At 40.2% G+C, this 57,671-nt stretch carries 47 protein-coding genes and 2 pseudogenes (1 of these 49 running past the window's edge); 44 read left to right on the top strand and 5 right to left on the bottom strand.

Annotated elements, in window-relative coordinates:
* The 4 genes from ACOMA9_RS02820 to ACOMA9_RS02805 form a co-directional block, all read left to right on the top strand.
* Positions 1-790, top strand: partial view of an anti sigma factor C-terminal domain-containing protein gene (locus tag ACOMA9_RS02820; RefSeq protein WP_151380329.1) — the 3' portion only. Its footprint begins 275 nt before the window's first position; the window shows 790 of its 1,065 coding nt (coding positions 276-1,065); the start codon falls outside the window, past its left edge; its stop codon occupies positions 788-790.
* A gap of 123 nt (positions 791-913) precedes the next feature.
* Positions 914-2,110, top strand: coding sequence for an elongation factor Tu (tuf, locus tag ACOMA9_RS02815; protein ID WP_003023932.1), 1,197 nt, complete (start codon positions 914-916; stop codon positions 2,108-2,110).
* Between the two features lie 156 nt (positions 2,111-2,266).
* Positions 2,267-3,025, top strand: a complete 759-nt coding sequence (tpiA, locus tag ACOMA9_RS02810; protein ID WP_059220882.1) for a triose-phosphate isomerase — start codon at positions 2,267-2,269, stop codon at positions 3,023-3,025.
* Positions 3,026-3,091: 66 nt separating this feature from the next.
* A complete protein-coding gene (locus tag ACOMA9_RS02805; RefSeq protein WP_330944902.1) occupies positions 3,092-6,538 on the top strand; it encodes a GBS Bsp-like repeat-containing protein in 3,447 nt (1,148 codons plus the stop codon).
* A 201-nt stretch (positions 6,539-6,739) separates the two neighbouring features.
* Here the strand turns inward: ACOMA9_RS02805 and mnmE are convergent, their stop codons facing one another.
* On the bottom strand, positions 6,740-8,113 hold the full coding sequence (gene mnmE / locus ACOMA9_RS02800; protein WP_330944901.1) for a tRNA uridine-5-carboxymethylaminomethyl(34) synthesis GTPase MnmE: 1,374 nt from the start codon (positions 8,111-8,113) through the stop codon (positions 6,740-6,742).
* Positions 8,114-8,468: 355 nt separating this feature from the next.
* On the opposite strand from mnmE, the gene rpiA reads away from it, so the two are divergent.
* From rpiA to ACOMA9_RS02780, 4 genes are all read left to right on the top strand, one after another.
* A complete protein-coding gene (gene rpiA, locus ACOMA9_RS02795; protein WP_195673993.1) occupies positions 8,469-9,158 on the top strand; it encodes a ribose-5-phosphate isomerase RpiA in 690 nt (229 codons plus the stop codon).
* 182 nt (positions 9,159-9,340) lie between these two features.
* A complete protein-coding gene (locus ACOMA9_RS02790; protein WP_421424604.1) occupies positions 9,341-10,150 on the top strand; it encodes a purine-nucleoside phosphorylase in 810 nt (269 codons plus the stop codon).
* Positions 10,151-10,332: 182 nt separating this feature from the next.
* On the top strand, positions 10,333-11,046 hold the full coding sequence (gene deoD / locus ACOMA9_RS02785; RefSeq protein WP_421424601.1) for a purine-nucleoside phosphorylase: 714 nt from the start codon (positions 10,333-10,335) through the stop codon (positions 11,044-11,046).
* Positions 11,043-11,798 carry a hypothetical protein gene (locus ACOMA9_RS02780; protein WP_421424599.1) on the top strand — a complete coding sequence of 252 codons (756 nt, stop codon included), beginning with the start codon at positions 11,043-11,045 and terminating at the stop codon, positions 11,796-11,798. The genes deoD and ACOMA9_RS02780 overlap by 4 nt, the downstream gene beginning before the upstream one ends.
* 58 nt (positions 11,799-11,856) lie before the next feature.
* On the opposite strand, the gene ACOMA9_RS02775 is transcribed toward ACOMA9_RS02780, so the two are convergent.
* A complete protein-coding gene (locus ACOMA9_RS02775) occupies positions 11,857-14,025 on the bottom strand; it encodes an LTA synthase family protein (protein ID WP_374958520.1) in 2,169 nt (722 codons plus the stop codon).
* A gap of 248 nt (positions 14,026-14,273) precedes the next feature.
* On the opposite strand from ACOMA9_RS02775, the gene ACOMA9_RS02770 reads away from it, so the two are divergent.
* The 29 genes from ACOMA9_RS02770 to ACOMA9_RS02630 all read left to right on the top strand — a co-directional run bounded on the left by ACOMA9_RS02770 (position 14,274) and on the right by ACOMA9_RS02630 (position 41,820).
* Complete coding sequence (locus ACOMA9_RS02770; RefSeq protein WP_330944897.1) at positions 14,274-15,437, top strand: class I SAM-dependent rRNA methyltransferase; 1,164 nt, start codon at positions 14,274-14,276, stop codon at positions 15,435-15,437.
* Entirely contained in the window at positions 15,434-16,111 is a 678-nt protein-coding gene (gene aroD / locus ACOMA9_RS02765) for a type I 3-dehydroquinate dehydratase (protein ID WP_021001863.1), read from the top strand. The genes ACOMA9_RS02770 and aroD overlap by 4 nt, the downstream gene beginning before the upstream one ends.
* A complete protein-coding gene (locus ACOMA9_RS02760; RefSeq protein WP_330944896.1) occupies positions 16,101-16,955 on the top strand; it encodes a shikimate dehydrogenase in 855 nt (284 codons plus the stop codon). The genes aroD and ACOMA9_RS02760 overlap by 11 nt, the downstream gene beginning before the upstream one ends.
* A gap of 10 nt (positions 16,956-16,965) precedes the next feature.
* Complete coding sequence (aroB, locus tag ACOMA9_RS02755; RefSeq protein WP_330944895.1) at positions 16,966-18,033, top strand: 3-dehydroquinate synthase; 1,068 nt, start codon at positions 16,966-16,968, stop codon at positions 18,031-18,033.
* A gap of 33 nt (positions 18,034-18,066) precedes the next feature.
* Positions 18,067-19,233 carry a chorismate synthase gene (gene aroC, locus ACOMA9_RS02750; protein WP_330944894.1) on the top strand — a complete coding sequence of 389 codons (1,167 nt, stop codon included), beginning with the start codon at positions 18,067-18,069 and terminating at the stop codon, positions 19,231-19,233.
* The gene (locus ACOMA9_RS02745) at positions 19,233-20,069 is read left to right on the top strand and encodes a sulfite exporter TauE/SafE family protein (RefSeq protein WP_003042980.1); all 837 of its coding nucleotides are present in this window, start codon (positions 19,233-19,235) and stop codon (positions 20,067-20,069) included. Before aroC ends, ACOMA9_RS02745 begins: the two co-directional genes overlap by 1 nt.
* Entirely contained in the window at positions 20,066-20,446 is a 381-nt protein-coding gene (locus ACOMA9_RS02740; RefSeq protein ID WP_106082680.1) for a DUF1634 domain-containing protein, read from the top strand. Before ACOMA9_RS02745 ends, ACOMA9_RS02740 begins: the two co-directional genes overlap by 4 nt.
* Positions 20,447-20,456: 10 nt before the next feature.
* Complete coding sequence (locus ACOMA9_RS02735) at positions 20,457-21,563, top strand: prephenate dehydrogenase (protein ID WP_330944893.1); 1,107 nt, start codon at positions 20,457-20,459, stop codon at positions 21,561-21,563.
* A gap of 11 nt (positions 21,564-21,574) precedes the next feature.
* Positions 21,575-21,913 (top strand): YlbF/YmcA family competence regulator, encoded by a 339-nt coding sequence (locus ACOMA9_RS02730; protein WP_421424596.1) that lies wholly within the window; start codon positions 21,575-21,577, stop codon positions 21,911-21,913.
* 213 nt (positions 21,914-22,126) lie between these two features.
* Complete coding sequence (locus ACOMA9_RS02725) at positions 22,127-23,041, top strand: L-lactate dehydrogenase (RefSeq protein ID WP_330944892.1); 915 nt, start codon at positions 22,127-22,129, stop codon at positions 23,039-23,041.
* A 118-nt stretch (positions 23,042-23,159) separates the two neighbouring features.
* Positions 23,160-24,443 (top strand): 3-phosphoshikimate 1-carboxyvinyltransferase, encoded by a 1,284-nt coding sequence (aroA, locus tag ACOMA9_RS02720; RefSeq protein ID WP_330944891.1) that lies wholly within the window; start codon positions 23,160-23,162, stop codon positions 24,441-24,443.
* Positions 24,436-24,912, top strand: coding sequence for a shikimate kinase (locus ACOMA9_RS02715; protein ID WP_151380406.1), 477 nt, complete (start codon positions 24,436-24,438; stop codon positions 24,910-24,912). Before aroA ends, ACOMA9_RS02715 begins: the two co-directional genes overlap by 8 nt.
* Positions 24,909-25,742, top strand: coding sequence for a prephenate dehydratase (gene pheA, locus ACOMA9_RS02710; protein ID WP_330944890.1), 834 nt, complete (start codon positions 24,909-24,911; stop codon positions 25,740-25,742). The genes ACOMA9_RS02715 and pheA overlap by 4 nt, the downstream gene beginning before the upstream one ends.
* Positions 25,743-25,754: 12 nt before the next feature.
* The gene (locus ACOMA9_RS02705) at positions 25,755-27,092 is read left to right on the top strand and encodes an LCP family protein (protein ID WP_330944889.1); all 1,338 of its coding nucleotides are present in this window, start codon (positions 25,755-25,757) and stop codon (positions 27,090-27,092) included.
* 75 nt (positions 27,093-27,167) lie between these two features.
* The gene (gene rlmD, locus ACOMA9_RS02700) at positions 27,168-28,529 is read left to right on the top strand and encodes a 23S rRNA (uracil(1939)-C(5))-methyltransferase RlmD (protein ID WP_421424592.1); all 1,362 of its coding nucleotides are present in this window, start codon (positions 27,168-27,170) and stop codon (positions 28,527-28,529) included.
* 211 nt (positions 28,530-28,740) lie between these two features.
* A complete protein-coding gene (locus tag ACOMA9_RS02695) occupies positions 28,741-28,914 on the top strand; it encodes a hypothetical protein (RefSeq protein ID WP_172594019.1) in 174 nt (57 codons plus the stop codon).
* Entirely contained in the window at positions 28,911-29,729 is an 819-nt protein-coding gene (locus tag ACOMA9_RS02690) for a replication initiator protein A (RefSeq protein ID WP_421424590.1), read from the top strand. Before ACOMA9_RS02695 ends, ACOMA9_RS02690 begins: the two co-directional genes overlap by 4 nt.
* Positions 29,730-29,877: 148 nt before the next feature.
* A complete protein-coding gene (gene dcm, locus ACOMA9_RS02685; RefSeq protein WP_421424589.1) occupies positions 29,878-31,230 on the top strand; it encodes a DNA (cytosine-5-)-methyltransferase in 1,353 nt (450 codons plus the stop codon).
* Positions 31,214-31,399 (top strand): hypothetical protein, encoded by a 186-nt coding sequence (locus ACOMA9_RS02680; protein ID WP_421424587.1) that lies wholly within the window; start codon positions 31,214-31,216, stop codon positions 31,397-31,399. The genes dcm and ACOMA9_RS02680 overlap by 17 nt, the downstream gene beginning before the upstream one ends.
* 9 nt (positions 31,400-31,408) lie before the next feature.
* Positions 31,409-31,804 (top strand): thioredoxin domain-containing protein, encoded by a 396-nt coding sequence (locus ACOMA9_RS02675; protein WP_371507353.1) that lies wholly within the window; start codon positions 31,409-31,411, stop codon positions 31,802-31,804.
* Positions 31,801-32,034: a helix-turn-helix domain-containing protein gene (locus ACOMA9_RS02670; protein ID WP_003033668.1), complete on the top strand. Its 234-nt coding sequence runs from the start codon at positions 31,801-31,803 to the stop codon at positions 32,032-32,034. The genes ACOMA9_RS02675 and ACOMA9_RS02670 overlap by 4 nt, the downstream gene beginning before the upstream one ends.
* Before the next feature lie 2 nt (positions 32,035-32,036).
* Positions 32,037-32,618 (top strand): CPBP family glutamic-type intramembrane protease, encoded by a 582-nt coding sequence (locus tag ACOMA9_RS02665; protein ID WP_371507352.1) that lies wholly within the window; start codon positions 32,037-32,039, stop codon positions 32,616-32,618.
* Between the two features lie 75 nt (positions 32,619-32,693).
* Positions 32,694-33,182, top strand: a complete 489-nt coding sequence (locus ACOMA9_RS02660; protein WP_003033634.1) for a hypothetical protein — start codon at positions 32,694-32,696, stop codon at positions 33,180-33,182.
* Positions 33,182-35,002 (top strand): VirD4-like conjugal transfer protein, CD1115 family, encoded by a 1,821-nt coding sequence (locus ACOMA9_RS02655; RefSeq protein WP_371507351.1) that lies wholly within the window; start codon positions 33,182-33,184, stop codon positions 35,000-35,002. Before ACOMA9_RS02660 ends, ACOMA9_RS02655 begins: the two co-directional genes overlap by 1 nt.
* Positions 35,003-35,019: 17 nt before the next feature.
* Complete coding sequence (locus ACOMA9_RS02650; RefSeq protein WP_007518271.1) at positions 35,020-35,262, top strand: hypothetical protein; 243 nt, start codon at positions 35,020-35,022, stop codon at positions 35,260-35,262.
* Positions 35,263-35,278: 16 nt separating this feature from the next.
* Positions 35,279-36,133, top strand: a complete 855-nt coding sequence (locus ACOMA9_RS02645; RefSeq protein ID WP_421424582.1) for a VirB6/TrbL-like conjugal transfer protein, CD1112 family — start codon at positions 35,279-35,281, stop codon at positions 36,131-36,133.
* A gap of 242 nt (positions 36,134-36,375) precedes the next feature.
* On the top strand, positions 36,376-36,729 hold the full coding sequence (locus ACOMA9_RS02640; protein WP_421424580.1) for a PrgI family protein: 354 nt from the start codon (positions 36,376-36,378) through the stop codon (positions 36,727-36,729).
* A complete protein-coding gene (locus ACOMA9_RS02635; protein WP_371507349.1) occupies positions 36,686-39,037 on the top strand; it encodes a VirB4-like conjugal transfer ATPase, CD1110 family in 2,352 nt (783 codons plus the stop codon). The genes ACOMA9_RS02640 and ACOMA9_RS02635 overlap by 44 nt, the downstream gene beginning before the upstream one ends.
* Positions 39,034-41,820: a phage tail tip lysozyme gene (locus ACOMA9_RS02630; RefSeq protein WP_421424578.1), complete on the top strand. Its 2,787-nt coding sequence runs from the start codon at positions 39,034-39,036 to the stop codon at positions 41,818-41,820. The genes ACOMA9_RS02635 and ACOMA9_RS02630 overlap by 4 nt, the downstream gene beginning before the upstream one ends.
* A gap of 97 nt (positions 41,821-41,917) precedes the next feature.
* On the opposite strand, the gene ACOMA9_RS02625 is transcribed toward ACOMA9_RS02630, so the two are convergent.
* Both ACOMA9_RS02625 and ACOMA9_RS02620 read right to left on the bottom strand, forming a co-directional pair.
* Entirely contained in the window at positions 41,918-42,763 is an 846-nt protein-coding gene (locus ACOMA9_RS02625; RefSeq protein WP_264338276.1) for a nucleotidyl transferase AbiEii/AbiGii toxin family protein, read from the bottom strand.
* Positions 42,760-43,350 (bottom strand): type IV toxin-antitoxin system AbiEi family antitoxin domain-containing protein, encoded by a 591-nt coding sequence (locus ACOMA9_RS02620; protein ID WP_150867680.1) that lies wholly within the window; start codon positions 43,348-43,350, stop codon positions 42,760-42,762. Before ACOMA9_RS02620 ends, ACOMA9_RS02625 begins: the two co-directional genes overlap by 4 nt.
* 193 nt (positions 43,351-43,543) lie before the next feature.
* On the opposite strand from ACOMA9_RS02620, the gene ACOMA9_RS02615 reads away from it, so the two are divergent.
* The 7 genes and pseudogenes from ACOMA9_RS02615 to ACOMA9_RS02585 all read left to right on the top strand — a co-directional run bounded on the left by ACOMA9_RS02615 (position 43,544) and on the right by ACOMA9_RS02585 (position 56,662).
* Positions 43,544-48,448, top strand: coding sequence for an SspB-related isopeptide-forming adhesin (locus ACOMA9_RS02615; RefSeq protein ID WP_421424574.1), 4,905 nt, complete (start codon positions 43,544-43,546; stop codon positions 48,446-48,448).
* A complete protein-coding gene (locus tag ACOMA9_RS02610) occupies positions 48,449-48,643 on the top strand; it encodes a calcium-binding protein (RefSeq protein WP_150867682.1) in 195 nt (64 codons plus the stop codon). It begins immediately after the preceding gene.
* On the top strand, positions 48,627-49,178 hold the full coding sequence (locus ACOMA9_RS02605) for a coiled-coil domain-containing protein (RefSeq protein ID WP_150867683.1): 552 nt from the start codon (positions 48,627-48,629) through the stop codon (positions 49,176-49,178). Before ACOMA9_RS02610 ends, ACOMA9_RS02605 begins: the two co-directional genes overlap by 17 nt.
* Before the next feature lie 49 nt (positions 49,179-49,227).
* A pseudogene (locus ACOMA9_RS02600) lies at positions 49,228-49,744 on the top strand (hypothetical protein); the annotation flags it as partial.
* 56 nt (positions 49,745-49,800) lie between these two features.
* Positions 49,801-55,989 (top strand): annotated as a pseudogene (locus ACOMA9_RS02595) (SNF2-related protein); the annotation flags it as partial.
* Positions 55,990-56,058: 69 nt separating this feature from the next.
* The gene (locus tag ACOMA9_RS02590; RefSeq protein WP_371507346.1) at positions 56,059-56,358 is read left to right on the top strand and encodes a DUF5962 family protein; all 300 of its coding nucleotides are present in this window, start codon (positions 56,059-56,061) and stop codon (positions 56,356-56,358) included.
* Positions 56,359-56,371: 13 nt separating this feature from the next.
* Positions 56,372-56,662 carry a DUF5966 family protein gene (locus tag ACOMA9_RS02585; protein ID WP_150867720.1) on the top strand — a complete coding sequence of 97 codons (291 nt, stop codon included), beginning with the start codon at positions 56,372-56,374 and terminating at the stop codon, positions 56,660-56,662.
* 36 nt (positions 56,663-56,698) lie between these two features.
* Here the strand turns inward: ACOMA9_RS02585 and ACOMA9_RS02580 are convergent, their stop codons facing one another.
* Positions 56,699-57,586, bottom strand: coding sequence for a tyrosine-type recombinase/integrase (locus tag ACOMA9_RS02580; protein WP_371507344.1), 888 nt, complete (start codon positions 57,584-57,586; stop codon positions 56,699-56,701).
* Between the last annotated feature and the right edge of the window lie 85 nt (positions 57,587-57,671).

Here is a 57,671-nt window from a genome sequence, read left to right as displayed (position 1 = left end):
TTATGGAATTCCACTCGACTATGGTGAATATAAGGCAGATTTTGGAATTTTTAATATCAATCGAGGAATCCTTTTTCATGCAAATTCTGGCAGATATACAGAATCTGGGGCAACTATTCAAATAGAAAATAACCAAAAAGTGCCACAATTCTACAATAAAAAAGCTAAAGAAGAGAAAGGAGAACCTGTCCATGAACCAACCCAAGAACTTCCTTATATCAAAGAAATGAAAAATCAACTGGTAGAAGTGGCTCTGACCTTTGATAAACCATATATTTTAAAAGAAATTCGGGCAATGATACCTAAGAACCTCAAGACCAATTGGTATTGGATTGGTACAAATTCAACAAGCGATCCAAGCTGGTGGCAACCAAGCAATCTATATGGTACGAGTCCAGATTATCTAACGCAAAAAGAATATGTTCACAAAAAGGAAGCAGAAGAAGCTATTAAAAACCTCAAAGAAGGAGAGAAACTGAGTGACAGACTTTCCGAAATGAAGGATGTAGATGGATTCTTGGCTAATCTGAAGAAATATATTAAAAGTGGATTTGGAAAAAGCAGCTACAATAATGTAACTCCGTCAGATGACATTAAAACCTACTTGAAAAAATTTGGTAAGCTAGACTTGTCTAAGAAAGAAGACCTAGAAAAATTAGAGTTCTCAGGCGTCATCCTAACAGGAAAAGCTGAAAATTTTGCTCAGTTGGAAGGTAAGGAGTGGATTTACGCATCAAGTATTGGGGCTTCTACACCAAATCAACCATACTACAAGTTGGACAAAGAATAAATTGATAAAAAAGGCGTAAAATGCTTGCAATTTGAAGAAAATTTGATAAAATAGTAAGGAAAGTTAGACTGTATTGCCTACTGTCTATCTATAAAATATATTTTATTGGAGGCTTTTACTCAAATGGCAAAAGAAAAATACGATCGTAGTAAACCACACGTTAACATCGGTACAATCGGACACGTTGACCATGGTAAAACTACCCTAACTGCAGCTATCACGACTGTACTTGCACGTCGTCTTCCAAGTTCAGTTAACCAACCAAAAGATTACTCATCTATTGATGCTGCTCCAGAAGAACGCGAACGCGGAATCACTATCAACACTGCACACGTTGAATACGAAACTGCTAAACGTCACTATGCTCACATCGACGCTCCAGGACACGCGGACTACGTTAAAAACATGATTACTGGTGCTGCTCAAATGGACGGAGCTATCCTTGTAGTAGCTTCAACTGACGGACCAATGCCTCAAACTCGTGAACACATTCTTCTTTCACGCCAAGTAGGTGTTAAATACCTTATCGTCTTCATGAATAAAGTTGACTTGGTTGACGATGAAGAATTGCTTGAATTGGTTGAAATGGAAATCCGTGACCTTCTTTCAGAATACGATTTCCCAGGTGATGAAATCCCAGTTATCCAAGGTTCAGCTCTTAAAGCTCTTGAAGGTGATGAAAAATATGAAGACATCATCATGGAATTGATGGATACTGTTGATGAATACATTCCAGAACCAGAACGTGACACTGACAAACCATTGCTTCTTCCAGTCGAAGATGTATTCTCAATTACTGGACGTGGTACTGTTGCTTCAGGACGTATCGACCGTGGTACTGTTAAAGTCAACGACGAAGTTGAAATCGTTGGTATCCGTGACGAAATCCAAAAAGCAGTTGTTACTGGTGTTGAAATGTTCCGTAAACAATTGGACGAAGGTCTTGCTGGAGATAACGTAGGGGTTCTTCTTCGTGGTATCCAACGTGACGAAATCGAACGTGGACAAGTTCTTGCTAAACCAGGTTCAATTCATCCACACACTAAATTCAAAGGTGAAGTTTACATCCTTACTAAAGAAGAAGGTGGACGTCATACTCCATTCTTCAACAACTACCGTCCTCAATTCTACTTCCGTACTACAGACGTTACAGGTTCAATCGAACTTCCTGCAGGTACTGAAATGGTAATGCCTGGTGATAACGTAACAATCGACGTTGAATTGATCCACCCAATTGCCGTAGAACAAGGAACTACATTCTCTATCCGTGAAGGTGGACGTACTGTAGGTTCAGGTATGGTTACAGAAATCGAAGCTTAATTCAATTAAGTTCCCAGATGAACAATTAAAGTCAGACAAATGAGCTCCGCTGTTGCGGGGCTTTCTTTTTTATGATTTCATTCGACTCAGTCTTTATTTCTCTATTAAATTATGGTAAAATAATAGATGTAAATAAAAAAAGAAGAGGTATGTGAAATGTCACGTAAACCATTTATTGCTGGTAACTGGAAAATGAACAAAAATCCAGAAGAAGCTAAAGCTTTTGTAGAAGCAGTTGCAAGTAAACTTCCTTCATCTGATCTTGTTGAAGCAGGTATCGCAGCTCCTGCACTTGATTTGACGACAGTTCTTGCTGCAGCAAAAGGTTCAAATCTTAAAGTTGCTGCACAAAATACTTATTTTGAAGATGCTGGTGCATTTACTGGTGAAAATAGTCCCAAAGTTCTTTCTGAAATGGGTCTTGATTATGTTGTAATTGGTCACTCTGAACGTCGTGACTATTTCCATGAAACAGACGAAGATATCAACAAGAAAGCTCATGCTATCTTCCGCAACGGTCTTCTTCCAATCATCTGCTGTGGTGAATCTCTTGAAACTTACGAAGCTGGTAAAGCAGTGGAATTTGTAGGTGCTCAAGTATCTGCAGCCCTTACAGGATTGACAGCAGAACAAGTGTCTTCTCTTGTCATTGCTTACGAACCAATCTGGGCTATCGGTACTGGTAAATCAGCTACTCAAGACGATGCTCAAAAAATGTGTAAAGCAGTTCGTGATGTTGTAGCAGCTGACTTTGGTCAAGAAGTGGCTGACAAAGTACGTGTACAATACGGCGGCTCAGTAAAACCGAACAATGTAGCTGAATACATGGCATGTCCAGATGTTGACGGTGCCCTTGTTGGTGGAGCATCACTTGAAGCAGAAAGTTTCCTTGCATTGTTGGACTTTGTAAAATAATTTCTTAAAAGAAATAGTTAGCTTGCCATATTTTATGGCAGGCTTATTTTAAAATGGAGAAATAAAATGAAAAAGAAAAGTTTATTTTATTTAGCAAGCACAGCTATTTTAATTGCAGCTAGTTCACATCAGGTTTTTGCTGATGAACCTGTAAAAACTTCTACGCCACAGCCGACAGTAGAAGTCAATAAACAAGAAGCTCATTCTTCAGTTGAACTCCAAACAAAAGAAGTAACTCAAACTGCTCCAATAAATCAAACAACTTCATCTTCTTCATCTAAAAATGAAGCAACTGCTTCATCAACCGCTTCAACTGAAGCTAAAGTTTCAGAAGAACAATCAGTTGTAAAAGAAAATTCGACAACTACAACTGAGACTAAAAAAGACAACAAGTCAACTTTTTTTGCTGCGCAGAATAATCAAACAACAGCTAGAAGTAATCCTGATGCACAAGTGAAAAAATCAACTTTTGTGGATGTCAGCAGTCATAATGGACATATCAGCAAAGAGGATTATCAACATTTAGCTGAAAAAGGGGTAAATGGGGTTGTTGTCAAATTAACAGAAGGAACGAGTTATAAAAATCCTTATGCGGCTTCTCAAACACAGAATGCACAAGCGGCAGGTATGCAAGTGTCGGCTTATGCTTTTTCTCATTATACTAATGAAGCAGAAGCAAGAGCAGAAGCGCGCTATTTTGCAGAGGAAGCAAGGCGATTGAACCTTCCTTCCTCAACTGTTATGGTAAATGATATTGAAGATTCTGATATGCGTCCGAATATCAATGCAACTACTCAAGCTTGGGCAGATGAAATGCGGCGTATGGGTTTTTCAAATTTGATGTACTATACAAGTGCAAGTTGGCTTGATCGAAACAATCTTAGAACGAAAGGACCAATCCAAACAGAGCAATTTGGCTTGGAAAATTTCTGGGTAGCGCAATATCCAACTTCAAAATTAAGTGCAGATGATGCGAAAACACTGAAATATAATAGTGAAGCGGGTGCTTGGCAGTTTACTTCGCAAGCTGAACTACTACCTGGTCGTCATGTATTTGATCAAAGCGTGGATTATACTGGACGATTTACGAATAAGGCAACTCCAAGCAACCGTGCTGCAAATCAGCCAATAAAGGGAAAAATCACGGTTCAAAACAAGAATCCTAACACAGGAACCTTTGATGTGATTGTGTCAGATGTTTCTGCTCCTTATGGCGTTCGTGAAGTGAAAGTACCGACTTGGTCTAATATCAATGGTCAAGATGACATTATTTGGTATACAGCTGCTAAACAGACTGATGGAACCTATAAAGTAACAGTAAAGGCAGTAGATCACAAATTTTCTACAGGACTTTATCATATTCACCTTTATTACATTCAAAATAATGGGAAATTGGTTGGCGTAGGTGGAACAACTACCGAGCTTTCATTAGGACGACCTCAAGGAAAAGTGACCATTGCTAATAATAATCCTGACACAGGAACATTTGATGTCCTTATTTCCAATGTTTCTAGTCCTTATGGCGTTCGTGAAGTGAAAGTTCCAACTTGGTCCAGCATCGGTGGTCAAGACGACATTATCTGGTATACTGCTAAGAAGCAAGCCAATGGAACCTATAAAGTAACAGTTAAAGCGACTGATCATAAAAAATCAACTGGAGAGTATAATATTCATGTATATTATATCCAAGAAAATAATCAGTTGGTAGGAGTAACAGGGACAACGACAACAGTTTCGATTGCGCATCCTAAAGGTACTTTGACTATCACAAATAACAATCCAGACGCAGGAACTTTTGATGTGATTGTCTCAGGCGTTTCCAGTCCAGATGGTGTTCGTGAAGTGAAATTACCGACCTGGTCTAATGTGGATGGTCAAGACGACATTATCTGGTATACCGCTAAAAAACAAGCTGATGGGACTTATAAGACAACTGTCAAGGTAAGTGATCACAAATATTCAACAGGTCTATATAATGTTCATCTGTATTATATCCAAGGCAATGGTAAAATCGTTGGAGTAGCTGGAACACAAGTAAATGTTTCTTTAGCGAGAGCAAAAGGGAATCTTACCATTCAAAATAATAATCCAGACACAGGAACTTTTGATGTGATTGTTTCAGGTGTTTCTAGCCCTTACGGCGTTCGTGAAGTGAAATTACCGACCTGGTCTAATGTCAATGGTCAGGACGATATTATCTGGTACACTGCCACTAGACAGGCCAATGGAACTTACAAAACAACTGTCAAAGCGAGTGACCATAAAAGAAGCACAGGTTTGTACCATATTCATCTTTACTACATCCAAGGAAATGGTAAACTCGTTGGGATTGGTGGCACAACGACAGAAGTTTCAATTGCACGTCCAAAAGGTACATTAACAATTCAAAATAAAGATGCCAATAAAGGTACTTTTGAAGTAATTGTTTCCAACGTTTCTAATCCAGATGGTGTCCGTGAAGTGAAATTACCGACCTGGTCTAATGTCAACGGTCAGGACGATATTATCTGGTACACTGCCACTAGACAGACCAATGGAACTTATAAGGCATTCATTAAAGCAAGTGACCATAAGAATTCAACCGGTTTGTACTATATTCATTTGTACTATGTTCAAAACAATGGAACATTGATTGGAGTAGGCGGTACATCAACCAATGTGACAATTCCTGCGGAAAACCTTAAACCAACTGGAAAAATCACGATCCAAAATAATAATCCTAAAACAGGAACATTTGACGTGGTAGTGTCTAATGTTTCCAGCCCTAATGGTGTTCGTGAAGTGAAGCTGCCAACGTGGTCTAGTGTAAATGGTCAAGATGACATCATTTGGTATACTGCTGCAAAACGAGCTGATGGTACCTATAAGATAACTGTCAAAGCGAGTGACCATAAGAACTCAACCGGCGAATACAATGTTCATTTGTATTACATTCAAAACAATGGTAAGCTGGTTGGAGTAGGCGGTACAACAGTACAAGTTTCTAAAACGTTTTATCCGACACCATATTTTTCTCAACGTGATGGTCGTTGGGCAGGACGAACTTATGGTGGCTACACATTTGCTGCAACGGGTTGCGTGCCAACAACGGTTGCTATGGCAATTTCTGGTACTACAGGACAGACTGTTTTACCAACGACTGTGGCAGATTATCTCTATCATTCTACAAATGAATTTAATAAGAGAAGTTACGGAACAACGAGCCACGGAATTGTATTAGCAGCACGGCATTGGGGTCTAAAAACAGAGACTTTAGGGTCAACTGCAGCTGTGCGAGAAGCACTTGCTATGGGACACCATGTGCTTGGTGCAGTAGGAACCAGTGTATTTGCAAATTATCCTGTTACACATGAACTGGTCATGAAAGGCTATAACAACGGAATGACTTATGTAATGGATCCGTATAATGCTAATAATAATGGCTATTATTCAGTAGATTATTTATTTAGAGTACGGAGTTTGGATCCAACTGACAATACAGAAGGATCTCCGTTCATGACAATTAGATTGTAATGTTGTGTCTGCTCTGTGAGAACGAAGTTTCTGCCATTTTATCGGTTTAGTAATGAAAGGCTGAAACTACGAACTAAAAATTTTAAATGTTTAGTTCTGTCTTATTCTCTTTTTGATGAAAAGTAAGAAGCTCTATGATTTCTAAGGTTATTCCTATAGAAATCATAGAGCTTACTTGTTTTTGTTCGAATTTGTTTACTATTATTTTCCCAAACAAAATTGGCTGAAAAGTTGGCTAATGAGTTCATCAGGAGCGGCGTCACCTGTTATTTCACCAAGGATTTCCCAGGTCCGAGTCAGATCTACTTGCACTAAGTCAACAGGCATTCCTAAATCCAGTCCTTCATTGACAGATTGGAGACTTTCAACAGCTTTTTCAATTAGAGAAATATGACGAGCGTTAGAGAGATAAGTAGCATCTTGTTCTACAATACCTGCATTTTCAAAGAAAAGTTGGTTGATTCGTTCTTCGATTTTATCAATATTTTGATTTTGGAGAACAGAAATCTTGATAAAGTCATCGGGAAGCTGGTCAACTTCAATCTTTTCTTCTAAGTCGGTTTTATTGAGCAGCAAGATACGATTGGTGTCTTGACTGATTTCTAACAGTTTGCGGTCTTGTTCTGTCAATGGCTCGCTTGCATTTAGCACAAGAAGCACAAGGTCAGCGTCTTGGAGCGCTTTTTTAGAACGTTCTACTCCGATTTGTTCGACAATATCATCTGTATCACGAATACCCGCAGTATCAATCAACTTGAGTGGCACTCCGTTGATGTTGACATATTCTTCAATGACATCGCGAGTGGTTCCAGCAATGTCCGTTACAATAGCCTTATCTTCACGGAGCAAGTTGTTAAGGAGACTAGATTTTCCGACATTAGGGCGACCAATAATAGCAGTCGAAATTCCTTCGCGTAGAATCTTACCGCGGCGAGCTGTTTTTAAAAGTTGGGTCAGCAGTTTTTCAAATTCAGCTGTTTTTTCACGCAACAGTTTGGTAGTCATTTCCTCAACATCGTCGTATTCTGGATAGTCAATATTGACCTCGACTTGAGCTAGTGTGTTAAGAATTTCCTGACGTGTATTATTGATGAGGTCGGACAGAGAACCGTCCAGTTGCTTGACGGCGATATTCATGGCTTTGTCCGTTTTTGCTCGAATAATGTCCATAATAGCCTCTGCTTGCGTCAAATCCACGCGTCCATTGAGAAAGGCGCGCTTAGTAAATTCACCAGGTTCCGCCATTCTAGCACCTTCTCGAATAGCTAATTGGAGGATTTCGTTGGTCACAGCAATTCCTCCGTGAGTGTTAATCTCAATCACGTCTTCGCGCGTGAAGGTTTTAGGAGAACGCATAGCTCCAACCATAACTTCATCTAAAATTTCGTTTTTTTCTGGGTCAATAATATGCCCATAATTTAGTGTGTGACTGGCAACGGTACTCAAATCTTTTCCTTTAAAGATTTTTTGAGCAATGGCAAAGCTGTCCGTCCCGCTCAGTCTAACAATGCCGATAGCTCCTTCACCAAGAGGAGTGGAAATGGCAGCAATCGTATCAAATTCTTTGGTTATCATCAATTTAATCCTTATAATGTGTTTATGCAATCTATATTCATTGTAACGCAAAACAAGGTTCGTCGCAAGATTTTTACATGCTGTTTTTGTTCAAATAAATTCATCATCTCTCTTTAATACAATAAAATAAATTTTAAGAAAGATTCAATCATCATTCGGTTATTCGTTTGATATATCAAATTAAAGCGGAGAAAATCTGGAATTTTTGGTGTTTTATAATCAAGAAAAATAGAATATTCGGATTTTAGAATGTTTGTAAAAAAGGGATCATTTAAAAAGAAAGTGGTTTCATTTTTGGGGTGCTAAAGTTGGCAAATCATGGTATACTAGAAGCAGATTGAATAAAGGAGCAAAAATGGAGAACCTCAAAAAAATGGCAGGAATCAAAGCTGCAGAATATGTGAAAGACGGTATGGTAGTTGGTTTAGGAACGGGTTCGACTGCCTATTATTTTGTGGAAGAAGTTGGACGGCGTATCAAGGAAGAAGGACTGAAAATAACAGCAGTTACAACTTCAAGCACAACGAGTGAACAAGCTCGGCGTTTAGGTATTCCTTTGAAATCAATTGATGAAGTAGATGAAGTAGACGTGACCGTTGACGGAGCTGATGAGGTGGATACTAACTTCAACGGTATCAAAGGCGGTGGCGGCGCTCTGCTTATGGAAAAAGTTGTTGCAACTCCAACCAAAACCTACATTTGGGTAGTTGATGAAAGTAAAATGGTTGGTAAACTAGGTGCTTTCAAATTACCGGTAGAAGTCGTACAATACGGAGCAGAACAGCTTTTCCGTCGTTTTGAACATGCAGGCTATAAACCGTTATTTCGTGAAAAAAATGGGCAGCGCTATGTCACGGATATGCAGAATTTCATTATTGATCTTGACTTAGGCGTGATTGAAAATCCAGTCGAATTTGGGCAAAAGCTAGATCATGTAGTTGGCGTTGTGGAACATGGACTCTTTAATCAAATGGTGGATATGGTCATTGTTGCTGGAAGAAATGGCGTGCAAATTTTAAAATCAACCAAATCAAAAGGAGAGTAGAATTTTATGTCACATACAATTATATTCATGTCATTGTCATGGATTCAGTCCGAATTGGTACTGCATTAAGTGCTGTTCAAAAAGAACAGGAAAGATTAGAATATGCTCTTAAGAGTGGAGCGTAATTGTGTCATTCAATATTTTTCGAGTGAAAATTAAAAAAGATATAAAAGGATAAAGATATGAATTTAATGGATAAAGTTAACGAAACAGCACAGTTTTTAAAAGACAAAGGAATGACCGCACCAGGATTTGGTTTGATTCTCGGTTCTGGTTTGGGAGAATTAGCTGGTGAGATTGAAAATGCTGTCAGCATTGACTATGCAGGCATTCCAAATTGGGGTCGCTCAACAGTGGTGGGGCATGCTGGTAAATTGGTTTATGGCGACTTAGCAGGTCGGAAAGTACTGGCTTTGCAAGGACGTTTTCATTTTTACGAAGGAAATCCAATGGAAGTAGTGACTTTCCCTGTCCGTGTAATGAAAGCGCTAGGCTGTGAAGGTGTCATTGTTACCAATGCCGCTGGAGGGATTGGATATGGTCCAGGGACGTTAATGGCTATTTCAGACCATATCAATCTGACGGGGCAAAATCCTTTGATTGGAGCGAATTTGGATGAATTTGGTCCACGCTTTCCAGATATGTCTGATGCTTATACAAAAGCTTACCGTGAAAAAGCCCACACCGTAGCAGAAAAATTAGGCATTGAATTGAAAGAAGGAGTTTATCTGGGTGTGACTGGTCCAACTTATGAAACACCAGCTGAAATCCGTGCTTTCCAAACATTAGGTGCAAGTGCTGTTGGTATGTCAACTGTTCCGGAAGTAATTGTGGCAGCGCACTCAGGCTTGAAAGTATTGGGAATTTCAGCTATTACAAACTTTGCAGCTGGTTTTCAAAGCGAGCTAAACCACGAAGAAGTCGTAGAAGTGACAGAACGTATCAAGGAAAACTTTAAAGGACTTGTAAAAGCAATCCTTGCAGAACTATAAAAAACATAAATGTAAAAAGAGTCGAAGATTGAGCTTACAATCACATCTCTTTCTGAACTCAACTAAAAACGAAAGGAATAAAACCCACACGCAATCCTTTCTGAGATGAATAAGCTCCTAAGAAAAGTTTTTTAGCGCTTGTACTTTTCAGTTTGGTTTTTGACGGGCTTGGTATCTTACTTATGTCAATCCATATTGCAGCAAAACAAGGCGAAATTGCCGATAAAATTTTACTACCTGGAGACCCACTCCGTGCCAAATTCATTGCCGAAAACTTCTTAGAGGACGCTATATGCTTCAATGAAGTTCGCAACATGTTTGGCTATACAGGGACTTATAAGGGGCATCGTGTTAGTGTTATGGGAACTGGAATGGGAATTCCGTCTATTTCTATCTATGCACATGAGTTGATTGTTAACTACGGCGTGAAACGTTTAATTCGTGTAGGAACGGCTGGTTCGTTGAATAAAGACGTTCATGTACGTGAATTGGTATTAGCGCAAGCAGCAGCGACAAATTCAAATATCATTCGTAATGATTGGCCTCAATATGACTTTCCGCAAATTGCAAGTTTTCGTCTTTTAGATAAGGCTTATCACCTTGCCAAGAATTTTGGTATGACAACGCATGTTGGAAGTGTCTTATCATCAGATGTTTTCTACTCAAACTACGGTGAAAAAAATATTGAACTTGGTAAAATGGGAGTTTTGGCTGTGGAAATGGAAGCGGCAGCTCTTTACTATCTAGCTGCTCAATATAATGTCGAAGCTCTTGGCATTATGACTATTTCAGATAGCTTGGTGAATCCAGACGAAGATACAACGGCAGAAGAACGTCAAACGACTTTCACAGATATGATGAAAGTCGGTTTAGAAACGCTTATTTCAGAATCATGATTGAAAATTTAGACGTCAAAGAAGAGATAATTTACGCTATTTCTCGCTATGATTATGCTCATGCTTATAAATTAGCTCAAAGGCTGAATGGTGCAGACTCAAAGTTAGTTGAACTTTTGTATATCATGGCAGAGCGGAGAGAGTTGAATATTCGCCCTGCTATGGAATATCAGTTGAAAATTAGAAATGATTTTCAACTTTTTTGTCATGCTTCTGAGGAAGATGAACAATTAGCAAACTACCTATATGACTTAGAAGCAAAGCTTAAAAACGAACAGGTGATCGATTTTATTCGTGCTGTTAGTCCGGCGATTTATCGGATTTTTATGCGTTTGATTAAGCAAGAAATTCCTGATATTGAATCCTATATTCATAATTCTAGAGAAGCGAGTTACGATCGTTGGAATTTTGAAAAGATGAAAAATACTGATCATCCTATTTTGAGTACTTTCCATGCTGAAAGTACAGTTCATTCTTCTAGTCTGGCTAGCTTGATTTTACTGTTGGATTTACCAGAGCAAGTTAAAATCATGGTCAAAGAACTGCGAAAGTTGGAGAAATCCGTTCGGAACCCATTAGCGCATTTGATTAAACATTTTGACGAAGAAGAATTGCATTCCACTACAGGTTTTTCTTCTCAATTTTTTATGGAAATATTGATTTTGTTGGCGCAAGCAACAGGCATTACTTATGACGAAGAGCAGTTTTACTTTGATCGGGTTAATCAAGTCATCAAAATATTGCTAAATTAAGTGTTTTGTTTCATTATAAAATCCCATACAGTTCATTTTACTTGTATGGGATTTTTGGTTATTTAGAAGAAGAGCTGGATTCTTCTGTTGATGAGGAGGAACCGCTACTTGTTGATTCAAATTGTTCAGGGTGAAGAGCACGATAGCTTGGGGAATTAAACAGATCAACAGTTGAATTACCACCTCGTTTGCTATAAAGGCTTGTAGATTCATCACCTTTTTTCTTTTCAATAGATAATAATGATTTAAGTGAGTTGGTATAAGAATAGTCCTTAGGATTCACTTTCCCTAAATCATTTCCAGTATAGAAGCGAAGCAAGTCTCCGGTTTGAATCAGGTCACTCATTTTCAACTGCTCATTGGTTGTATTGCGGATTTTTTCCAATTCTGCCTTAGTTGTTTCATCTGGATTGGTAATTTCTTCTCCTGTTTCTGTGTAGTAAGTACGTCCACTGTAGCTAGTATACTTAGGAGTTACAAAATAGTTTGATGAACGAAAGGCAACGGTTTGTTGATGTTTTGGAGAGAGTAAATCTTGTCCGACTTGTAGGTATTGTTTAGAATCAATACCGAGCAAATGTTCTAAAGTAGGCAAGAGGTCAACTTGTCCGCCATAGGTATTAACGACTTTTCCTTTTGTCATGCCAGGAATAACAACCATATAAGGAACTCTTTGGAGCATAGCATTGTCATAGCTAGACCAAGTTTCAGAATTTTTGCCTAGTAATGGCGCCAGCGAAGGATTCCGTGAATTAGAGATACCGTAGTGGTCACCATAAAGAACGATGATTGAATTCTCATAAAGACCAGACGCTTTTAAGTAGTCAAAGAATGATTTAACGGCAGAATCTAGATAATTGGCCGTTGCAAAATAACCATTGATTGTTTCATCCTTGGTTGAAGCAAGTGGAAAACCAATCTCGTCTCCAATCAAGCTAGTTGTATAAGGATAGTGATTAGAAACGGTGATGTATTTTGCATAAAATGGTTGTTGTAAATGTTCAAGATATTTAATAGAATCTTTGAACATAATCTTATCATTCAGACCATATTGGAATGAATTCGTTTTGTCTTGCTTAGAAAAGTAAGAAGAATCGAAGAAATAGTTATATCCCCATTGTTTGTAGGTGGTATTTCGATTCCAGAAACTACCAGCATTTCCGTGGAAAACGGCACTAGAATTATAACCATTTTTTGAGAAAATGTACGGAGCAGCTTGCTGCGTGTTTGTTCCACCATAGTTTACCATAAAGGAGCCCTGATTGAGACCGAACAAACCAGTTTCTAACATCGTTTCTGCATCAGATGTTTTTCCAGCTTTTACTTGATTAAAGATATTAGAAAAAGCAAACGTTGAGTTTGAATGATAAAGAGAATTGAGGAATGGAGTTACTTCGTATTCTTTGCCCTCAGACTTTAATTTATAATCAATCAGGAATTGTTGGAAACTTTCTAAATGAAGATAGATGACATTTCTACCTTTAGCAATTCCGTAATACTCTTTATTTGGCTCGGCATAGTGTGACTTGACGTATTCTTCAACTGGTTTCAAATCTTCAGCACTTGCTTTGGAGCGTTCTTTGTTGGCGCTATATGTCTGATTAGCACTATAGCCAAGAAAAGCTGGCAAGCCTAAAGCGCGGACAACATAATAATTAGAGAAGCCGCGTGTCAATAACTCTGGACGGTCAACTTCTGCTAAAAAGAGATTGGCTGAAAAAAGCATACTGGACAGAGCAGTAATTGCAAAGCTAGCTCGCTTGTTGAATGGCCGATCGTCTAAACGGATCCATTTTTTATAAAAAAGAAAACCTAAGATTGGAAAATCAATGATGTAAATAAAATCTCCAGGTCGGAATAATTCGAGCGCAGCCTCTCCTAGACCAGCTGAGACGCTACTTGAAGCGAGCATGGTATTGACAGTAACAAAATCACTAAACTCGCGATAATAGATAGAGTTTGAAATGAGCCAGACAAATAATAAAATGTAAAGCGCAACTGCTAGAATATAGAAAACTTTGGTGCGCTTAATATAAAGTGCTAGTCCAATCAACAGTAATCCCAATGGAAGGGGATTGAAAATCGCGAGAAAGACTTGATAGGCACCCTGAATATCAAGATTAAAGTCAACAGAATAAGCCCACATGGTTTTCAGCCAATAAAGGGCCAGCAAGGTCAAGACAAAACCTAGTCTTGTACTCACGAAGTTGAGTATCTTCCTAGTCATAGTTTTCACAAATATATACTTCCTTGTCTTATTTCCTAAAATTTTCACTACTAAGTATAACATATTTTTGATTTAAGTTGGTAATTTAAAATGTTGCATTTTCTTTTGCTAGATAAAAAATAGAGAAAGGATTTTTATCCATTGAGAATAAATAGAATTTTTACGTATGAACATATTTTTTGCAATCATTTTGTAATAAGTAGTACATTTTTTTGAGAAAATTCATAACATTTGATATAATAGAGCTTATGAAACAGCTTACGATTCCTTCTTATACTGAAGAAAACATAAAAAAAGGACGATTTGTTTTAGAAAAACAAGATTTTCCTTCACTTTCTTTTCATCATCAAGTTGTAGAATTGGTAAATGCAAAAGGAAATTTTGTAGGCATCGCATACTTATCAGCGCAAAACAAGGGTATCGGCTGGTTTATCTCACATAAGAAAGTAGTTTTTGATGTCTCGTTTTTCTGTCAGTTATTTCGGTGTGCGAAAGAAAAGCGACAAGTTTATCAACAATCAAAAGAGACAACAGCTTACCGCCTTTTTAATCAAGAAGGAGATGGTTTTGGTGGGTTGACAATAGATTTGTATCAAGAATATGCTGTTTTTTCTTGGTATAATCTCTTTGTTTACGAGATTAAAGATACTATTGTTCAAGCATTTCAGCAGGTTTTTCCAGAAGTTACAGGAGCGTATGAGAAAATTCGTTTCAAGGGTTTGAATGTTGAATCTACTCATTTATACGGGCAAGAAGCGCCAGCATTTTTCCCAATTTTGGAAAATGGCGTTCGTTATAAAGTATTTCTAAATGATGGATTGATGACAGGAATTTTCCTTGATCAGCATGAGGTGCGTGGTAGCTTGGTAGACGGTCTAGCAGCTGGTAAGTCGCTGTTAAATATGTTTTCCTACACGGCAGCTTTTTCGGTTGCGGCAGCGATGGGAGGAGCCAGTCAGACAACCTCCGTTGATTTGGCAAAACGAAGTCGTGAGTTATCTGAAGCGCATTTTAGAGAGAATAATCTTGACTTAAGCAACCATACATTTTTTGTGATGGATGTGTTTGACTACTTTAAATATGCAAAGCGACATGGTCTGACCTATGATGTGATTGTTTTAGACCCGCCGAGTTTTGCAAGAAATAAAAAACAAACTTTTTCAGTGGCGAAGGATTATCATAAGTTAATTGCTCAGTCTTTAGAAATTTTAAATCCCCAAGGGATTATCATTGCTAGTACAAATGCTGCGAATGTTTCACGTACTAAGTTTAAAAAAGAAATTGAAAAAGGTTTTGCAGGAATGAAGCACCGTTATCTGAAAGAATACGGTTTACCAGCAGATTTTACTTATAATAAAAAAGATGAAAGAAGTAATTACCTCAAGGTATTTACCATTAAGGTGAACAAATGAAATTAGTCGTATCAGTGATGCCGAAAAATTTAGAGGAAGCGCAGAATATTGATAGCTCGCGTTATGATGACGCGGACATTATTGAATGGCGTGCTGATTTTTTAGCAAAAGATGAGGTTTTGACTGTTGCACCTGCTATTTTTGAAAAATTTGCTGGTCGTGAATTGATTTTCACTTTGAGAACAATTGACGAAGGTGGAAATATTGAATTGACGGATGATGAATATATTTCTACTATCAAGGAAATTTCAACGATTTATCAGCCGGATTATATTGATTTTGAATATTTTTCTCACAAAAATAGATTTGAGGAAATGTTGGATTTTCCAAATCTTGTTTTGAGCTATCACAATTTTGAAGAAACGCCTGAAAATATGATGGAAATTTTATCTGAATTGACAAGCCTGACTCCAAAAGTAGTGAAAATTTCTGTTATGGCGCGCAGCGAGCAAGATGTATTGGACTTGATGAACTATACGCGTGGTTTTAAAACTTTAAATCCCAATCAAGATTTTGTGACGATTTCTATGGGACAAATTGGAAAAATTTCACGAATAACAGCAGATTTGACAGGCTCAAGCTGGTCGTTTGCAAGCTTGGATGAATCCAGTGCACCAGGTCAAATTTCTCTTGCCAGTATGAAACAAATTCAGGAGATTTTGAATGAAAATTGACGGCTATACTCGTTTAGCGGCAGTTGTCGCCAATCCAATCAAGCACAGTATTTCTCCTTTTATCCATAATGCAGCATTTGAGCAAACGGGTGTTAATGGTGTTTATGTGGCTTGGGAAATCTCACAGGATGACTTGAAAGCAACTGTTGAAAACATTCGCCGCTATAATATGTTTGGAATCAATTTGTCCATGCCTTATAAACAGGCTGTGATTCCTTTTTTAGATGAAGTGACACCTGCTGCGCAGATGATTGGAGCGGTGAATACTGTCGTGAATCAAAATGGAAAATTGATTGGTTATAACACAGATGGCAAGGGATTTTTTATGAGCTTGCCTTCTTTTGTCATTAAAGGCAAAAAAATGGTCATGCTTGGAGCTGGTGGAGCTGCGACAGCGATTATTGTGCAGGCAGCTCTAGATGGTGCTGAGGAGATTTTTGTGTTTACGCGCCAGTCCTCTTTTGAACGCGTTTCACAGAAAATGAAGGAAATTCAGCAGAAGACTGCAACGAAGATTTGGGTATTACCATTAGAAAATCAAGAATTATTGCAAGAAAAAATTAATGTTTCCGCTTTATTGGTCAATGGGACCAGTTTAGGCATGGACGGTAAGGCTTTACCGATACCAAGCAGTATTCGTTTACCACATTCACTTCTTGTGGTAGATGTGATTTACCAGCCGTTTGAAACCCCATTTTTAAAATGGGCAAAGGGACAAGAAGTTGAAGTAGTGAATGGCTTGGGAATGTTGCTGTATCAAGCAGCAGAAGCATTCAAATTGTGGACAGGAAAAGAAATGCCAACGAAAGAAATTTGGCAGACATTGGAAAAAAAGTACAAATAAGGAGTTGCCTATGAAATTAAATGTGAATATCCCCAATCATCCTTACGATATTGTCATTGAAAAAGGGACTTTAGCTAAAGCTGGAGAATGGTTGGCAAGTTTATGGTCAGCTCAAAAGGTCGTTGTCATCACAGATAATCATGTGGCAAGTCTGTATGCTGAAACAGTTAAACGCAGCTTAGAAGTTGCTGGCTTTGAAGTGTTTGTATTTGATTTTCTGGAAGGGGAAGCTAGTAAAAATTTAACAACGGTCAATAAAGTTTATGAATTTCTCGCTAAAGTAGGGATGACCCGCAGTGATGGTATTGTTGCCTTGGGTGGCGGTGTGGTCGGTGATTTGGCTGGCTTTTCAGCTTCAACTTATATGCGAGGCATTCATTTTGTACAGATACCGACGAGTTTGACGGCTCAGGTAGATTCTTCGATTGGTGGGAAAACAGGAGTCAATACGCCGTGGGCTAAGAACATGGTGGGTACTTTTACTCAGCCGGACGGAGTTCTGATTGACCCAGATGTTTTAAAAACTTTAGGACAACGTGAATTGATTGAAGGCATGGGAGAGGTCATCAAGTATGGTTTGATTGAGGACGTGGAGCTATGGCAGGAACTGTCTGACATGGATGGTAGTCCAGAATCCATTTTGGAGCACGCAGAAAGTATCATCTATCATTCTTGTAATGTCAAACGAAAGCTAGTAGTGGAAGACGAGCTTGACAATGGTGTGCGCCTTTATCTAAATTTTGGACATACTATTGGTCATGCAGTGGAGGCAACTGCTGGTTATGGCAAAGTCATGCACGGAGAAGCTGTGGCTATTGGAATGGTTCAGGTAGCGCGTGTAGCAGAAAAAAAGGGGCTGATGCCTAAAGGAATTACCACAGATATTGAAAAAATGTGCTGTAAGTTTGGTCTTCCGACCGATTATCAACCTTGGCGACAAGAAGAGCTCTATCATGCCTTACTTCATGATAAGAAAGCTCGTGGAAAGACAATCAAATTAGTCATTGTTCCAGAATTAGGCGGGACTGCCATTCATCAGATTCCTTTAGAAGAGATGAAAGATTATTTAGAAAAGTAAGTGCTAAATAGCAACAACAGATGAGGTAATTAAATGAGATATTTAACTGCTGGGGAGTCACATGGACCGCGTTTGACAGCTATCATTGAAGGAGTGCCAGCTGGGCTTCCTTTGACAGCTGACTATATCAATGCAGAGTTGAAACGCCGTCAGGGCGGATATGGTCGTGGAGCTCGTATGAAAATAGAGAGTGACAAAGTGGAAATTACTTCTGGTGTTCGGCATGGGCGAACCATGGGGGGACCGATTACACTCAATGTGACCAATCTAGATCATCAAAAATGGTTGGACATCATGAATGTAGCAGATGTGGAGGACAAGAAAAAAGAGCTGCGCAAGATTACTAAACCTCGTCCGGGTCATGCAGATTTGGTCGGAGGTATGAAATATCGTTTTGATGATCTGCGTAATTCATTGGAGCGCTCTTCTGCGCGTGAAACTACCATGCGGGTGGCGGTGGGAGCAGTTGCTAAGCGTCTCTTAGAAGAAATCGGAGTTGAGGTGGCTAGTCATGTCGTGACTTTCGGTGGCATTGACATTGAGATACCTGAAAATCTGACCATTTCTGAAATCAAGAAACGCGCTCGTCGGTCAGAAGTTTCGATTGTCAATTCAGAGCAAGAAGAAGAAATCAAAGCCTATATTGATCAGATAAAGAAAGATGGCGACACGATTGGTGGAATTGTTGAAACCATTGTCGGTGGTGTGCCAGTCGGGCTTGGTTCCTATGTTCAATGGGATAGAAAACTAGATGCTAAAATTGCTCAAGGAGTGGTTTCTATCAATGCATTTAAAGGTGTGGAATTTGGAGTTGGTTTTGAAGCAGGGCGGCTTAAAGGCAGTCAAGTGATGGATGAAATAATCTGGTCTAAAGAGGATGGATTTACTCGTCGCACTAACAATTTAGGCGGTTTCGAGGGCGGTATGACCAACGGAGAACCTATTGTAGTGCGCGGAGTGATGAAGCCGATTCCAACTCTCTACAAGCCACTTATGAGCGTTGATATTGAGACACATGAGCCTTATAAGGCAACGGTGGAGCGAAGCGATCCGACAGCTCTTCCAGCTGCTGGTGTTGTTATGGAAGCTGTTGTTGCAACAGTGCTTGCAACTGAGGTTTTGGAGAAATTCTCTTCGGATAATCTGGAAGAATTAAAAGAAGCCGTTCAACAATACCTCAATTATGTGAAAGGATTTTAATGCTCACCTATATTTTTACAATGACTTTGGTCGGAATTTTTGCAGGAATTCTGGGAGCTTTGCTAGGACTTGGAGGTGGAATTGTTATTACGCCTGTGCTGACTCTTTTATTTGGGGTGGACATCAAGTATGCAGTCGGAGCTTCTATTATTGCGGTTTTAGCAACTAGTTCAGGTTCTGCGATTGCCTATCTCAAAGATGACATGCTCAATCTGCGCATTGCCATGTTTTTGGAAATTTTCACAACTTTAGGAGCTTTTGTAGGCGCTATGTTATCAGTAATAACAGATTCACAAGTCCTTTTCTTACTTTATGGCGCTCTCATGCTCTTTCAAGCATTTAATATGTACCAGAAGATTCATGACAAAAAGGACAATCAGAGTGTGAGTCACAATGATGCTATCGCAGAGAAATTAAATCTCGGTGGTGAATATTTTGACAAAGGTCTCAATCAAACAATCAAGTACCAAGTGACCAATGTCCCTGGTGGCTCTGTTGTCATGTTTTTTGCTGGTGTTATGTCGGCGCTTTTAGGAATTGGTGCGGGTGCTTTCAAAGTATTGGCCATGGATACTGTTATGAAAATGCCCTTAAAAGCTAGTTCAGCGACTTCTAACTTTATGATGGGAGTGACAGGAACGGCTTCAGCTATCTTTTATCTTTTTGTAGGGCAAATCAATCCGGTATTGGTTACGCCAATCGCCTTAGGTGTTTTAGCAGGTTCTTTCATCGGAAGCCGCATCATGCCTTATGTGCCTGTAAAAGTATTGCGCTGGATTTTTCTAGTCGCTTTATTAGCTTTGGGTGTGCAGATGTTTATACGAGGTATGCAATGACAGATAAAATGCAAGAAGAAAAAGAGCGGCTAGATTTGGTCATGGGAAAAATTCTTCGCATAGGGATTTTTCTCTCCATTCTTTTTATGTTTATTGGCTTGGTTCTTTACCTTTTTAGTGGTCAGCAGGTCATTTCTTTAAAGAATTTGGAACAGTTTAATCCAGTTGCCTATGTGAAGAGCCATTCCATTTTTGATGCAGTGACGTTTATGTTACTAGGGGCTTTTATGCTTATTTTGACACCGATTTTTCGAGTGATTTCAACTTTTATCATTTTTGTCAAAACAAAAGATAAAATGTATACGATTTTCACAGCGATTGTTATGGTTATTATTTTAGTATCAATTATTTTGGGATTCATTGTTGAGCCAAAGTAAGGAGTTAAGCATGGTAAAGAAAGTTATTTATATTGCGGGTCTTGGTTTGATTGGTTCATCAATCGCGCTTGGAATTCGACGTGATCATCCAGACTATACTATATTAGGTTACAATCGTGGAAAAGAATCTCGAAAAATTGCCCTTGAAAAAGGCATGGTAGATCAAGTGACCGACCAGTTTGCTGAATTTGCTCCTCTGGCAGATGTGATTATTCTTGCTGTCCCTATCAAGCAAACCATTGAGTTTATCAGGCAATTAGCAACTCTAGATTTGAAAAAAGATGTGATTATCTCAGATGCAGGTTCTACCAAAGCTGAAATTGTAACTGCCGCTGAAGAATCTCTAAAGGAAAAAAATATTCGATTTGTAGGTGCTCATCCGATGGCTGGTAGTCATAAGTCAGGTGCTAGTGCAGCAGATATAAATCTCTTTGAAAACGCCTATTATATTTTTACTCCGTCTCATTTGACGAAAGAAGGCACGATAGCAGAAATGAAGAATCTCTTATCTGGTCTGCATGCTCGCTTTATCGAGATTGATGCCAAAGAGCATGACCGGGTCACCAGCCAGATTAGTCATTTTCCGCATATTCTCGCTTCTAGTCTTATGGATCAAGCCGCTGCCTATATTCAACAGCACGAAATGACGCAGTATTTCGCTGCTGGGGGATTTCGTGATATGACACGGATTGCAGAAAGTGAACCGAGCATGTGGACTTCGATTTTATTGACAAATCCAGATGCCATTTTAGAGAGGATTGAAGATTTTAAGAAGCGATTGGATACTATTTCACTTGCTATTCAGAATAAAAATGAAGATGTGATTTGGAATTTCTTTCAGCATGGTCGCCAAGTGCGAAAAGCTATGGAAATTCATAAACGAGCAGGTGTGGATAGCTTTTATGACATTTTCATCAATGTTCCCGATGAAGAAGATGCTGTTTTAGGAGTGTTGGAACTTCTAAGGGGAACATCCATTGTCAATATTCACATTAACGAAGAAAATCGCGAAGATATTAACGGAATTTTGCAAATTACCTTTAAAAATCGCGAAGATTTGGAAAAATCTGCTAAAATAATAAGAGAAAAGACACACTATCAAGTCTTTTTAGACTAAGGAGGAAAACTATGTCAAATATTTATGATTTAGCGAATGAATTAAGCCGTACTCTACGTGACCTTCCTGAGTACAAAGCCGTTGTCGAAAGCAAAAAAGCAGTAGATGCTGATAGTGAAGCAAAGAACCTTTTAAAGGACTATCTAGCTTTCCAACAAGAACTGCAAGCTATGGCGCAATCAGGTCAAATGCCAACGCAAGAAGTGCAAGACAAGATGAAGTCGTTTGGGGATAAGATTCAAGGCAATCCTGCCCTGACTGAATTTTTCAATAAACAACAACAATTATCTATTTACTTGTCTGATATTGAACGCATCATTTTTGATCCAGTTCAAGAACTGTTGAAATAAGGTTATGATTCAAGCTGGTGCAAAATTAGCCCAGCTTTTTATGTGCATGAAATCCATAGGAGAAGAAAGGATTCAACAAATTAGCGAGAATTTTCTGAATATTTCCACTAAATACTTGTTTTTTACTAATTTCTGAGTATAATGAAATGTATCAACTAGACAGATTTTCAGTTTAATGGTGAAGCTGAACGGTGTATTTTATGGAGGTGCTTTATGTCACGTAAAATTGCGATTATTGGTATGGGAAATGTTGGTGCCGCAGTCGCGCATGGTCTGATTGCGCAAGGAGCCTTTGATGATTATGTGTTGATTGATAAAAATGAAGCAAAAGTCAAAGCAGATGCACTTGACTTTCAGGATGCCGCAGCCAATTTGAATCATCACGCAAATATTATTGTTAATGATTATCAGGCATTGGCAGACGCGGATGTGGTGGTGTCGGCACTGGGCAATATCAAATTACAAGATAACCCCAACGCCGATCGATTTGCTGAATTACCCTTTACATCCAAGGAAGTTCCTTTTGTCGCTGGACAATTGAAAAAAGTTGGATTTACAGGGATTATCATTGTTATTAGTAATCCAGTAGATGTCATTACTAGTCTTTATCAACACTATACTGGTCTGCCTAAAGAGCGTGTTATTGGAACGGGAACGCTACTGGACACAGCTCGTATGAAACGTGCAGTTGGTGTTCGCTTTGGTGTCGATCCTCGAAGCGTTTATGGCTACAATCTTGGAGAACATGGGAATTCTCAATTTACAGCTTGGAGCCAAGTACGGATAAAAGGGCAACCGATTTCTATATTTGCTTCGGTCGAGGAGTTGGATGAAATTGCTCTAGAAGCCCTTAAAGGAGGGCATACCGTCTTTTATGGCAAAAAATACACATCTTATGGTATTGCGAGCGCAGCTATCCGTTTAGCAGTAGCCCTTGTATCGGATTCGCATGAAGAATTGCCAGTATCAAATTATTATCAGACATTAGACACCTACCTGAGTTATCCAGCGATTGTAGGACGTGAGGGAATTCTTGAGCAAGTCAAACTTAGTTTAACGGAAAAAGAGGAAGAAAAATTAGCGTATTCTGCACAATTCATCAAGCAAAAATTTGCAGAAAGTTTATAATTTTAAGAGGGTGAGGAAAAGTTGAATTCAACGAAATGAAGCCTTTTCCCCGCTCTCTTTTGTTTCCCTCCTCTTTTTATGGTACAATATGTAAAAAGAATCAGGTATGAGGTTTTCTATGCAGTTACGTACAAATGCAAAGGGGTTAGCTGGGTGCATTCGTGTGCCAGGTGATAAGTCTATTAGTCATCGATCGATTATGTTTGGTAGTTTGGCCAAGGGAGTGACAACGGTTCACGATATTTTGCGTGGTGAAGACGTCTTATCCACCATGCAAGTTTTTCGTGATTTAGGTGTTCAAATTGAAGATGACGGCAATGTAGTAACGATTAATGGAGTGGGTTTTGCTGGTCTTCAAGCGCCGACAAACAAACTGAATATGGGAAATTCTGGAACCTCCATTCGCTTGATTTCAGGTGTATTAGCTGGGCAAGATTTTGCGGTGGAAATGTTTGGCGATGATAGTTTATCTAAACGTCCTATGGATCGCATAACGGTTCCTCTTCGTCAAATGGGGGTGCAAATCGCTGGACGAACCAATCGTGATTTGCCGCCGCTCACCATTCATGGGAATAAGAACTTACAGCCCATTCATTACACCTTGCCTGTAGCGTCTGCTCAGGTTAAATCTGCTTTGATATTTGCGGCTTTACAAGCTCAGGGCGAGTCTGTCATTGTGGAAAAAGAAATGACCCGCAATCATACAGAAGATATGATTAAACAATTTGGCGGTCAGATTTCTGTCAATGGAAAGGAAATCCGCGTTCAAGGCGGACAAGAGTTTACTGGACAGAATGTGCTGGTGCCAGGAGATATTTCTAGTGCGGCTTTCTGGATAGTAGCAGGACTTATCATTCCCAATTCTAAGATTATTTTGGAAAATGTTGGTATCAATGAAACACGGACTGGCATTTTGGATGTTGTCAATGCTATGGGTGGAAATATAAACTTGTCCAATATAGACAGAGTTGCTAAGTCCGCTACCATAACGATAGAGACGTCTGAATTAGTTGGCACAGAAATTGGCGGAGAAATTATCCCACGTTTAATTGATGAATTGCCAATCATTGCACTTCTTGCCACGCAAGCTAAGGGGCAAACGGTGATTCGTGATGCAGAGGAACTAAAAGTAAAAGAAACAGACCGTATCCAAGTTGTGGCAGATGCACTAAATAGCATGGGGGCTGATATTACTCCGACAGAAGACGGCATGATTATCAAAGGGAAAACGTCTCTTCACGGTGCTAAAGTTCATACATTTGGCGACCACCGAATTGGCATGATGACGGCTATTGCAGCTCTTTTGGTAAACGACGGTCAAGTCGAGTTGGAGCGCGCCGAAGCTATCAATACGAGCTATCCAAATTTCTTTGCTGATTTGGAGGACTTACTTCATGGCTAAGATTTTGATTGGTTTCATGGGGGCTGGAAAGTCAACGATTGCTAGCTTGCTAGATGAAAATTTTATCGACATGGATGAGCTTTTGTCAGAGAGACTGGAAATACCGATTAAAGAATATTTTGAGCAGTATGGCGAAGTAGCTTTTCGACAAAAAGAAAGTGAATTATTAAAAGAATTGCTACAGTCAGAACAAGTCATCTCAACTGGTGGTGGCATCATCAGCAATGCTCAAAATCGCGAGTTGTTAAAGCAGAACGCTGAAAATATTTATTTAAAAACAGATTTTGAGACACTTTATCAGCGTCTTGAAGAGGATCAAGAACACCAGCGCCCACTTTATTTGAACAATAGCAAAGCTGATTTGAAAAATCTTTTCGATCAACGTCAGGCTTGGTATGAAGAAGTGGCTACAAAAGTTATTGATGTGACTACTTTGACACCAAAACAAATCGTGGAGGTGTTGCAATGAAAATTGGATTTTTAGGTCCGAAAGGGTCTTTTTCTCATCATGTGGCACAAGAAGCATTTCCAGCAGATACGTTAGTGGCTTTTGAAAATATCACAGAAGTTGTCAAAGCCTACGAGACAGGAGAAGTGGATTATTCTGTAGTGCCAGTTGAAAATTCAATTGAAGGAAGCGTTCATGAAACATTGGACTACCTTTTTCATCAGGCAGCCATTCATGCTGTGGCAGAAATCGTCCAGCCAATCAAACAACAATTATTGGCAACGGCAGCTGATAAGCCAGTAGAAAAAATCTTTTCTCATCCGCAGGCAATTGCGCAGGGGAAAAAATATGTTCGCCAGCATTATCCACAAGCTAAAATCGAAATAACAGCTAGCACAGCTTATGCGGCTCGTTTTGTGGCTCAGCATCCAGAAGAAAATTATGCAGCCATTGCGCCAAGGAGTGCAGCTAGTGAATACGGTCTGCAGATTATTGCAGAGAATATTCAAGAAATGGCTGAGAATTTCACCCGTTTTTGGTTGCTGGGACAGTCGATTCCGACTTTGTCATTATATCCTAAGGAAAAGAAAATAACGCTTGCTTTGACTTTGCCAGACAATTTGCCCGGTGCTTTATACAAAGCTCTTGCAACTTTTGCTTGGCGGGGAATTGACTTGACAAAGATTGAAAGTCGCCCGTTGAAGACCGCTTTGGGAGAATATTTTTTCATTGTGGACATCAATAATGAAAAAGAGGATTTAGTGTCATTTGCGATGAAAGAGTTAGAAGCGATTGGCATTACTTATAAAATTTTAGGAAATTATACCGTTTATACTATTTCAGAACAGTAGATTGGAGCAATCATGGGTAAAAAATCAGATAATCTCAGCCACCATGAGCAGTTGAGACTGGACTATCTTTACAAAAATATCCATTATTTAAATGAACGCGAAAAAAAAGAATATCAATATATTCTGAGAAAGCAAGAAGGAGACCAAAGAGTAGAATCAGCTCGTGAATCGAGAGGGACCTTTTCTGACCAACAAGTACCTGAGAATTTTGGTTACACCGAGCAGGGACTCCCTCAATATCCAGAGAGAAGTCGCCGTAATAAACGAGCTAAATCAGAGCACATACCAACTAATGCGGCTGAAAGTGTTGTAGAAAATATACCCAAGCCTAAAAAGGAAAAACGGCATAGAAAAATACGTGTGAAGCGGATTTTAGGTTGGTTGGCTGCATGTTTGATTCTAATTGTCGGGGGGATGCTTTTTATGTTTATAAAGGGGCTAAATACCTCTAAAAGTAATCCAAACGCAAAGGCCGCTCAAACGGAAGTCTTTCACGGCAAGGACACAAAAGACGGTGTGAATATACTTATTTTGGGTACAGATGGACGAATTGGTCAATCTTCTTCTGAAACGCGGACAGATTCGATCATGGTCTTAAATGTTGGTGGAAAAAATAAAAAAATGAAACTCGTCAGTTTCATGAGAGATACGCTCGTGCATATTGATGAAGTCAGCCAAGGTTCTGGTTATGATCAAAAGTTAAATGTAGCATATGCCATTGGAGAGCAAAATAACAATCAAGGCGCTGAATTAGTACGTCAAGTGCTGAAAGACAATTTTGATATTGACATTAAGTATTATGCGTTGGTTGACTTTTCGACCTTTGCGACAGCTATCGATACCCTTTTCCCAAATGGTGTTGAAATGAATGCGAATTTTTCAACTATCAATGGTGAAAAAGTGAGTGAAGTACAGGTGCCGGACGACCTCAATATGAAAGACGGCGTGGTTCCAGAGCAGACGATTAAGGTTGGCAAACAGCGAATGGACGGTCGCACGCTTTTGAATTATGCGCGTTTCCGTAAAGATGATGAAGGAGATTTCGGCCGAACACGTCGCCAACAAGAGGTGATGAGCGCGATTATTCAGCAAGTAAAAGACCCAACGAAGCTCTTTACAGGCTCTGAAGCGCTTGGCAAAGTATTTGCTTTAACTTCGACCAACGTTCCGTATAGTTTTTTACTAACGCACGGCTTGTCTTCTCTTACCAATGCTCGTAATGGTGTTGAAAAGGTGACCATTCCTGAAAATGGAGATTGGATAGATGCTTATGATATGTATGGCGGTCAAGGACTGTTAGTTGATTTTGAAGCCTATAAAGAAAAATTGGCACAACTTGGACTCAGATAAATGATAGAATAGAAAGTGATGATTCTGTCGCTTTCTTTTTTTGGGAAATGGCAGAGCTGATAGAAAGAGAAATATATGTTAAAAAAGAATGATGTGATAGAAGTTGAAATTGTGGATTTGAGCCATGACGGTGCAGGAGTAGCTAAGGCAGAGGGGCTGGTTTTCTTTGTAGAGAATGCTCTGCCTACGGAACGTATCCGTATGCGCATACTGAAAGTCAATAAAAAAATTGGTTTTGGCAAGGTAGAAGCCTATCTGACGAAATCCCCTTATCGAAACGAAGATGTTGATGTGGCTTATCTGAGGACAGGTATTGCTGACCTTGGGCATCTAAAATATAGTGAGCAATTGAAATTTAAAACCAAGAAAGTTAGAGATAGTCTTTACAAGATTGCTGGGATTTCAGATATTGAAGTAGCTCCGACATTAGGTATGGAGCACCCACTACATTATCGAAACAAAGCGCAGGTTCCTGTTCGACGTGTCAATGGACAGCTAGAAACGGGATTTTTCCGAAAAAATTCGCACGATTTAATGCCAATTGAGGATTTTTATATTCAGGATCCAGTTATTGACCAAGTCGTTTTGGCAGTGCGGGATTTGCTGCGTCGTTTTGACCTGAAACCTTACGATGAGAAAGAGCAATCTGGTCTGATTCGTAATATTGTGGTTCGTCGTGGACATTACTCTGGTGAAATCATGGTTATTTTAGTGACAACTCGTCCCAAAATTTTCCGTATAAATCAGTTAATTGAGCGATTAGTCGCGCAATTTTCGGCTATTAAGTCTGTCATGCAAAATATTAACAACCAGCCAGGTAATGCGATTTTGGGGAAGGAATTTCGTGTACTGTATGGACAAGATTATATTACTGACCGCATGCTGGATAATGACTTTCAAATTGCTGCTCCAGCATTTTACCAAGTCAATACAGAGATGGCAGAGAAGCTGTATCAAACGGCGATTGATTTCGCTGAGTTGAATACAGAAGATATTGTAGTGGATGCCTATTCGGGGATTGGCACCATTGGATTGTCAGTTGCGAAACATGTCAAAGAAGTCTATGGCGTGGAGGTCATCCCCCAAGCAGTTGAAAATAGCAAAAAGAATGCTGAGCTAAACGGTATTAGCAATGCCCATTATATTTGTGATTCAGCAGAAAATGCTATCAAAAAATGGCTGAACCAAGGTATAAAACCTAGTATCATCATGGTCGACCCACCACGTAAAGGCTTGACTGAAAGTTTTATCAAATCAAGCGTCAGTATGAATCCAAAGAAAATCGTCTATATTTCCTGCAATGCCGCCACCATGGCACGTGACATCAAGCTCTATCAAGAACTAGGCTATAAACTCACAAAAGTTCAGCCCGTGGATTTGTTTCCAATGACACATCACGTGGAGTGCGTAGTGTTGCTACAACGAAGCAAAGAGTGAAAATCCTTTATTTTAAGCACTTCTTCAAGCATTTTGTCTTTATTGAAAAGAATGATTTTGACATAAAAAAGGTACAAAAAAAGTATATTGATGTGAACGTCTGTTTGGATGTCGACTGCGTAGACAAAAAATAGATACGTCGTAAAATATATTGGTTCAGCGAGAACATTTTATAAGTGTTCTCGCTTTTTTTATTTTCAGGAGGAAAATTATGGAAAAAGAAGAAAAGTCATCACGGTATGCTGTGATGTGTCATTTTATGGCTATCATGGGAATTGATGTTGATGAAGCAACACATTTAGTTGATGAAATGGAGAAGGCAGAGTTGATTCAATTTGATGAACTGGGGAATGTTGGACTTTTATTGTTGGAGGGACAATCATGAAACGTATTACCGCAAATCACTATCAAACGTCAGAGCGTTACTATAAGCTCCCAAAACTTTTGTTTGAGAGTGCCCGCTATAAGGAGATGAAACTAGAGGTTAAAGTGGCTTATGCAGTCTTAAAAGATCGATTGGAATTATCTCTGAGTAAGGGATGGATTGATGAGGATGGGGCTATTTATTTGATTTACTCTAACTCCAAACTAATGGCACTCCTTGGTTGTTCCAAGTCTAAATTGCTGACGATTAAAAAGACATTGAGAGAATTTGGACTGATTGATGAAGTCCAACAGTCTTCCAGTGAAAAAGGGCGTTTGGCTAATAAGATTTATTTAGGGGAGTTAGAACATGACACCACCCCAGTCTTAAATTCAGACGGGGGTAGTGTTCAAAAAACACTAGGGGGGTCTCCAAATCAGCCGGGGCCGGTTTTAAATTCAGCCCCTAGTGAGACTGAAAGAAGTGAGACTGAATATAGTGAAACTGAAAAGAGTGATTTCCTTTTTGAGGACGAGGAGGAGAGACAAGTTGTAGTTGAAAAACAAGAAGATACCTTTTCTCCAAAAGTTGACTCAGTGACCAAGTACGATCGAGATTATATTTGGGGCTTGGTTCATGACCAGTTGAGACAAGCAGGCTTATCTCAGTCAGCTAGTGATTACGCCATGATTTATTTTAGTGACCGTTATCAGTACGCTTTGGAACATATGAGATTTGCTCGGTCGGCAGAAGCGATTGCGGAATACGTGTTTAATGGTGTGCTGTCTGAATGGACCAAGCAACTAAGGCGACAAGAAGCGAAGGGAGGTGATTAAGATGATTTGGTGGATACTAGGTGGAGTCTATCTCATCTCCCTTATTATTTTATTGATTGAAATCATCCGTGCACCAGAGATGGATGACCATATTTAAGTAAGAGTTTTACAAATAGTAAGGCTCTTTTTATTTTGAAAGAGAGGAAAAATGAAATTTTTAGATTTGTTTGCTGGAATTGGAGGCTTTCGACTGGGGTTAACCCGTCAGGGCCATGAGTGTGTTGGCTTTTGTGAGATTGATAAGTTTGCGAGAAAATCTTACAAGGCCATGTATGAGACCGAAGGAGAGATAGAATTTTATGACATTAGACAAGTCACAGACCAAGACTTTAGACAACTTAGAGGACAAGTGGACATCATCTGTGGGGGATTCCCTTGCCAGGCATTTTCACTCGCAGGCCGACGATTGGGATTTGAGGATACTAGAGGTACTTTGTTCTTCGAAATTGCTCGAGCGACCAAACAGATCCAACCACGTTTTTTATTCTTGGAAAACGTCAAGGGTTTACTCAATCACGACAAGGGAGAGACATTTCGAACAATCCTCACTACATTGGATGAGCTGGGGTATGATGTCGAATGGCAGGTGCTTAACAGTAAGGACTTCCAAGTCTCCCAAAACAGAGAAAGGGTCTTTATTATCGGACATTCTAGAAGATACCGTCCCCGATTCTTACTTCCTCTCCGAAGAGAAAGTAGCTCAACTGGTCTTGAACGATTAGGCAATGTTAATCCATCAGGAAAAGGCATGAGTGGAGAGGTTTACTTGAGTCACGGATTATCCCCAACTCTAACCAGAGGAAAAGGGGAAGGAGCTAAACTTGCTATACCAGTTTTAACCCCTGATAGGCTGAAGAAACGCCAACATGGCAGACGCTTTAAGGAGAATCAAGCCCCTATGTTTACCCTAACTGCTCAAGATAGGCATGGTGTCGTTGTCGCAGGAACCTTACCAACATCTTTTGTTCAAACTGGACGCGTCTATGATATTTCAGGGGTATCCCCAACACTTACCACCATGCAGGGAGGCGATAAAGTTCCTAAGATTCTTTGTCGTGAAGAAGCTCCGCATTTAAAAATCAAAGAAGCTACTAAACTAGGTTATGCCAAGGCGACAATAGGGGATTCTGTCAACCTTGCTTATCCAGAGTCCACAAAACGAAGGGGACGAGTCGGTAAAGGGGTATCTAATACGATAACCACTTCTGACAATATGGGGGTAGTCGTGGCAGCTCTTGAATATCGCAAGGACAAGTGGTATGAGGTGACAGGGATTGTCATTGATGGGAAACTCTATCGTTTAAGAATCAGACGGCTGACTCCCAGAGAGTGTTTTAGACTTCAGGGTTTTCCTGACTGGGCCTATGAAAGAGCGGAAAGCGTCTCCAGTAAAAGCCAGCTGTATAAACAAGCAGGCAATAGTGTGACCGTGACAGTCATCGAAGCCATCGCTGGAGCATTTAGAAAGATTGAGGAAGAAGAACATGAAGTTGTTACATAATAAAAGTATTAGGGAATGTACAGAACTGGATGAAGCCATCCATCAAGCTGAAGTGGAGATGACAAGTCTGATTACGATTGAATATTTCGGCGAAGGCAAGTCTCCGATTGATAGGAGTAAAGTTTTCACACCACTGACTCAAGAATTGCAGAAGGGTTTATCCGTATAGGAGGGAGACATGTTAGAGATCTATTTAAGTCGAAATACCAGTCGTAATCAGAAACTCCTTAACTTTTGTAAGTTACATGGCATTTCCTATACCTGTAAAGACGTTGGTCACTTGGCACATGAGGACTTACTGGGATTATTTGCCAAAACTAGTGATTGTTTTGAGCTGCTAGCTCCCTCTTTTAAGCGTTTTAAACGTCATAAACAGATGAAATTGAGTGAGTTGGTGACTTTGGTTCTTCGAAAACCTGAACAGAATTTACGTCTCCCTCTCGTGGTTTGTCAGAAGAAAGTGTATCCCGATATGAGTGTAGAAGAGGCACGAACCTTTCTTCCAAGAGACCATAAGGAAGTTCTCTTTCGTGAACATCTCTTTAAGGACTTGACAGAACAGGAGGATCTATGAACGAACGCTTTTGGGAAAATTTAGAAATCCTCCTCATTGATAAGGGTATGTCTTGGGCAGATTTAGCACGGAAAATCTTTAAAGGTCAATATGTCTATCCCAGTGAGTTTAATCGTCTCTATCAGACCTTCCGTCATTATAAGTCCAATCGCCTTATGCCTCAACTCAAATGGGTGGAGAGAATTGTAGCAGTCTTAGAGATTGATTATGAAGATTTGTTTAGGAGGTAGAGATAGGACGAGTATTACTGATGTACGGAGCCATTCATGCTAATGTGCTCTTAGTTAGTCTCTTCTTAATGGGATGGATTGATGGGATAGGCTTAATCGTCTTACAAGTTGCTTTTTTAACTTTTTTGTTGTGGTTTTGGAAACACTATGGCATTCCCAAAAGAAACATGTCCTGGATAGAGAGAGGAGTTTGGCTTTTAGGGAGCCTTGGCGTGATGGTGAGTATAGCTCTTGCCATGAGTGTCACGCTTTCAGGAATTGAGACTAACCAACAAACGATGGTAACTGTTCAGGATCAAGTTCCCGTTCTGTCGTTTATTATTTTTCTACTTAATGCCAGTATAGTGGAGGAGGTCTTTTACCGAGAAGTTTTGTGGGATAGACTGTCTAAGCCATTTGCTCAGCTTTTGTTGACGAGTTTTCTCTTTTCCTTAGTGCACCACCCTTCTAGCGTGATAACTTGGTTCATTTATGGCAGCTTAGGAGTGACATTAGGACTGGTTCGTCTCAAAACGGATGTTTTAATGTCTACTCTGGTTCATCTCTCTTGGAATGGTGCGGTTTTTCTTCTATCATTTCTGTGATACCAAAATCAAGAAGGCTTTCGTATTATGAAGGCACCCTGATTTTTATGAGGGAATCATACAAAGGAGGGAGTTATGTCTTCAGAACAACAGGAACGCCAAGCTTTGCAATATGCGGAGAGAAGTAGCCTGTTTACGGTTCAAACGCTCTTAAAGCTCTTAGAGTGGTCGGCTAGGCAAGCCCTAGCTCAAGACTCAGCTTATAAGATTGGGGTTCAAAAGTTGGAAGAACTGCTTCAAAGTCCCTATGCCATTGAATCTGTAAACGTGACCAGGGATATGTTGGATAAACCGATTGATGTGGAGAAATTCAAGGAACTGGTGGAATCCGAGAACCTTCCGATTGCCATTAGCTGGCAAGGGAACTATCTTCATTTCTACGCCAAGGACAAGTCTCTTTTAGACAGGCATCTAGATGAGTTACTGAAAAAGTTAGTCTCTAATCCAGAAAAACTTCAAGACTTAACATTCGATAAAACCCTTGATGAGGAAATTGAAAAGGCTAAGGAACAGATTGTGATGTTAGAACCTTCTGCCGTGAAGACCAAGGAGGTGACTCTCTAGTGTATTCAGGGAAAAAAGCCATCGTCTTTGGGAGCTTAGGGGTTGTATTTGGCCATTTCTGTCATCGTTTGGTTTTGCTGTACGAGAGTCTTCCCAATCAGCCACCCATTGAACGTCTTGCTTATCTCTTAGGAGAAGGACAAAAACAAGTGCTTCATCCCTTGTGGGATGTCAACTTCACTGGAAAATCCTTCTTAGGCTTTCTCTTTGGACTGATGACCATGGGGCTTGTCTATCTTTATATCTCAACAGGCAAAAAGGTCTACCGAGAAGGGGCTGAGTATGGCTCTGCTCGTTTTGGAAATAGTCGTGAGCGTAAAGCCTTTACCAGTAAGAATCCTTTGAACGACACCATCTTATCACGAAACGTCAGGTTAACCCTCTTAGAAAAGAAAACGCCACAGTTTGACCGAAATAAGAACCTGGTTGTTATTGGTGGGTCAGGAGCAGGGAAGACCTTTCGCTTTGTCAAACCAAATCTGATTCAGCTTAACTGTTCCAACATTGTGGTTGATCCCAAGGACCATTTGGCAGAAAAAACTGGGAAGCTCTTTCTAGAAAATGGCTATCAGGTCAAGGTCTTAGACATAGTGAATATGACTAATTCGGATGGTTTTAATCCCTTTCGTTATGTGGAAACTGAGAATGATTTGAACCGCATGCTGACGGTGTATTTTAACAACACGAAAGGTAGTGGTTCAAGAAGCGATCCCTTTTGGGATGAGGCCTCCATGACCTTGGTGCGAGCGATTGCTTCCTACTTGGTGGATTTTTATAACCCTCCAGGAAGCACCAAGGAAGAAGCTGAGAAGCGGCGCAAGCGCGGGCGTTACCCAGCTTTTTCAGAAATTGGAAAACTCATTAAACTCTTATCTAAAGGAGACAATCAAGATAAGAGTGTTCTTGAAGTTATGTTTGAAAATCATGCCAAGAAGTATGGCATGGAGAATTTTACCATTCGAAATTGGGCAGATTTTCAGAACTATAAGGACAAAACATTGGATTCAGTGATTGCTGTGACGACGGCTAAGTTTACCCTCTTTAATATTCAATCCGTCATTGATTTAACCAAGCGGGACACGCTGGAGTTGAAGACATGGGGAACTCAGAAGACGATGGTCTATTTGGTCATTCCTGATAATGATACGACCTTCAGATTCTTGTCTGCACTCTTTTTCTCCACGGTTTTTTCAGCCTTAACCAGACAAGCTGATGTAGACTTCAAAGGAGAACTTCCCATTCATGTGAGAGCCTACTTAGACGAGTTTGCGAACTGTGGAGAAATCCCAGAATTTGCCGAACAAACTTCAACGGTTCGTTCCCGAAACATGAGTCTCGTACCCATTCTTCAAAATATTGCTCAGCTCCAAGGGCTTTATAAGGAAAAAGAGGCTTGGAAAACCATTCTTGGTAACTGTGACAGTCTGCTGTATCTGGGTGGGAATGATGAAGAGACCTTCAAGTTCATGAGTGGCCTTTTAGGCAAACAAACCATTGATGTGAGGAACACCAGTCGGTCTTATGGCCAAACAGGGTCTGGTTCTACTTCTTATCAAAAAATTGCAAGGGACCTGATGACCCCTGATGAAGTCGGAAACATGAAACGAGATGAATGTTTGGTACGAATTGCAGGAGTTCCAGTCTTTAAGGAGAAGAAATATTTCCCATTGAAACATAAGAACTGGCAATACCTTGCAGATAAGGAAACGGACGATCGTTGGTGGCACTATCAGATTGATCCGCTAAGCAACAAGGAAGCACTTCTTGACTTATCGGATTATAAGATTAGGGATTTAAGCACAGAAAGAACACTACACTAATAGAAATGAGGAATCATATGGATCAAAAACTTACAGGCTTTGTTTACGGAGTGGATGCCAGCTCCATGTTTGCCCAAGCCATGTCTCTCTTACAAAAAGGCTTGATTGCCGTAGGGGCTTTTCTTGTTGTGATGGGTATTATCAACCTTTCGACCAATATTAAAGATGGAGGGCCAGGTGTCCGTAATGCCATCTTAGAAATTGTGGGTGGGGTGATGGTCGGTGCTGCTGGCGCCTTTGTTACTCAGATTACAATTTAGGAGGGCAAGGTATGACATGATAATGAAACTAACCTCAGCTTTTGTCTTTCTAGCCTCAGAGAAAATTTCAAGCGACAGCCTTTTTGAAGGCTTTAATGTGGATTTAAAATCAACAGCTGATTTAATCAAATCCTTGGCAGAATACAATCCAACCGTCTGGTCTTATATGTCTGCCATCACCAAAGGGATTATGCAGCCCTTGGGGGTAGCGATTTTAGCGGTTGTCTTGATTCTGGAATTTTCTAAGATGGCTAAGAAAATTTCGGGTTCGGGAGGCGCCATGACTTTTGAAGCCATTGCCCCAATGATTGTCAGCTACATCATGGTGACTGTGGTGATTACCAACACCACTGTGATTGTGGAAGCTATCTTAGCCGTCGCTTCCCACATCATCGAACAGGTGGCAGGCGTGGTGTCACGTGGGAGAACAGCCTATGACACCATCTCAGGCCTTAAAGGATCAGGTATTGTTGGAAAAATGATTGTTGGACTCTTTGCTATCATGATTTGGTTGGTTCGTTTAGTCAGTGTGATGGTCGTGAATATTCTCATCACCATTCGCTTTATCCAGCTTTATCTCATGATTCCTTTTGCGCCACTGACGATTCCAGCTTTCCTTAGTGATGATTGGCGTGGCGTTGGGATTGGCTATCTTAAAAATATTATGGTCTATGCCCTGCAAGGAGTTTTGATTTTCCTCATCGTCTCTCTTGTACCTTTTTTTGAATCAGCTGGAAAAATCGCTGTTTCAAATGGGGCAGGGATTTTGGAAAGCCTAGCCATTATGTTTGGTAGCTTAGTGCAAGCTATTTTGTTAATCATTGCCTTGGTGGGCAGTCAACGCACTGCCCGAAGTATTTTGGGCATGTGAGAGTAGGATAGCTTAAACAGTCCAGTGGCCTGTTTAAGGTTGTTCCTTGGAAATCGAAGAGGAACAAGGTACTGCTTTACGGTCGATTTCGTTGTCCGACCTCCGCAAGGACGACTAGAACTGTCATAGCTAGGAACTAGCGTAGAGAGTTCAGACGCCTACTGCGTCAAAGTCACAAAACAATTTAAACTGGACTAAGATTTCCATCTTGGTCCTTTTATCAAAGAAGGAGTTACTATTTTATGAATACACGTGTTTTTAAGGACGTTACAAAGGTTCAACACAGGGCTTGGTTAGGCTTTACCACACGGCAAGTCATTTTTGTCTTGCCAGCTATTGCCATCACCATCCTTGTCTTAGGGTTAAATCTCTTTTATTGGCAATTTGGGGACTGGTTTGTCTATGGATTTGTTTTTACGTTTACCATCCCCCTCATGTTATTTGGGGTTTATCGTCCTAATGATCTCCCCTTTGAAACCTATTTAAAATACCGTTTTCATTACGAGATGATGGTACCAGACCGCACCCTAATCGAACAGAAAGGAATTCACCATGAAAAACTTAAAACACTTCATGAAACCAAAGACCTCTTCTAAGGTCAAAAAGATAACCCCAAAGAAACAGGAGGTTCTACCAACAACACTTAATACTCTTCTTTATCAAGGTCTCTTTCCCAATGGCCTCATGCAGGTAAGCCCAGATTATTTCTCTCAGTCCTATCTCTTAGGGGATGTCAATTACCAGACCGTGGGATGGGAGGATAAGGGGGCTATGGTTGAGAAGTATTCAGATTTAATCAATTCGCTGGACGATAAAACAAATTTCCAACTGACCATCTTTAACAAGAAGGTCAACTTGGAACAATTCCGAAAAAGTGTCCTTTATCCCTTGCATGAAGATGGTTTTGATCCCTACCGTGAGGAACTCAACCATATGATGGATGCTAACTTAGAAGCAGGAGAGAATAATTTTTCAGCTATCAAGTTGATTTCTTTTGGGAAAAGTGACCAAACGCCTAAACTGGCTTACCGCTCTCTGTCTCAAATTGGAGAATACTTCAAGAGCGGTCTTTCAGAAATCGAGGCTAGCTTTAACCTCTTGACAGGAGAAGAACGAGTTCATCACTTGGCCGATATGTTACGCGGAGAAAACCATCTGCCCTTTACTTATCAAGACCTCGTGCGTTCAGGACAAACCACCAAGCATTTTATTGCCCCGACCAGCCTATCTTTCAAACACAAAAATCATATTGAAATAGACAATCGACTCTTACAGATTGTCTATGTTCGGGATTACGGTATGGAGTTAGGGGACAAGTTTATTCGTGATTTAATACAGTCGGATTTGGAAGTGATGATGAGCCTGCATGCCAAAGGCTCAGCTAAGTCAGAGGCCATGAAGAAACTCCGAACCAAGAAAACCTTGATGGAATCACAAAAAATTGGCGAGCAACAAAAGATGGCACGCTCTGGTGTTTATTTGGAAAAGGTTAGTCAGGTTCTTGAAAGCAATATTGATGAAGCTGATGAGCTGCTTAAAACTATGACACAGACTGGAGATAAGCTCTTTGACACCCTCTTTTTGATTGGGGTCTTTGCGGATAATGAGGATCAGCTGAACCAATCCTTAGACATTGTCAAACAAGTGGCCGGCTCAAATGATCTCATCATTGATAATCTGACCTATATGCAGGAAGCTGCCTTTAATAGTCTGTTACCCTTTGGGAAGAATTATGTTGAAGGTGTTTCTCGGTCTCTCTTAACCTCGAATATTGCCGTCAACTCACCTTGGACTTCTGTTGATATTCAGGACAAAGGTGGAAAATTTTACGGGATTAATCAGATTTCAAGTAACATCATTACCATTGACCGTGGGAAACTCAATACCCCATCAGGTCTAATTTTAGGGACATCAGGTTCAGGAAAAGGCATGGCCACAAAACATGAGATTATTTCGACTAAATTAAAAGAAGCGGATAATGATACCGAAATCATCATCGTCGATCCTGAAAATGAGTACAGCATCATCGGTCAAGCCTTTGGTGGGGAAAGCATTGACATTGCGCCTGACTCCACCACTTTCTTGAATGTCCTAGACTTGTCAGATGAGAATATGGATGAAGACCCTGTTAAGGTCAAGTCAGAATTTCTCCTGTCTTGGATTGGGAAATTGTTGGACCGCAAAATAGATGGTCGTGAGAAGTCACTAATCGACCGTGTGACACGCTTGACCTATAAGCATTTTCAAGAACCGTCTTTGGTGGAATGGGTCTTTGTCCTCTCCAAGCAACCTGAACTAGAAGCGAAGGACTTGGCTCTTGATATGGAACTGTATGTGGAAGGTTCTCTAGATATTTTCTCACACCGCACCAACATCAAAACCGATAGCCACTTCCTCATTTACAATGTCAAAAAGCTGGGCGATGAACTCAAACAAATTGCCCTCATGGTGATTTTTGACCAGATTTGGAATCGTGTGGTGAAGAATCAAAAACTAGGGAAGAGAACCTGGATTTACTTTGATGAAATGCAGCTGCTGTTATTGGATAAGTACGCTTCTGATTTCTTCTTCAAACTCTGGAGTCGGGTTCGGAAGTACGGGGCAACGCCAACGGGGATTACGCAGAATGTGGAAACTCTGCTTCTTGATGCCAATGGCAGACGCATTATTGCCAATAGCGAATTCATGATTCTCCTAAAACAGGCTAAGAATGACCGAGAAGAATTGGTTCACCTCTTAGGTTTATCCAAGGAGTTAGAGAAATACTTGGTTAATCCTGAAAAGGGAGCAGGTCTCATTAAGGCTGGCTCAACAGTTGTACCATTCAGGAATAAGATTCCACACCAAACCAAGCTCTTTGACATCATGAGTACCGATCCAGAAAAGATGAGGCTTGACAAATGATACCAGATAAGAAAACCCTTAAAGCTGCACGAAAAACCTTTCAAAGTAGTTTAAAGTCTAGTCGAATTCATTACCGTAGGGAGAAGAAAGCCGTACAAATAGCTCTCCCTAAGAAACGCTTTCTCACCAGACGAGCTGAGAAAGCAGAAGCAAAAGAACAGAGGAAAACTCTCAAAGAAGCCTATCAAGATGAAAAAGCAGCTGCGACAGAAACTTTTAAGGAATCTATCGCCTATGTATCTCCCAGATGGTTAAAGGCAAAGGAAATAAGAAAGTACCGTCTCCCACAAGCAAGAAATCGTCTGAAGCTTGCCCGAAGACACTTGGCAGAGGTCAAGCTAGAAGAAAAAGAGAAAACTGTCAATCCTAAGTTTACCTATCACAAAGAGTCAAAAGAAACGAAAACTTCACGGTTTCAGTTCCAAAAAGAGAAAAATTTTGACCGCCTTCAGGCAGAAAAAGAAGTCACTTCCGCCAAACGTGAGGTTCATCAGCTCAAAAAGGCTCATAAGGCTAAGAAAACCTCTACCAAAGTTAAACGAGGGTTGCGTTTTCTAGCGTCCGAATCGCTAGATGTAGTTGCTCAAGACGATGATTTAGATGGTCTTAGAACCCTAAAAGATACCAGTCTGAAAGGCAGACGCTATGCTAGATTAACCTATCAATCTGGAAAAGTCGTCGTGAAAGGTGGGCAGACTGGACATCGTTTTGCCAAAAACAAGATTGCTCATGGTAAGGAACGGTATCAGAACTTTAAAAAGGGGAAGGGCTGGAAACGCCAAAAACCTTTAAAGCCAAGAAGACGTTACCAAACTTTTCTTAAACAGGCTGGGAAGCAAGGTATTGCAGGCTTTTCAAAAATAATCCAAGCCATTAAGGGGAGCCTGACCTTCTTTTCAGCTCTTATCACAAATCCAATGACTTGGGTGGTATCAGGCCTCTTGTTTCTGTTTCTTCTCATGATGAGTTTTGTCATGGGGATTTCAGGAACCAGTCTCATCCAACAAGATGAGATAGAGTTGACCAAGAGTTATACCCATCTGACCTGGGAGGATGCGGAGCACACGAGAACCAATGATAAAGACATTACCTACTACACTAAGATTGATGAGGTCATGGCCTTCATGAATCACAAGTATCAGGATTATGCCTTAGACGAAGTGATGGAAGAAGGTTCTCAAACCTATCAAGCTTATTTGAGTCAGCTTTGGCAGGACTTAAATGGTGGCTCATCTATTCAATCCATGTCAGACCTAACTAAGAATCCTCCTTATAAACTCTCTGATGAAGAACGAGCTGACCTGAAGGAATGGAGCGAGGAAGGAACTTACCTTGCCCTTCAGGAATTGGAGAATCCCTTTCAAGGACAAACGGAAGATGACGCTCTAACCATGACCGTTCGCTATGGCTACGAGGTGATGGATGAGAAACCAATGCTTCATCATCATATCATTCTAGAGGCTAAAGAGAACCAAGTGATTGTGGCACCTATGGATGGGAAAGTCTCTCTTGATGGGGATAATCTTATCCTCACATTAGGCAAGGGACTAAACAAGACTCAACTCACTCTTTATAATGTTCATACTGGTCGAGTGACGGCTGGTCAGCGAGTCCAAGCAGGAGAGGTCATTGGCCAAACTAAAGATGGTACGGGGCTAAAAGTCACCTATCAAAAGGTAGATGATGACACGGACAAATTGGTTTATGTCAATCCAGCCTTTTACTTTCCTAAAGTGATTCAGCTTCAAACCACTATTATACCAGCCATTGGTCAGTTTGGCGGGGATGAGTTTGCGAGAGCGAAAGCGATCTATGAGTACCTGAAAAGTCAAGGAGCGACCAATCAAGCCATCGCAGCTATCTTAGGAAACTGGTCGGTAGAATCCTCTATCAATCCCAAACGAGCTGAAGGCGACTACCTATCTCCTCCAGTTGGGGCAAGAGAAAACTCTTGGGATGATGAGGGGTGGCTATCTCTGAGTGGTCCAGCTATTTATAACGGTCGTTACCCTAATATCTTGAGACGTGGACTAGGATTAGGACAGTGGACAGATACCGCTGATGGGTCACGCCGTCACACACTTTTGTTAGAATATGCCAAACGAAAGAATCAGAAGTGGTATGACTTAGGCTTACAACTGGATTTCATGTTGCATGGGGATAATCCCTATTACACCAACTGGTTAAAGGACTTTTTCAAACATTCAGGAAGTCCAGCAAACCTTGCTCAACTCTTTCTCATTTATTGGGAAGGAAATAGCGGAGATAAGCTCTTAGAGCGCCAAACCAGAGCAACTGAGTGGTATTACCAAATCGAAAAAGGGTTTAGCCAGCCAAATGGTGGGACCGCACAAAGTGATCCAAAAGCTTTGGAAGCTGTTCGTGGTGACCTTTATGACAATTCTATCCCAGGTGGTGGTGACGGTATGGGCTATGCCTACGGTCAATGTACATGGGGAGTAGCTGCACGGATTAACCAATTAGGATTAAAACTCAAAGGTAAAAATGGTGAGAAAATTCCGATTATCAATACCATGGGCAATGGTCAAGATTGGGTACGAACTGCGGCTAGTCTCGGTGGTGAAACAGGAACCATCCCTAAAGCAGGAGCGATTGTCTCCTTTGCGGGTGGACAGTACGGGCATGTGGCATTTATTGAGAAAGTTTATCCAGATGGGTCATTTCTTATCTCAGAGACCAACTATAATGGCAATCCCAACTATACCTTCCGCAAGTTATCAGGAGTGGATAGTACCATCAGTTTTGCCTACACAACGAAATGAAAAAAGGATATGCTAACAAAGTATAAAAATGTTAGCATATTCTTTTTGTTTTTTATGGCAAGGTCAGCTGCTAGCTTTAAAGTCTTTTAGTCACGACTTAAGCGTTATGATTAGAATTGAGGGCTATCAGGAGGCTGATAATCTCATTAAGTATATCTGTGAATAGAATGTCTTTTGTATAGCTATATTTTTTTGAATAATTTTGCCATTGTTGCTGTTGAATAGAGTCAGATTTGAATCTCTCCAGTAGTTCAATGATTTTATTGAAATCGAGTTCAGTTTCACGATAGGAAAAGGTTCTTTCACAAGCAATTTTTAATTGTGAAAAATCAATGTCATCTTTCTTTAGCTTTGAAAGGATATAGACATCGTAAAAATCTTTGCTGCGACTGTTCAAGAAATTTCGTGAATAAATGGTTTGGAGTTTTTCAGCTAAGATTGTTTCAATCGTATAAGCAATGATTGGAAAATTGTCATCATCAAAAATGGCTTTGTAGTCATAGGTAGCAGGGTAAGGTGTGACAATGTCTCCAGTCGCAATATCTAAATGGATAATTTGTTTAATATTTTCGAGTTGACATAAAATGGTTGCTCGGTAACCACCATAATCATCGCTTTCCTTAATAGCTGTTATGGATTGAATTGAAAATTGAATACCATCTTTCGATTCAGTTAAAATTTCTTCAAGCTGTTGTTGAATATTTTCTTCTGATAAAGTTTGTTTATGAAACAGGAAGTCAATATCCGCCGTACTACGAGATTCGACCCCAATGACGTTTGAAAGTAGGAACCCACCTTTAAAAATATAGTGATTCGAATAAGAACTCTGACTTAATTTTTTCAGAATAGCTTCAAGAAAGTAATAGGTCATGACGGAATTAAAAGTTAATCCAGTATTCTTCGATATTTTATGGCAGAGTGCTGTTAATTTTGCTTTATTCATAGTAGTACCTCCAAGGTTCGTTTAACTTCATCTAAGATATTCAGTTTTTGAGCATATTCATAGAGCTTTGAGAGATTTTTTTTAGGGAAGTTGCTATAAGTTTGAAGTGTTTTAACAAATAGCTCAGCATCAATGTTATTTCGATTAAGGATAAAATCACACAGAACACGTTCAAAATTATAAACGTTAACGGTGTTTCCCATTGGAGTTTTTACACTGGTGACCCCGAGGTTGACAATGTCTTTAGAAACAGTGTGGATATTTAAATTTAATGGTGTATTCCTAAAACGGTAGTCCCTTGGGACTGTTACTTCAAAATATTGAGGAATTTCATCTGTAAGTCCCTGTAGATAAAGAGCAGAGATATGAGAAAAAACAGTTCTGGGGTAACGATACTGAAAGAAATAGTATTCATCATAATCTCCACTAGAGGACAGATAGATTCCTTTATCGACCCTAAAGATAACCCCTTCGTTTTCTAGTCTAGTTAGATAAATGGTTGGAATACCTAATTTTTTACAATCTCTATAAGTAATCATGCCATTGTGACTGTCTAAGTACTCAAGTAACAATTCTTTTTTAGACATATTCGACCCTTTCTTTGTTGCTTTTGTACCGCAATTTTAACATTTTTACGGCACAAAAGCAACATTTTTAGATGTTATACATACAGTTTACTATTCTCTTACTTGATGTGATACCAAAATCAAGGCTTCTTTTTTATGATGGGGAAAGAGTGACAGTTTGTTGCTACTTATTAAAAGAAAAGAAGGATTAGTTATGACCAAACAATGTCATCATCACTTTTTAGTGAATCAGGAAAAAGCAGAGAAACATGTCTTTCGTAAAAGTAAGAAGTATCGTACGCTTTGTTCGGTAGTTCTTGGAAGCATGGTCACGGCTGTTGTCGCATGGAGTGGTGCAGTGGCGCAGGCTGACGAAGTAACGGCACCACAGGATAACATCATTCAACGAACGGAAAATCCTGCGACCAATTTAGTTCAAGCTCAACCCACACCAGTTGTCCAACAGACGAATAGCCTTGCTTCGACTGGGAAATCAGATGGTGCGATTACTGTAACGGTTCCACATGATACAGTGACCCAAGCTGTCAATCAAGCAAAAGCAGAAGGTGTCAAGACTGTTCAAGACCAACCACTGGATTTGGGCAACACGACATCAGCTGGTGAGACTAACCAACAATTAAACAAGGCAGAGGCCGATGCTACCAAACAAGCTGAGGAGATTTCTACGGTCACAGAGACCTACAAATCTGCTAAAGCAACCTATGAACAAGATAAAACACGTGTTGAATCACAGAATGCCACGTTAGAGACCAGTCACAAAGAAGCGACTCAAGCAGGAAACACCTTAAACAGTTCGGTGGATAGCACAATTTCGGAATTGAAGCGTCAAGATAAGTCTGCTGATGTGACCGTAACGACTCAAACGGTATCGTCAGGAGATGGCTCAACTGTTCCAGGCTATCAGGATTACATGTCTTCAGTAGCTACTATTGATCAGAAAAATAAGGATAATCTTGCAGAATATGTGACCAAGAAAAAAGCCGCAGACGCCCTTGTCGCGGAGAACTTGGCTACTCAAAAGGAAAATGAAACAGGTCTAGCTAAGGCAAAGGCTGATAATGAAGCGATTGACAAACGTAATCAAGCTGGACAAAAAGCGATTGATGATGAAAACAAAGCGGGTCAAGCTGCTGTTGATGAGTACAATAACAACCAGCAGAAATTGGCCACAGATCGTGCGGATGAAATTGCAGCTATCACCAAACGCAACAAGGAAAAAGAAGAAGCCGCAAAGAAAGAAAAAGAAGCCATTGACGCTTATAACGCAAAAGAAATGGACCGCTACAAGCGTGATTTAGCAGAGATTTCCAAAGGCGAAGAGGGGTATATTTCAGAAGCCCTTGCTCAAGCCCTAAATTTGAATAATGGAGAACCACAAGCAAGACATGGCGCAACTACTCGCAATCCAGACCGTATTATTGCGAAAGGCAATGCTATGCTTGGAGGCTATTCTAATATCTTAGATTCCACAGGCTTCTTTGTATATGACTCTTTTAAGACAGGTGAAACTTTAAGCTTCACTTATCAAAACTTACAAAATGCCCGATTTGATGGGAAGAGGATTAGTCGTATTACATATGATATTACTAATCTTGTTTCGCCAACGGGCACCAATGCAGTGCAGTTAGTCGTACCAAACGATCCAACAGAAGGTTTTATTGCTTACCGAAATGATGGAACAGGGAATTGGCGAACCGATAAGATGGAGTTCCGTGTCAAAGCCAAGTATTTTTTGGAAGACGGAACGCAAGTAGCTTTCACTAAGGAAAAACCAGGTGTCTTTACCCACTCCTCACTGAATCATAATGATATCGGTCTGGAATATGTGAAGAATTCATCTGGTAAATTTGTTTCTATCAATGGCTCGACGATTCAAGTGACAAATGAAGGCTTGGCTCGTTCACTAGGTTCCAACCGTGCCAGTGATTTGAAGTTGTCAGAGGAATGGGATACGACGTCTAGTCGCTATGCCTATAAAGGTGCGATTGTCTCAACCGTCACATCAGGGAATACCTATACAGTGATTTTTGGGCAGGGAGACATGCCGATGCAGGTGGGTGGAAAGACCTATTGGTTTGCTTTAAATACTTTGCCCGTCGCACGGACTGTTAAACCGTATCGTCCCAAACCATATGTGACCCCAAAACTGGATCCCGTACCTGATCCGATTAAGGTGGTGCCAAAAACTTTCACACCAAAGACGTTTATGCCTGAACCACATGTGACTTTTAAAGAGAAACCACTAGAGAAAGTGACACAACCTAGCTTGACCTTAACAAAGGTCACTTTGCCGAAAATTCCTACTTCAAAACCCTTGCCCAAAGCACCACAAGTGCCAATGGTTCACTACCATGACTACCGTCTGACAACAACGCCCGAAATTATGAAAAAAGTGGTGAATACAGACCAAACTAATCTTCATGGCAAAACAGTCGCAAAGGCTTCAACTGTTATTTACTCACTGACAGTAGACGCTTTTTCTTCCAATCGTGCCAAAACAACAAGCCTTACTTTCGAAGACTACCTGCCAGCAGGCTATGTATTTGATAAGGAAAAAACACAAGTGGAGAACGGAAACTATGAGGTGACCTTTAATCAGGAAAAGAACTTTGTGACCTTAACTGCCAAGGAAAACTTGTTGCAGGAGGTTAATAAAGACTTAACCAAGGTTTATCAACTGACCGCCCCAAAACTTTATGGAACTGTTCAAAATGATGGGGCAACTTATTCCAACAGCTATAAGCTCTTGATGAACAAGGGAACACCAAATGCTTATACCGTCACTTCAAATGTTGTAACCATTCGGACACCAGGTGATGGAGATACGACCAGCCACATTGTACCTCAGAAACGCAATGAAAATGAGGACGGTGTCGTCATTAACGATACCGTGGTTGCTTTAGGAACCACCAATCACTACCGTTTGACTTGGGATTTAGACCAATACAAGGGAGATAGCTCTTCTAAAGAGACCATTGCACGTGGCTTCTTCTTTGTGGACGACTACCCTGAAGATGTGCTGGATTTAGTGGATCAGGGAACAGTCATCACCACTCGTGATGGCAAGTCTGTGTCAGGAATTTCTGTCAAAGCTTACGCTTCTATAAAGGATGCTCCTAAAGACCTTCAAGACAAACTGGCTCGTGACAAGATCACACCAAAAGGGGCCTTTCAAGTTTTCATGCCTCACGATAACCAAGCCTTCTATGACCAGTACGTTAAAACAGGAACTTCATTGGAACTGCTAACCAAAATGACCGTTAAAGAGAGTCTTTATGGTCAAACTGTTAACTACAAGAATAAGGCTTATCAAGTCGATTTTGGCAATGGCTACGAAACCAAGGAAGTGACCAATACCCTTGTTTCTCCAGAGCCTAAGAAACAAAACCTGAATAAGGATAAGGTGGACATCAATGGGAAGCCCATGCTTGTGGGAACTCAAAACCATTATACGCTGTCATGGGACTTGGACCAATACCGAGGCATTAAAGCAGATAAGACTCAAATTGCACAAGGATTTTACTTTGTAGATGATTATCCCGAAGAAGCCCTATTACCAGATGAAACAGCGATTCAGCTAACCACATCTGATGGTAAAGCAGTATCAGGTGTTACGGTGAAAACTTATTCTAGCTTATCAGAAGCGCCTAAAAACCTACAAGCAGCCCTTTCTAAACGAAAGATTGAGCCTAAAGGAGCCTTCCAAGTCTTTATGGCAGAAGACCCTCAAGCCTTTTATGATACTTATGTGACTAAGGGACAAAACATTACTATTACACTGCCTATGACCGTTCGGGAGTCCATGCTTCATTCAGGGAAGTCTTATGATAATGTGGCTTATCAAGTGGACTTTGGGCAAGCCTATAAGACCAACACGGTGACTAATCATGTACCCAAAGTTACTCCACACAAGTTTAATACTAATAAAGCAGGCAGCACAATTGATGGCAAGACCATTCTTCCTAATACCATCAATTACTATAAAATGGTTCTGGATTACAGTCAGTACAAGGACTTGGTAGTGACAGATGATACCCTTGCTAAAGGTTTCTACATGGTAGATGACTATCCCGAAGAAGCTCTGACTTTAAATCCAGATGGTGTTCACATCATGGATAAGTCTGGCAATCTTGTCAAAGGTGTCTCTGTTAAAACCTACGCTAACCTATCAGAAGCCCCCAAAGTCATTCAAGAAGCTATGGCCAAACGCCAGTTTACACCAAAAGGAGCCATTCACGTCTTAAGTGCCGATAATCCTAAAGCCTTTTATGAGACCTATGTTAAAACTGGTCAAACCTTAGTCGTGACACTGCCGATGACCATTAATAATGAGTTGACAAAGACTGGTGGCAAGTATGAAAATACGGCTTATCAGATTGATTTTGGCTTGGCTTACGTGACGGAAACCGTGGTCAATAATGTTCCAAAACTAGACCCACAAAAAGATGTGGTGGTTGATTTGTCTCAAAAGGATAAGAGCTTAGACGGTAAGAAAATCGCTATGAATCAGGTCTTCAACTATCGTTTGGTAGGAGCACATATTCCAGCTAATCGAGCGACACCGCTCATTGACTATCGTTTTAACGATGATTACGATGAAAGTCACGATGCCTATAATGGTGTCTACAAGGCTTATACTTTGGTGGATGTCACCCTAAAAGATGGAAGTGTTCTACCAAAAGGTACAGAAGTGACCAAGTACACGCTACAAGAGGTGGATACTTCAAAAGGCACAGTCACCATTCGCTTTGATAAAGATTTTTTAGAAAGTCTCGCAGAAAAATCTGAATTTCAGGCGGATGTTTACTTGCAGATGAAACGAATCGCTTCAGGTGAGGTGGAAAATACAGTGCTTCATACTGTTAATGGTTATACCATCAGTTCAAACACCGTTAAGACGCACACTCCTGAACCAGAACCACCAACTCCAAATCAGCCAACACCATCACAACCACCAGTTGAGACTCCTGAGCCACCAGTTCTTGCTAGTGTTCTCCCAAATACAGGGGAGAGTCAGTCTCTCTTGGCGCTTGTTGGTGGAGGACTTCTTCTCGGTCTAGCTTATGGCTTTTCAAAGCGGAAAATGGAGGACAACTAGATGAAATCAAAAACAATTTACAATACGGATTCTGACCAGGATGGCTTAATGGACGCTGTGGAACTAGATCTAGGAACCAATCCCTTGAGCAGTGACACGGATAGTGATGGCTTAACGGATCTTGAAGAAGTACAACAAGGTTTATGGCCAACTCAATATCAGCGTAAGGAGAGAAGCTATGACTTGGAACTATGAAACCATTTCTAAGACATTTTCAGAGATGGCACGAGAAAACTATGAAGATATGGTTAAAGCCTTTCTAGCCATGGAGTTAAGTGTTGACAATAAGTCACTACTTGATACCCTCTATCGTGATTTTATGGCAATAGATGACTTGCCTTTGGTTAGTGATGAGTTACGCCTAAAGGCAGAAGGCTATCAGGAACAGCTTCAAGAAGAGCTGACCGATTTGTTGGATAACCTTTATCGAACAGGGGAGGGAGCTAGTTTCATCATGGAAGTGATAGCGTCCAACAACATTTCGGACACCCTTGCTCGGTATGAGATTTTGGATGAGGACGATTATTCGTCTCTCACCTTAGAAACCTTGCAAGACATTATCCAAAAGGACTTGTCTCTAACTAGCCAAGATTATTTTGGAGATGTGACCTACATGGCTTTACAGAAAGATTTGTTAGACCAGAAAAGTGATTTCATACAACACTATGTGACGACTTTAATGGATAAGTTGCCACAAGAAAAAGACCAAAGAGCCTTGGTCCTAGATTAAAGCAGTGGGCTGAGAATACCTCTCAGCTCATTTTTGATTGGAGGGAAGCATGAATCAAGAACACTTACTAGAGATGTTGCGGGCAAGATTACCACGTGACTCCATCCTTTTAGAATCTTTTTTACGTTATCAGGCAGCCCATTTTGATGAGGACTGGGACAGTCTGATCCAACACTTTACGACCCATAGGGGAGAGGTCAAACCACCTGTTCAAGTGGTTCAGTTTGAGACGGATGTCTCTGCCTTTGTGGCAGCTAGTCCATTTGAAGCAGCTCATGACTTACGTACCTATACGCAAACCTTTGGTCAGGCTGGACTAAATAAGTTGCCCCAATTATCAACCAATGAGAAAGCCTTGGTGATTGAGGTTGCCCTCTTTAACCTGGCGACTCGCTTTCAACTCTTAGACCAAGAAGGAGCTTATCAGTCCATTTCAGTACCCTCTCTGTTGGAAAAAGGCAGAGCCGCAAACTTGGTGAATGTGTACCGTGTGGCTAATAATCTGTCTGATCGAATTAGCCGTGATATTGAACAGTTTCTTTTAAGCTACGAACCAGAAGCAGAGGCAGTGAAATCAAAAGCTACTGAAGAAGAGAAAGAAATCATAGGACCAGAACCACCTCAAGAGATTACTTTTCGAGAAGAAGGTTTTATCATGATTGCAAGCCTTGACGAAGACCTGTCACAACTGGATTTTCGAACGGGTCAAACAGAACACTTACCAGCGTATGAGAAATTGAATCTGACTCAGAAATTTGAGATACTGAGCCATTTTGACCAGGTACGAAACGACCTTCCTAAACTTCCGAACCTTAGACGTGGGGATTTTGATCATGAGATGGAAATGATACCAGTCTATGAGGGAAAGCAACTGCTCACCTACTTAGAGGCTGATGGTAGTGCCTATGATTTGAAACGAACACTGACTAAAATCGAAGAAAAGGAATTAGAAAAGATTGGTCAAGCTATCAGGACTGAAAATCAAGAGATATTGAATCAGGTTGGGATTGATTTGTTTCAGTTTGAGCCAGACCAAGTCAGCGTTTTATTGGACGCAGCAGGTCGCTTCCGTTTGGAAAATGCGGACCTTGCATTATTAGGTGGCTATCCCAAAGCCACAGTAACTCAACTAGCTCTTGCGACAGAATTGCTTCAGATGGGACTTAGCCATGAAAAGGTTGAATTTTTCTTGACCAGTCAGCTGGATTTGGAAGATTTAAGACCAGTTGCTTATGGCTTTTTACACGAAGACTTATCTTTGGAAGAAGCTAGAACTTTTGAAGCAGAAAAACAGGAAACTCCAGACCTTATCTTTAAAGACTGGAGGGACACCTTTATTCAAACTGAGGCTGAAATGTCCATTCCTCAGCCAACCCCCAACAATCCTATCATACAAGAAGCTATTGAACGTTTTCCCCTTGACTCTATGGTAACTTATAAGGGACAAGACTTTAAGGTGATAGCTATAGAAGAGTCAGGAGTTAATAACCTGATTCGGATTGAATTACAAAATGATTTCTCCTATCTCATTGAACAAAATCCAGTTCTTTTCTTCCGAACATTAGAGGAAATCACTCAGGCTCTCCATGTTCCTTCTGTCGAAGAAAAAGAAGAGATGGAGCAGACCAGTCAGGAATTAGACCTCTTCTCCTTTATGAATATAGAAGAGAAAGTACCAGAAAGTATTGAGATGGAGACTGATTCAGAGGTAGCTGATGTCGTTGAAACCATTCCTGCTGTTGATTTTCACTTTCCAGAAGATCTGACAGACTTTTACCCTAAGACAGCTAGAGATAAGGTGGAGACGAATATTGCTGCCATTCGTCTTGTGAAAACACTTGAAGCAGAACAACGACAAGCGACTCCGAGTGAACAAGAACTTTTGGCCAAATATGTGGGTTGGGGTGGACTTGCTAACGATTTCTTTGATGACTATAATCCTAAGTTCTCTAAAGAACGTGAAGAACTAAAAAATTTAGTATCCGATAAGGAATATTCGGATATGAAACAGTCCTCTCTAACAGCTTATTACACTAATCCTGCCCTTATTCGTCAGATATGGGATAAGCTAGAAAGAGATGGCTTTAAAGGCGGAAAAATTCTAGACCCTTCTATGGGAACAGGGAATTTCTTTGCGGCTATGCCCAAATATTTGAGAGAAAAAAGTGGGTTGTATGGTGTGGAGTTAGATACCATTACAGGAGCTATTGCCAAACACCTTCATCCAAATGCGCATATTGAAGTCAAAGGCTTTGAGACAGTTGCTTTTAATGACAATAGCTTTGATTTAGTAATTTCAAATGTACCGTTTGCTAATATTCGGATTGCAGATAACAAGTACGATAAGCCTTATATGATTCATGACTACTTTGTGAAGAAGTCGCTTGATTTGGTGCATGATGGTGGGCAAGTGACCATTATCTCCTCCACAGGAACCATGGATAAACGGACGGAGAATATTCTTCAAGATATTCGTGAGACAACCGAGTTTCTTGGTGGTGTGCGTTTACCAGATACTTCTTTTAAGGCCATTGCAGGAACCAATGTTACAACAGATATGTTGTTCTTCCAGAAGCACTTGGATAAAGGATATGTGGCAGATGATCTAGCCTTTTCAGGTTCCATTCGTTATGACAAGGATGACCGCATTTGGCTCAATCCTTACTTTGATGGAGAATACAATAGCCAGGTGCTAGGAACCTATGAAGTTAGAAATTTTAATGGCGGAACACTTTCTGTTAAGGGGACTAGTGACAACCTCATCGCAAGTGTTCAAACTGCTTTGAATCATGTAAAAGCCCCAAGGGAGATTGATAGAAATGAAATGATCATTAACCCAAATGTGCTGACCAAACAAATCATTGATACCTCCATTCCACCTGAAATGAGAGAGAATCTTGGTCAATACAGTTTTGGCTATCAGGATTCTACGGTTTACTATCGAGATAACAAAGGTATTCGAGTGGGAACCAAGACGGAAGAAATCAGCTATTATGTCGATGAAGATGGAAACTTTAAAGCCTGGGACAGCAAGCATTCCCAAAAGCAGATTGACCGCTTTAATGCTTTAGAGGTGACGGATAGTACGGCTCTTGATGTCTATGTGACCGAGGAAACAGCAAAACGAGGACAATTTAAGGGATATTTCAAAAAAACGGTCTTTTATGAAGCACCGCTATCAGATAAGGAAGTGGCACGGATTAAGGGAATGGTAGACATTCGAAATGCTTATCAAGAGGTCATTGCCATCCAACGCTATTATGACTACGATAAGGAGAAATTTAATCAATTGTTAGGCAAACTCAATCATGCTTATGATAGCTTTGTCAAACGCTATGGTTATTTGAATAGTGCAGTTAACCGCAATCTTTTCGATAGTGATGATAAGTATTCGCTCCTTGCTAGTTTAGAAGATGAAAGTCTTGACCCAAATGAAAAAACGATTATCTATACCAAGTCGCTTGCTTTTGAAAAAGCTTTGGTTCGTCCTGAAAAAGAAGTGACAGAAGTTAGCTCAGCACTTGATGCTCTCAATTCCAGTCTAGCAGATGGGCGTGGAGTGGATTTGGATTACATGATGTCTATTTATCACACAGATTCCAAAGCTACTTTGATTGAAGAACTGGGAGATGCCATTATTCCTGACCCAGAACGCTATCTCCAAAACGGAGAAGTGGTCTATGTGTCTCGTCAGGATTTCTTATCAGGGGATGTGGTGACCAAGTTAGAAATTGTGGACTTACTCATTAAGCAAGAAAATTCTGATTTTCCTTGGCAACACTATCAAGATCTCTTAGAAGAGGTTAGACCACAACGTGTCACTCTAGCTGATATTGATTATCGGATTGGCTCACGTTGGATTCCTCTAGCCGTTTATGGAAAATTTGCCCAAGAAACTTTTATGGGAAAAGCCTTTGACCTCACAGATCAAGAAGTAGCGACAGTCCTTGAAATTAGTCCCCTTGATGGAACAATTTCCTACCAGTCTAAGTTTGCCTATACCTACTCTACGGCAACGGATAGAAGTCTGGGTGTTTCAGGTTCTCGTTATGATAGTGGCCGAAAAATCTTTGAAAACCTCCTTAATTCCAATCAACCGACCATCACAAAACAAATTGTCGAAGGAGACAAGAAAAAGAATGTGACAGATGTGGAGAAAACAACAGTTCTTCGTGCTAAGGAAACCCAAATTCAAGAGTTGTTTCAAGACTTTGTGGCAAGGTATCCAGAAGTCCAACAAATGATTGAAGACACCTATAACAGCCTCTATAATCGAACAGTGTCCAAGGTCTATGATGGCAGTCATTTAGCCATTGATGGGCTTGCTCAGAATATTTCCCTACGACCCCACCAGAAGAATGCCATTCAACGGATTGTGGAAGAAAAAAGAGCACTTCTTGCCCATGAAGTCGGTTCTGGAAAGACCTTAACCATGCTTGGAGCAGGCTTTAAACTGAAAGAACTTGGTATGGTGCATAAACCTCTCTATGTGGTTCCTTCTAGTTTGACCGCCCAGTTTGGTCAAGAAATCATGAAGTTCTTTCCAACGAAAAAGATCTATGTGACGACCAAGAAAGACTTTGCCAAAGCCAAACGCAAGCAGTTTGTATCACGCATTATCACAGGGGACTACGATGCTATTGTCATTGGGGATTCCCAGTTTGAAAAAATACCGATGAGTCGTGAGAAACAGGTCACTTATATTCACGATAGGCTAGAGCAACTCCGAGAAATCAAGCTAGGAAGTGATAGCGACTATACGGTTAAAGAAGCAGAGCGCTCCATCAAGGGATTGGAACATCAATTGGAAGAACTCCAAAAACTGGAGCGAGATACCTTTATTGAATTTGAAAATCTAGGTATAGATTTTCTCTTTGTGGATGAGGCTCATCACTTCAAGAATATCCGTCCAATCACTGGACTTGGGAATGTCGCGGGAATCACCAATACCACTTCAAAAAAGAACGTAGACATGGAGATGAAGGTGAGACAGGTTCAGGCAGAGCATGGAGATAGAAATGTTGTTTTTGCGACAGGAACGCCAGTCTCAAACTCCATTAGTGAACTTTTCACTATGATGAATTACATTCAACCCGATGTCTTGGAACGATATCAGGTATCTAATTTTGATTCGTGGGTTGGGGCTTTTGGGAATATCGAGAACTCTATGGAACTAGCCCCGACAGGTGATAAGTACCAACCTAAGAAACGGTTCAAGAAATTTGTCAACTTGCCTGAGCTCATGCGAATTTACAAGGAAACAGCAGACATTCAGACTTCAGATATGCTTGATTTACCTGTACCAGAAGCTAAGATAATTGCGGTGGAAAGTGAGTTAACGCAAGCTCAGAAATACTATTTAGAAGAGTTGGTCGAGCGTTCAGACGCTATCAAGTCAGGTAGTGTTGATCCTAGTGTCGATAACATGTTAAAAATAACTGGGGAAGCCAGAAAACTAGCTATTGATATGCGGTTGATTGACCCTGCTTATACGTTAGCGGACAATCAGAAAATCCTTCAAGTCGTTGATAATGTCGAGCGGATTTACCGTGAGGGCGAAGGTGATAAAGCCACTCAGATGATTTTCTCTGATATTGGAACGCCTAGAAGTAAAGAAGAAGGTTTTGATGTTTACAATGAACTCAAAGATCTTCTTGTGGATCGAGGGATTCCAAAAGACCAGATTGCTTTTGTGCATGATGCCAATACCGATGAGAAGAAAAACTCACTGTCTAGAAAGGTCAATAGCGGAGAAGTACGGATTCTCATGGCTTCAACGGAAAAGGGCGGAACTGGTTTAAACGTGCAATCACGAATGAAAGCTGTCCACCATTTGGATGTTCCTTGGCGTCCCTCGGACATCCAGCAACGCAATGGACGTTTGATTAGACAAGGTAATCTGCACCAAAATGTAGAGATTTATCATTATATTACGAAAGGTTCTTTTGATAATTATTTGTGGGCAACACAGGAAAATAAGTTGCGTTATATTAAACAAATTATGACATCTAAAGAACCTATTCGAGCAGCAGAAGATATAGACGAACAAACCATGACGGCTTCTGACTTTAAGGCTTTAGCGACTGGTAATCCCTATCTCAAACTCAAAATGGAGTTGGAAAATGAACTAACGGTGTTAGAAAATCAAAAACGAGCCTTTAACCGCTCCAAAGATGAATACCGCCATACCGTTTCCTATTGCGAGAAGTACCTCCCTATCATGGAAAAACGATTGAGTCAATATGATAAGGATATTGCTCAATCCCTCGCAACTAAGCACTTAGACTTTGTCATGCGATTTGACAATCAAGCAATGGACAATCGTGCTGAAGCAGGGGACTATCTCCGAAAACTCATTACCTATAACCGTTCAGAGACCAAGGAAGTCAGAACACTTGCCAGCTTTAGAGGTTTTGACTTAAAAATGGCTACACGAGGCTCTAGTGAGCCCTTGCCAGAGACCGTCTCTTTAATGATTGTAGGTGATAACCAGTATACTGTTGCCCTTGATTTGAAATCAGACGTGGGAACTATTCAGCGCATTACCAATACCATTGACCATATCCTAGATGAGCAAGAAAAGACGGAAGAGCTGGTAAAGGATTTAAAAGATAAGCTACAAGTAGCCAAAGTAGAAGTTGAGAAAGTCTTTCCAAAGGAAGAGGATTATCAGCTTGTAAAGGCTAAGTATGATGTTTTGGCCCCCTTGGTAGAAAAAGAAGCAGAGATTGAGGAGATTGATGCAGCACTGGCCAAGTTTAGTGAAGATACACAGCCTCAAAAACAGCAACAAATAGCACTCGAGATTTAAGAAAAAGGCTGACAAAAATTTTTGAACGCGGTAAAATGAAGTCAAGAAATCACAAAAGGAGAACAGACCATGGCCCAAACGATAGAAGAAATGCGTTATCAACTAGAAGAATGGTTGGTACAAGGTTTCACAAGTCCAGAGGATAGAGCTGACTACCAAGCTTTAAAGGAACAGTATGAAGATGAAACCCTTGATGTTAGCTTTTCAAAACAAGAAATCATCAGTCAATTAGAGGTCATCATCACGACCCGTGAGAATGACTTTCCGGACTTAGATGAAGTGACGAAAGCAGAATACCTTGATTTGGTTGCCCAACTAGATGAACTCGACAAGGAACAAGCTAACTATTACCGTAAGCAGTTGTCCTAGAAAGAGGTGTAAAATGTTGGAACAAATTGTACAAAGCCTTTTGATTATTGCCGCAATAGGACTGATTTTACTTGTTCTTTATCAGATTGTGAAAGTTTCAGGTGCTTTGTTTCTTATCGGACTCATCAGTGGATTAGTCTTTATAGAAATCTATGGGATTTACCTCTTCCTCACAGAACGAAATCTCTATACAGAAGATTTAGCAACCAATGGTATTTGGAGCTTTACAGGATTCTATATTGTCTTTAATATTCTGCTGGCGCTTGGTATTGTGACAAAAGTTGTGAGAAGTAGAATGGCATGAAAATAGGGCTACCTTAATGAGGTAGTCTTATATTTTTTAGAAGTAAATAGATGCAATAGGGTTATAAGAACTTAGTATTTCTTTTTGTTTAGATTGTGACACATGGGTATATATCTGAGTTATAGAAATAGAACTATGACCAAGTATCTGCTGGATGTAACGAATATCGACATCGTTATCTAATAACATCGTAGCAAAGCTATGACGAAACATATGAGGTGTGATCGTTGTAGTTAGTCTAGTTTGGTCTTTTGTCGTTTTCAGAAGTAAGCGAACACTTTGTTCTGTCAGTGGTTTTTGTGGGGATTTTCCAGGAAATAGATAATCGTCTAAATAGCTACAATAGCAAGAGATATAAGCTTTTAGCAACTGAAAAGTCCGTTCATCCCCTAAAAAAATAATGCGTTCTTTTTTTCCTTTTCCTAGAATTTGAAGCGTTTGTTCAGTTAGGTTAATATCTTTGATTTGAATATGACAAAGCTCAGAAATCCGAATACCAGTTGAAAGTAATAATGAAATAATTAACAAATTTCTTTCAGCTTTTTGTTTTTGATAAACAGTTTTGGAAGAGACAACTTTTTGTTTTAGATAGGTATATAGGATTTTTAAACTATCATGAGGTATTGTCTTAGGCAATGTTTTTTCTGCTCGAAATTGAAAACGTAACTGATTAAAAGGATTGTCTGCAATGATGTTTTGTGACTGTAGATAGCCATAGAACACTTTTAAACTTGCGATTTTTCGTCGTAAAGTACTTGTTTTTAAGTTTGAATGTGTCAAACCTTCAATATAACTTACCACACATTCTTTATTTGAATTGTAAAATTGCATTAAATCGTTTTTATAAGCACGAAGGGTATGTGCACTCAAACGTTTATGAGTTTTGCAATAATCTAGGTAATTAGAAATAATAGTATAATCCATGATAGTCTCCTTTAACGATAATGACGCTATTATAGACTGATTTATACACTTTGTATAGTGATAATAAATTGTTATCGGTAGGAGA

Origin of the sequence: Streptococcus atopicus, assembly GCF_049166725.1 — a bacterium.
GTDB lineage: Bacteria > Bacillota > Bacilli > Lactobacillales > Streptococcaceae > Streptococcus > Streptococcus hominis.
Note: the sequence above shows the minus strand (reverse complement) of the source record. Positions and strands in the feature narration are given on the sequence as shown.

What these genes read in the sequence shown, in the direction of transcription:
- tuf (WP_003023932.1), top strand. Translation starts at nt 914, where the DNA reads ATGGCAAAAGAAAAATACGATCGTAGTAAACCACACGTTAACATCGGT.
- tpiA (WP_059220882.1), top strand. Translation starts at nt 2,267, where the DNA reads ATGTCACGTAAACCATTTATTGCTGGTAACTGGAAAATGAACAAAAAT.
- ACOMA9_RS02805 (WP_330944902.1), top strand. Translation starts at nt 3,092, where the DNA reads ATGAAAAAGAAAAGTTTATTTTATTTAGCAAGCACAGCTATTTTAATT.
- mnmE (WP_330944901.1), bottom strand. Translation starts at nt 8,113, where the DNA reads ATGATAACCAAAGAATTTGATACGATTGCTGCCATTTCCACTCCTCTT.
- rpiA (WP_195673993.1), top strand. Translation starts at nt 8,469, where the DNA reads ATGGAGAACCTCAAAAAAATGGCAGGAATCAAAGCTGCAGAATATGTG.
- ACOMA9_RS02790 (WP_421424604.1), top strand. Translation starts at nt 9,341, where the DNA reads ATGAATTTAATGGATAAAGTTAACGAAACAGCACAGTTTTTAAAAGAC.
- deoD (WP_421424601.1), top strand. Translation starts at nt 10,333, where the DNA reads ATGTCAATCCATATTGCAGCAAAACAAGGCGAAATTGCCGATAAAATT.
- ACOMA9_RS02780 (WP_421424599.1), top strand. Translation starts at nt 11,043, where the DNA reads ATGATTGAAAATTTAGACGTCAAAGAAGAGATAATTTACGCTATTTCT.
- ACOMA9_RS02775 (WP_374958520.1), bottom strand. Translation starts at nt 14,025, where the DNA reads ATGACTAGGAAGATACTCAACTTCGTGAGTACAAGACTAGGTTTTGTC.
- ACOMA9_RS02770 (WP_330944897.1), top strand. Translation starts at nt 14,274, where the DNA reads ATGAAACAGCTTACGATTCCTTCTTATACTGAAGAAAACATAAAAAAA.
- aroD (WP_021001863.1), top strand. Translation starts at nt 15,434, where the DNA reads ATGAAATTAGTCGTATCAGTGATGCCGAAAAATTTAGAGGAAGCGCAG.
- ACOMA9_RS02760 (WP_330944896.1), top strand. Translation starts at nt 16,101, where the DNA reads ATGAAAATTGACGGCTATACTCGTTTAGCGGCAGTTGTCGCCAATCCA.
- aroB (WP_330944895.1), top strand. Translation starts at nt 16,966, where the DNA reads ATGAAATTAAATGTGAATATCCCCAATCATCCTTACGATATTGTCATT.
- aroC (WP_330944894.1), top strand. Translation starts at nt 18,067, where the DNA reads ATGAGATATTTAACTGCTGGGGAGTCACATGGACCGCGTTTGACAGCT.
- ACOMA9_RS02745 (WP_003042980.1), top strand. Translation starts at nt 19,233, where the DNA reads ATGCTCACCTATATTTTTACAATGACTTTGGTCGGAATTTTTGCAGGA.
- ACOMA9_RS02740 (WP_106082680.1), top strand. Translation starts at nt 20,066, where the DNA reads ATGACAGATAAAATGCAAGAAGAAAAAGAGCGGCTAGATTTGGTCATG.
- ACOMA9_RS02735 (WP_330944893.1), top strand. Translation starts at nt 20,457, where the DNA reads ATGGTAAAGAAAGTTATTTATATTGCGGGTCTTGGTTTGATTGGTTCA.
- ACOMA9_RS02730 (WP_421424596.1), top strand. Translation starts at nt 21,575, where the DNA reads ATGTCAAATATTTATGATTTAGCGAATGAATTAAGCCGTACTCTACGT.
- ACOMA9_RS02725 (WP_330944892.1), top strand. Translation starts at nt 22,127, where the DNA reads ATGTCACGTAAAATTGCGATTATTGGTATGGGAAATGTTGGTGCCGCA.
- aroA (WP_330944891.1), top strand. Translation starts at nt 23,160, where the DNA reads ATGCAGTTACGTACAAATGCAAAGGGGTTAGCTGGGTGCATTCGTGTG.
- ACOMA9_RS02715 (WP_151380406.1), top strand. Translation starts at nt 24,436, where the DNA reads ATGGCTAAGATTTTGATTGGTTTCATGGGGGCTGGAAAGTCAACGATT.
- pheA (WP_330944890.1), top strand. Translation starts at nt 24,909, where the DNA reads ATGAAAATTGGATTTTTAGGTCCGAAAGGGTCTTTTTCTCATCATGTG.
- ACOMA9_RS02705 (WP_330944889.1), top strand. Translation starts at nt 25,755, where the DNA reads ATGGGTAAAAAATCAGATAATCTCAGCCACCATGAGCAGTTGAGACTG.
- rlmD (WP_421424592.1), top strand. Translation starts at nt 27,168, where the DNA reads ATGTTAAAAAAGAATGATGTGATAGAAGTTGAAATTGTGGATTTGAGC.
- ACOMA9_RS02695 (WP_172594019.1), top strand. Translation starts at nt 28,741, where the DNA reads ATGGAAAAAGAAGAAAAGTCATCACGGTATGCTGTGATGTGTCATTTT.
- ACOMA9_RS02690 (WP_421424590.1), top strand. Translation starts at nt 28,911, where the DNA reads ATGAAACGTATTACCGCAAATCACTATCAAACGTCAGAGCGTTACTAT.
- dcm (WP_421424589.1), top strand. Translation starts at nt 29,878, where the DNA reads ATGAAATTTTTAGATTTGTTTGCTGGAATTGGAGGCTTTCGACTGGGG.
- ACOMA9_RS02680 (WP_421424587.1), top strand. Translation starts at nt 31,214, where the DNA reads ATGAAGTTGTTACATAATAAAAGTATTAGGGAATGTACAGAACTGGAT.
- ACOMA9_RS02675 (WP_371507353.1), top strand. Translation starts at nt 31,409, where the DNA reads ATGTTAGAGATCTATTTAAGTCGAAATACCAGTCGTAATCAGAAACTC.
- ACOMA9_RS02670 (WP_003033668.1), top strand. Translation starts at nt 31,801, where the DNA reads ATGAACGAACGCTTTTGGGAAAATTTAGAAATCCTCCTCATTGATAAG.
- ACOMA9_RS02660 (WP_003033634.1), top strand. Translation starts at nt 32,694, where the DNA reads ATGTCTTCAGAACAACAGGAACGCCAAGCTTTGCAATATGCGGAGAGA.
- ACOMA9_RS02650 (WP_007518271.1), top strand. Translation starts at nt 35,020, where the DNA reads ATGGATCAAAAACTTACAGGCTTTGTTTACGGAGTGGATGCCAGCTCC.
- ACOMA9_RS02645 (WP_421424582.1), top strand. Translation starts at nt 35,279, where the DNA reads ATGATAATGAAACTAACCTCAGCTTTTGTCTTTCTAGCCTCAGAGAAA.
- ACOMA9_RS02640 (WP_421424580.1), top strand. Translation starts at nt 36,376, where the DNA reads ATGAATACACGTGTTTTTAAGGACGTTACAAAGGTTCAACACAGGGCT.
- ACOMA9_RS02635 (WP_371507349.1), top strand. Translation starts at nt 36,686, where the DNA reads ATGAAAAACTTAAAACACTTCATGAAACCAAAGACCTCTTCTAAGGTC.
- ACOMA9_RS02630 (WP_421424578.1), top strand. Translation starts at nt 39,034, where the DNA reads ATGATACCAGATAAGAAAACCCTTAAAGCTGCACGAAAAACCTTTCAA.
- ACOMA9_RS02625 (WP_264338276.1), bottom strand. Translation starts at nt 42,763, where the DNA reads ATGAATAAAGCAAAATTAACAGCACTCTGCCATAAAATATCGAAGAAT.
- ACOMA9_RS02620 (WP_150867680.1), bottom strand. Translation starts at nt 43,350, where the DNA reads ATGTCTAAAAAAGAATTGTTACTTGAGTACTTAGACAGTCACAATGGC.
- ACOMA9_RS02615 (WP_421424574.1), top strand. Translation starts at nt 43,544, where the DNA reads ATGACCAAACAATGTCATCATCACTTTTTAGTGAATCAGGAAAAAGCA.
- ACOMA9_RS02610 (WP_150867682.1), top strand. Translation starts at nt 48,449, where the DNA reads ATGAAATCAAAAACAATTTACAATACGGATTCTGACCAGGATGGCTTA.
- ACOMA9_RS02605 (WP_150867683.1), top strand. Translation starts at nt 48,627, where the DNA reads ATGACTTGGAACTATGAAACCATTTCTAAGACATTTTCAGAGATGGCA.
- ACOMA9_RS02590 (WP_371507346.1), top strand. Translation starts at nt 56,059, where the DNA reads ATGGCCCAAACGATAGAAGAAATGCGTTATCAACTAGAAGAATGGTTG.
- ACOMA9_RS02585 (WP_150867720.1), top strand. Translation starts at nt 56,372, where the DNA reads ATGTTGGAACAAATTGTACAAAGCCTTTTGATTATTGCCGCAATAGGA.
- ACOMA9_RS02580 (WP_371507344.1), bottom strand. Translation starts at nt 57,586, where the DNA reads ATGGATTATACTATTATTTCTAATTACCTAGATTATTGCAAAACTCAT.